This window comes from Streptomyces sp. NPDC016677, assembly GCF_055562815.1.
Window position 1 is genome coordinate 913,256 of record NZ_JBVHEO010000002.1, and the last position, 56,132, is coordinate 969,387.

Consider the following 56,132-nt stretch of genomic DNA (forward strand, 5'->3'; position numbering starts at 1 on the left):
TGCGGCGAGGTGATCTCCTCGGAGACCATCGCGTTCCACAGCAGGTAGTGCGCCTGCTGGAGCCGCCGGGCCAGATGCCCGGGATGGGTGGTCAAGTCCACCGCGGCCATGTGCGCTCCCGTGTTCGTATTTGTCGGTGCACTGAACGATACCCCCTCATCGATGCCCGAGTACGTCACACAAACAGCCCGTGAACTGGGTCTTGACGACTCTCCCGGTCGATGGCAGCGTGTGGGAAACCTCGCCGAAATACTCAGTGCCCTGACTAATTCTGGCTCGGGCGCCTGACAGGGACGGTCTTCCATGACTTCGCCTTCCATCACTCTCACCCAGCACGGCATAGACGCGGAGATGGCCGCCGAGCGCGCCGCCTACGAGAAGCGGCTCGCCGACGGCGGACCGGTCGAGCACCACCCTCGGCGCGGCTACGCCCCGTACCGGTCCTCGCTGCTGCGCCACCCGAAACAGCCGCCGATCGCCATCGACGTCACGAAGGACCCGGAGCTGGTGGAGCTGTCCTCCCCGGCCTTCGGCGAGCGCGACCTGACCGCCGTCGACAACGACCTCACCATCCAGCACCCGGGTGAGCCGGTCGGCGAGCGCATCACCGTCTCCGGCCGGCTGCTGGACCGCGACGGGCGCCCGGTCCGCGGCCAGCTCGTCGAGATCTGGCAGGCCAACTCGGCCGGCCGCTACGCCCACCAGCGCGAGCAGCACGACGCGCCGCTCGACCCGAACTTCACCGGCGCCGGCCGCACGATCACCGACGACGACGGCTGCTACCGCTTCACCACCATCCAGCCGGGCCCCTACCCGTGGCGCAACCACGTCAACGCCTGGCGTCCGGCGCACATCCACTTCTCGCTCTTCGGGTCGGCGTTCACCCAGCGGCTGGTGACGCAGATGTACTTCCCGAACGACCCGCTGTTCCCGTACGACCCGATCCTGCAGTCGGTGACGGACGACGCCGCCCGGCAGCGGCTGGTGGCGACGTACGACCACAGCCTGTCCGTGCCGGAGTTCTCGCTCGGCTACCACTGGGACATCGTGCTCGACGGCCCGTGTGCCACCTGGATCGAAGAAGGGCGCTGACCTGCCATGACGAAGACCGACGCCAGCAGCCCCCAGAACGTGCTGCCCACGCCGTCGCACACCGTCGGCCCGTTCTACGGGTACGCGCTGCCGTTCCGCGGCGGGGAGGACATCGCCCCGCTCGGGCACCCGGAGACCGTCACCGTGCACGGGTACGTGCTGGACGGCGAGGGCGAGCCGCTGCCCGACGCGCTCGTGGAGGTGTGGGGCCCGGACCCGGACGGGAACGTCCCGACGGCCGACGGCTCGATGCGCCGGGACCCGGCCACCGGGACGTACCTCGGGCGCAACGGCGTGGAGTTCACCGGCTGGGGCCGCGTCCAGACCGACGCCGACGGGCACTGGTACGCGCGGACGCTGCGGCCGGGGGCGCGCGGGCGGAACGCGCCGTACCTGAGCGTGTGCGTCTTCGCGCGGGGTCTGCTGGTCCACTTGTTCACGCGGATCTACCTGCCGGGCGACGAGGCCGCGCTCGCCGCCGACCCGCTGCTGTCCCGGGTGCCGGCGGACCGTCGCGACACGCTGATCGCGGCCGAGGAGCGGCCGGGCACGTACCGTTTCGACATCCGCCTTCAGGGCGAGGGCGAGACGGTCTTCCTGGAGTACAAGTGACCTCTGCCGACGCCGGAACCGACACCGACACCGGCCTGCTCGCCCCCGGGTGGGCCGGCTCCCCGGCCGCCGGCGCGACGGGCGACCGGGCGTACCTGCGGGCGCTGCTCGACGCCGAGGCCGCCCTGACCCGCGCCCAGGCCGCGCTGGGCCTCGCCCCGGCGGGGGCGGCGACGGCGGTCACCGAGGCCGCCGACCCGGACCGCTTCGACCTGGCGTCGATCGCCGGGCGGGCGCGCGGCGGCGGCAACCCGGTCATTCCCCTGGTCGCGGATCTGACGAAGGCGGTCGGCCAGGAGTACGGCCCGTACGTGCACCGGGGCGCCACCAGCCAGGACATCCTGGACACGGCGGCGATGCTGGTCGCCGCCCGCACCCTGGACCTGGTCCTGACCGACCTCGCCCGCACCGAACGGGCGCTGGCGCGGCTCGCCGCCGAGCACCGGGACACCCCGCTGCCGGGGCGGACGCTCACCCAGCACGCCGTGCCGACGACGTTCGGGCTGAAGGCGGCCGGGTGGCGGTCGCTGGTGCTGGACGCGCGGGACCGGATCACGGCGGTGCGCGGGGCGCTGCCCGTCCAGCTCGGCGGTGCCGCCGGGACGCTGGCCGCCTTCGCCGCGTACGGCGCCCAGGACCCGCTCGCGCTGCCGGGCGCGTACGCCCGTGAACTGGGCCTGGCCGATCCCGCGTTGCCGTGGCACACGCTGCGTACGCCGGTCGCCGATCTCGCCGGGTGCCTGGCGACGGCCGCCGGGGCGCTGGGCAAGCTCGCGGCGGACGTGCTGGTCCTCGGCCGTACCGAGACCGGCGAGGTGGCCGAGGGCAGCGGCGGCGGGTCCTCCGCGATGCCGCACAAGGCCAACCCGGTGCGGTCCACGCTGATCGCGGCGGCGGCCCGGCGGGCGCCGGGGCTCGCGGCGGTGCTCTACGGCTCGCTCGCCGCCGAGGACGAGCGGCCCGCCGGGGCCTGGCACGCCGAGTGGGAGCCGCTGCGCGACCTGCTGCGGCTGACCGGCGGCGCCGCCCGGGACGCCGCCGACCTCACCGAGGGGCTGCGGGTGGACCCGGCGGCCATGCGCGCCCACCTGGAGCTGACCCACGGGCTGATCGTCTCCGAGCGGCTCTCCGCCGAACTGGCGCCGGTGCTGGGCCGGTCCCGGGCGAAGGCGCTGCTCACCGACGTGGCCAAGCGCACCTACACCGAAGGCCGCAGCCTGGATGAACTCCTGGCGGAGGTGCCGGAGTTGCAGGACATCGACCTCGCCGCCCTGACCGATCCCGCCCGTTACACCGGCAGCGCCGCTGCCCTCACCGACCGCGCACTGGAGCGACGTTGACCCTGCTGAACCACCGTACGGAAGGCCCCGCCACCGCTCCCCCGCTGCTGCTCGGGCCCTCGCTCGGCACCTCGTACGCCCTGTGGGACCAGGTGGCGCCCGAGCTGTCCATCACCCGCCGGGTGGTCCGCTGGGACCTGCCGGGGCACGGCGGCTCGGCCGCGGACCTGATCTCCGCCGGGGCGACCGTCGGGGAGCTGGCCGCGCTGGTGCTGGCGCTCGCCGACTCGCTCGGCGTGCGGCGGTTCGCGTACGCGGGGGTGTCGCTGGGCGGCGCGGTCGGGCTGCACCTGGCCGTGCACCACCCCGAGCGGCTCACCTCGCTGGCCGTGATCTGCTCCTCGGCGCACTTCAACGGCGCCGGGCCGTGGCGGGAGCGGGCGGAACGGGTCCGCCGGGAAGGGCTGGCGGACCTCGCCGCGGGCGCGGACGCCCGGTGGTTCACGCCCGGGTTCACCGTGCCGGAGCTGGTACGGGACCACCGGGAGGCCGATCCGGCGGCGTACGCGGCCTGCTGCGACGCGCTGGCCGCGTTCGACATCCGGGACCGGCTGGCGGAGATCACCGTGCCCACGCTGCTGATCGCCGGGCGCGACGACCCGGCGACGCCCCCCGCCCATCTGCGGGAGATCGCCGACGCGGTGGCGGGGTCGACGCTGGTGGAGATCCCGGGCGCCTCGCACCTGGCGCCCGCCGAGCGTCCCGAGGCGGTGCTGACCGCGCTGCGCGGACATCTCGACGGGGGTGCCGGGCGGGGCATGGCGGTGCGGCGGGAGGTGCTCGGCGACGCGCACGTGGACCGGGCGCAGTCCCGGCAGACGCCGTTCACGGCCCGGTTCCAGGACTTCATCTCGCGCTACGCCTGGGGCGAGATCTGGACCGACCAGACCCTCTCGCGCCGCGAGCGCAGCATGATCACGATGACCGCGCTGGTCGCGCACGGCCACTACGAGGAGCTGGCCATGCACGTCCGGGCGGCGCGGCGCAACGGGCTGACGCCGGACGAGATCGGCGCGGTACTGCTCCAGACGGCCGTGTACTGCGGGGTGCCGGCGGCGAACTCGGCGTTCGCGACGGCGCAGCGGGTGCTGGCCGAGGAGGAGGGGTTCTAACCCGGCAGGGACGCCGTGAGGTGTTCCCACGCCCGGTGGACGTCCTCGCCGACCATCCCGAACTGCGTGAACACCGCGACGCACCGCCCGTCCTCGTCGTCGAGTTCGAGGGCCGAGGTCGGGCCGTGCGCCGCCGTGGCGCGGACCAGGCGGCAGGCCGCGACGCCCGCGAGGTCGATCTCCACCGAGCTGTCCTCGATCGCCGCGAACACCCGGCCGCCGACGGTCCGGTCGGTGACGTGGACGCGTCCGCCGCACGCCTGCATCGCCGAGGGGCCGAACACCGCGGCCCCGACCGGCAGTCCGACGGAGCGGACGTGGTCGAGCACGGCGGGTACGACGCCGGCGTCGACGGCCCGGTGTACGCCCCGGTACCGGGCGAACGCCCCGCGCCGGGCGACGCCCCCGTCCGTGAGGATCGCGTCGAGCTGGGCGAGCTGGTCGCCGTTCTCCCAGGCCGGCACCTCGGGCGGCACGGACCGGCCGGCCGCCGTCGTCCCCGCCTCGACGGTGCCGGCGAGCTGCGCCAGCAGCCGGTCCCCCTCGGACAGCAGCCGCCCCTCGTGCACCGTGCGCCCGGCCGCGTCGGACAGGCGCAGGGCGACGGTGCCACCCTCCCCGTCCCGTGCGAGCACGGCCGAGGCGACCCGGTCGGCGTCCAGGCGCAGCGCGATCGAGCCGGGACGGACGGCGAAGGCGTCGCCGCGCCGGCTCGGTACGGCGTAACCGCCGGCCTGCTCGATCCGCGCGACCGGCCCTCCGGTGACCGCCTGCACGTACTGGAAGAGCGTCAGGCACCGGGCCAGCTCCGGCATCCGCGCGTCGATCAGCCGCACGCTGGTGTCGCGCCGGGCGCAGCGCGCGTGGAAGGCGCAGCCGTCGTGGGGTTCCGGCTCCGGCATGCTCAGTACACGTCCCGTACGTAGCGCTTGGCCCGCCGCAGGTCGGCGAGGTACGCCGCGGCGTCGTCCTCGCCGCGGCCGCGCTGCTCGGCGACGATGTCCAGCAGGGCCGCCTCGACGTCCTTGGCCATGCGGGAGGCGTCGCCGCAGACGTACACGTGGGCGCCGTCCTCCAGCCACGCGTACAGCGCGCGCGACCGCTCCCGCATCCGTGTCTGCACGTAGACCTTCTCGGCCTGGTCGCGGGAGAAGGCGAGGTCCAGTTCGGTGAGGACGCCGCGCTCGCGCAGGGCGGTCAGCTCGTCCTCGTAGGCGAAGTCGGTGGCGCGGTGCTGGTCGCCGAAGAACAGCCAGTTGCGTCCGGCGGCGCCGCGGGCCGCGCGCTCGTGCAGGAAGCCGCGGAAGGGGGCGATGCCCGTGCCGGGGCCGATCATGACCATCGGGGCGTCGTCGTCGGCGGGGACGCCGAAGGAGGCGTTCGGCTGGAGGAAGACGCCGACGGGGGTGGTCTCGTCGGTCCGGTGCGCGAGGTAGGTCGACGCGACGCCCTCGTACCGGCGCAGCGCGGTGGCGTAGCGGACGGAGGCGACGGTGAGGTGGACGCTGCCGGGGTGGGCGAGCGGGCTCGACGAGATCGAGTACTGCCGTGGCTGCAACGGCCGCAGGAACGGCAGGAGTTCGTCGAGGCCCGGGGCGGCGGCCCCGGCGTCCCGGAGCAGGTCGAGGATGTCCCGGCCCCAGAGCCAGGAGTCGAGGTCGGCGCGGTCGCCGTGGGCGACGACGGCGGCGAGGTCGCTGGTCGGGGCGCGTTCGGCGAGGTGGGCGATGAGGTCCCTGGACGGGGTGCGGATCTCGCGTCCGGTGCGCAGCACCTCGGCGAGCGGCCGTCCGTCGACGTCCTCGTCGCCGGTGGCGCCGAGGTGTTCCAGGAGGGTGCCGACGAGCACGTCGTCGTTGACGGGGACGACGGCGAGCGCGTCGCCGGCCTGGTAGGTGATGCCGCTGTCGCCGAGGTCGAACTCGTAGTGCCGGATCTCCTTGGCGCTGCCCGGTGCGGACAGGAGCCGGTTGACGGCGAGGCGGGCGGGGTAGGGGTTGCGCTTGTTCCAGGCGGAGCGGGCCGGGGCGGCCGGTGCGGGGGCGGGTCGCGCCGCCGCCGGGCCGCTCGCACCGGTCGTGCCGGTCTGCGCGGCGACGCGGTCCAGGACGGCGGCCGTCCACGCCGCCGCGGGTTCCTCGAAGTCGACGTCGCAGTCGACGCGGTCGTGCAGCCGGGTGGCCCCGAGCTGTTCCAGACGGGTGTCGATGACCTTGGCGGCCTGGCAGAAGTCGTCGTAGCCGCGGTCGCCGAGCCCGAGCACCGCGTAGCGCAGCGTTTCCAGGCGCGGTGCGGTGTCGGCCTGGAGCGCCTCCCAGAACAGTGCGGCGTTGTCGGGCATCTCGCCCTCGCCGTACGTCGAGGTGACGACGAGGACGTGGGACATGGCGGCGAGCCGCTCGGGCGTGACCGCGTCCAGGGCCGCGGCGGTCCCGCCGAGGCCGCGGGCGCGGGCCCCGGCGACGAGTTCGCCGGCGAGGGCCTCGGCGTTGCCGGTCTGGGTGCCGAACAGGACGTCGACGGTGACCGCCGGGGTGCCGGCCGCCGCGGTGTCGCGGCGGCCGGCCGCCGCGATGCCGGCGAGGAACCCGGCGAGCCAGGACTCCTGCTGGGCGGAGAACGGCGCGTCGGCCGGGATGAGGGTGCCGGTGGGGGGCAGGAGGGTCATGCGGTCACCGCCTCGGTGGGGGGCTGCGGGGCGCGGCGGGCGGCGAGGTCGTCCAGTGCCGCGCCCGCGAGCAGTTCGTCGAACCGGGCGGCGCGCAGGCGGCCGGCGTTCTTCAGGGTCTGGTGGATGATCCAGCCGTAGGTGCCGGGGGCATCCATGCTGAGGTTGTTGCGCAGGCCGAGCGCGCGCTTGTAGTCGTCGAGGCGCTTGGTCGCGACGAGGGTGGCGAGTTCGTCGTCGTCGAACCGTTCCAGCGTGCCGCGCAGGTATTTCACGACGCGCTGCTTGACGAAGAAGTCCTCGGTGAGCACCAGGTTGCGGACGGCCTCGGCGACCCGTGGATCGTCGGGGCCGGTGGCTCCGGGCACCCGCTGGAGCGCGAGGTCCTGGGCGACGCCGAGCACGGTGTACGACGACAGCAGCGCGAACATGTCGTCGCTGCCCTGGTCGCCGAAGGCCGGGGCCCGGCCGCCGAGCACGGTGCGGCGGTCGCGGTAGTCGACCTTGAACGCGCGGAGCTTGTCCGTCGCGATCGAGGTCGCCAGCTCGTCCAGCAGTTCGCCCCGGCCGGCGGCGGCGAGGATCTCGCCGGCGTCCTGGTAGAGGAGCAGCGCGCGGGGCATCCCGCAGTACACGTGCTCGCGTTCGCGGTCCCAGTCGGCCAGCAGCCGGGCGGCGAGCGGGGAGCCGGTGGCCTCCACGTGCCAGGCCAGGAGCAGCCGTACGGCCGCCTCGTGGAAGGCGCCGTGCGCGGTGTCGGTCACCGGGAAGACGAGGAGGGAGTCGGCGCTGACCCGGCCGGGCAGGTCGCCCGAGGGGTCGTACTGGTAGAGGAAGCCGCCGCTCATGCCGTTGCCGAGGCCCTTGCCGAAGCCGCCGAGGTTGAGGACGGTGCCGCCGGTCATGTACTCGCAGCCGAAGTCGCCGAGGCCCTCGACGACGGCGGTGGCGCCGGAGTTGCGCACGGCGAACCGGTCGCCGGCCTCGCCCTGCACGAAGGTCCGGCCGCCGGTCGCGCCGAACAGGGCGAAGTTCCCGACCAGGACGTTGCCGCCGCGCTCCGCGCTGCCGCCGCCCGGGGCGCGCACGACGATCCGGCCGCCGCTCTGGCTCTTGCCGACGCCGTCGTTGGCGGTGCCGGTGTGTTCGAGGGTGATGCCGTCGTTGCAGAAGACGCCGTAGGACTGTCCGGCGGAGCCGGTGGTGCGGACGTGGACGGCGCCGTCGGCCAGGCGGCGGCGGCCCCGGTCGTCGGTGGTGACCGCGGGCGCGTCCACGGCGGGCCGGTGGTTGAGCAGCCGCTCCACGTCGATGGAGAGCTGGCCGCCGACCGACTTGTCGCTGTTGCGCAGCCGGACGCCGTCGACGAGCAGGGACGGCTCACGCCGGTCGAACAGGGCGGTCCGGACGCGCTCGATGAGGGCGTCGTCGGTGGTGAAGTCCTTCTCCAGGTACTCCGGGTCCGGCACGGTCTTCTCGGGGACGCGGGCCAGCAGCCGGCGGACGTCGAGGCGGCCGACGCTCGCCGGGTGGTCGAGGAGCTGGAGCAGGTCGGTGCGCCCCCGGGCCTCGCGCAGGGACCGCAGTCCGAGCCGGGCGAGGATCTGCCGGACGTCGTGGGCGATGTTGAGCAGGTACTGCGCCAGCGCGCGCGGGTCGCCCTCGAACGCCTCGGCGTTGGTGGTGAGCCCGGCCGGGCACTTCACGTTGCAGTTCTTCGCCATGACGCAGCCGAGCATCATCAGCGCGGTCGTGCCGAACTCGAAGCTGTCCGCGCCGAGCAGCGCCGAGGTGACGACGTCGCCGCCGGTCTGGTGCGCGCCGGAGCAGCGCAGGACGACCTTCTGCCGCAGGCCGTTGGCGAGGAGCGCCTGGTGCACCTCGGCGACGCCGATCTCCGCCGACCGTCCCGCGTACTTGAGGCTGGTGACGGCCGCGGCGCCGGTGCCGCCGGTGTTGCCGGCGACGTTGATGACGTCCGCGCCGGCCTTGGCGACGCCGACCGCGATGGTGCCGATGCCCTCCGAGGAGACCAGCTTCACGATCACCCGGACCCGGGCGGCCTTGCAGTCGTGGATGAGCTGCGCGAGGTCCTCGATCGAGTACGTGTCGTGGTGCGGGGGCGGCGAGATCAGCTCGATGCCGGGGGTGCCGCCGCGCGCCGCGGCGATGTCGACGGTGACCTTCGGGGCGGGCAGCTGACCGCCCTCGCCGGGCTTGGCGCCCTGGCCGATCTTGATCTCCAGTTCCTCCAGCATCGGGTCGGCGAGGTAGCCCGCCCAGATGCCGAACCGGCCGGACGCGAACTGCTTGATGCGGGAGCCGCGGACGGTGCCGTACCGGGAGTGGTGCTCGCCGCCCTCGCCGCTGTTGGACAGCGCGCCGACCATGTTGGCGCCGTGCGCGACGGCCTCGTGCGCGGTCGCGACCAGCGCGCCGTGGCTCATGGCGCCGGAGGCCAGGGACCGGGTGATCTCGTGCGCGGGCTGCACCTCGTCCAGCGGCACGCTCTCGGGTGCCTCGTCGAGGAGGGCGAGGAGGCGGGCGACGGGGCCGGTGGCGGTGACCGTGACGCCGTCGGCGGTCACGTCGAGGGTCTCGACCGCCCCCAGGTGCGCGAGCCCCTCGGCCAGGGCGGTGTGCCGGTCGGTGCCCGGGGCGGTGAGGCGCAGCCGGAAGGCGGCGGGGCCGGTGGCGGTCACGGTCACCCCGCGGGCGGTGATGCCGGCGTTGCCGTCGGTGGAGAAGCGTCCCAGCTCGCGGGCGAAGTCCTCGGCCGTACGCAGCCCGGTGACGTCGGCGGGCAGCGCGAGGACGTCACGGAGGGCGGACGGGCGCCGGGAGCGTTCCTCGTGGGTGGTCCGCAGGAAGGCGCGGTACCCGGGGGTGATCCGGAACGCGTCGATCTCGGCGTCGCTGAGCGCGTCGTACCCGGTGTTGCGGTACGCGGCGTCGGTGATGCCGAACGCGTCGTCGAGCTGGCCGAGGGTGAGCAGCCGCAGGGCGTCCGGGTCGTCCTCGCGCCCGAAGGCGGGCGGCTCCTCGGTCATGGAGCCGAAGCCGCGCACGGCGTGGACGCCGAAGGAGTGCCCGGCCCCGTCGGACCGCTCCTTGAACAGCCCGAGCAGCGGGATCTGCTGCTCGCTCCGCACGGTCCTGGCCCGCTCGTGCCAGTCGGTCGCGGCCTGTGCGATCCGGGCGAACCCGACACCCCCGACCGGTGACTCCAGGTGCGGGAAGACGCGCGCGAAGACGTCGTCGCGGGTGTCGAGGTAGTTGGGCTCGAAGAACTCGCCGCCGATGTAGCTCTCGGCGGTGCACAGCCCGACCCGGCCCATGGTCTTGGCGAGGGACTTCTCGGCCGCCTTGCGGAACTTGGCCAGGGCCCGGTCGGTCTCGGTGATCTCGCCGGCGGGCGCCGGCGCGCTCGGGTACCGCTCCTCGGCGCGCAGCCGGGCGCTGAGGCTGTAGACCGCGGAGGCGCCGAAGCCGAGCGCGGTGGCGACGTGGTGCGAGGAGGCCAGCTGGCCGCTCTCGACGACGAGCGAGGCCCGCAGCCGCAGCCCGGTCTCGATCAGGCGCTGGTTGACCGCCGCGACGGCGAGGACGACGGGCAGCGGCGCCCGCGTGGAGGAGACCGCCCGGTCGGTGAGGAGGGCGATGCCGCCCTGGCCGGCGGCGAACCGCTCGACGTCGTCGCAGAGCCGTTCCAGGGCCGACCGCAGCGCGTCCGCGTTGGCGGCGGCGTCCCCGGGCACCGGCTCGTAGAGCATGGCGAAACGTTCCAGCGGAACGATCCGCTGGTCGCGCAGGCGGACCATGTCGAGGTGGCCGAGCACGGGCGAGGAGACCACGAGCTGCCGCCCGGCGGTCCCGCCCGACTCGCCGGTGCCGTCGGGCTTCGGGCCGAGCGCGACCCGCATGCTCATGCCGTCGGCCTCGCGGATGCTGTCCAGCGGCGGGTTGGTCACCTGGGCGAAGCGCTGCGAGAAGTACTTCGCCATGCCGCCCTCGGTGTCGCTGAGCGCGTTGATGGCGTTGCCGTAGCCCATCGCGGAGATCCGCTCCGACCCGTCGGCGAGCATCGGGTCGAGCATGAACCGGAAGCTCTCCTGGTTCAGCGACCAGGCCACGTACCGGCCCGCCAGGGACAGGTCGCCGTCGTAGCCGAGCGTGGTCGTGCCGCGGTAGTAGTCGGGCGCGGGCAGGTCGTCGAGGTGGACGCGGGCCGCGTCCAGCAGCTCGCTGTAGGGCCGGCGCGCGGCGAGGGCGTCGAGCACCTCCCGGGTGCGCAGGACGCGGCCGGCGCGGTGGTCCACGACGAGCATGCCGCCCGCCTCGATGCGGCCCCGGTGCACGACCTCCTCGTCGGGGAAGGCGACCTGGCCCGCCTCCGAGGCCACCATGAGGTACTCGGCGGTCTCCACGGTGCGCAGCGGGCGCAGGCCGAGCCGGTCCAGGCGGGCGCCGATCACGTCCCCGTCGCTGAAGATGACGGCCGCCGGACCGTCGTTCTTCTCCTCGTACAGCGAGAAGTACTCCAGCATGTCGCGGACGGCGGCGGGCAGGGTGCGGTCGTTCTCCCAGGCCGGCGGCATGAGCGTGACGACGGCCTCGACGAGGTCCAGGCCCTCGTCGAAGACCCGGCTCTGCAGGGTCTGGTCGAGGCGGCTGGAGTCGGACTGCCCCGGCGGGCGCACGATGGAGCGGGTGCGGGCGCGGGCGAGGGCCTCGTCGGTCAGGCGGTTCTTGCGGTCGGTGTTCAGCTCGCCGTTGTGCGCCATGAGGCGGAACGGCTGGGCCATCGTCGGGTGCGGTTCGGTGTTGGTGGAGAACCGGGTGTGGAAGTACAGGGAGCGCACGGAGTGCCGCGGGTCGCACAGGTCGCGGAAGTAGCCGATGACCTCGCCGGAGTTGAGGCGTCCCTTGAGCACCTGGGTCCGCGCGCTCAGCGACAGCGGGTAGAGCCCGGCGAAGGTGTCGCCGGCGTAGGCGACGGCCTCGATCGCGAGCAGGGCGCGGTGGGCGGCGGCGTCGACCTCGCGGCGCTCCCACCGCTCGGGGGCGCGGAACACCCACTGCACCAGGGGCAGCTGGTACCGCTCGGCGGCGGGCCGCGCGACGCTGTGGTCCACGGGGACGTCACGGACCAGCAGCAGCTCGAAGCCCTGCTCGGCGATGCTCCGGGCGACCAGGTCCGTCGCGGCGGCGCGGCGGCCGGCGTCGGTGGGCACGAAGCAGTTGGCGACGCCGAAGTGCCCGGCGCGCAGGGCCGTGCCGGTGAGCGCGGCGAAGAACTCGACCGACAGGTCGACGCTCACCCCCGCGCCGTCGCCGACGCCCTCGGCGGAGGTGCCGCCGCGGTGCGGGATGGCGCGGAGCGCCTCGTCGCCCTTGCGGATGACGTCGTGGCTCGGGGTGCCGTCGAGACGGGTGAGGAAGCCGACGCCGCAGTCGCTGTGGTCGCGGGCAGGGTCGTACAGACCGGTGGCGGTGTGGTTCAAGAGCGGTCCTGTGAGCGAGTGCCGGCTGGGGGTGCCTCCCGGGCCCTCGGGCGCCGGGGAGGAACGGCCAGGCTGCGTCGGTGGAGCGCTCGCCGCGGGCGGACCGGCACGACGGCCGGGTCCCTGAGTGGTACGTCTGCACGGTAAGGCGTGCCTAACCCCTACCGCAAGTGTGTGGCCTGCGGTTTTTCCGGACGGCTCGGCGTGCCCGGGGGCGTCAGGGTGTCCGGTCGGGTCCGGTGACGTCGCGCAGCGCCCGCTCCGCGCGCCGGGCCAGACCGTCCGCGCCGCAGTCGCGGGCCAGGGCCAGGCCCCGGTCCAGTTCGGCCGGGGAGCGGGCGGCGATGCCGTACTCGACCTGGGCCGCGGCGTGCTCGTAGCGGCAGGGCGAGGCCGCCAGGCGGGCGGCGGCCTGGGCGGCGAGGCCGACCGCGCGCCGTCCGGTCTCCAGCGCGGCGGCGCAGCGCAGGGCCTCCCCGACGGCGGTGTCCGTGCCGAACCGCTCGGCCTGCCGGCGGGCCTCGTCGGCCAGCCGGGCGGCGCGGGCGGGGTCCTCGCCGGCCAGCGCGCGGGCCAGGTCGACCGCCCAGGGGACCATCACCGGGTTGTGGTGGCCGCGGGCCGCGGCGGCCTTCTCGGCGGCCTCCAGTTCGTTGACGCCGTCCTTGGTGCGGCCGACCGCGAGCAGCAGGCGGCCACGGACCGAGCGCGGGTCGGGCAGCACGATCGTGGACGGGTACGGCGGCGCGAAGTCGTACTGCTCGGCGATCTCCCACGCCTCGTCGACATGACCGCGGGCGAGCAGGGTGTCGACCAGGTTGCACGTCGCCGACCAGTACAGCGGCAGGCCGCGGCCGACCCGCTCGGCCAGCCGCAGCGACTCGCGCAGGGACGCCTCGGCCTCGGGCAGCCGGCCGCGCCTGCGGTGGCCGAGACCGACGTAGGCGTGGGCGAGGGCGAGGTGACCGCCGCTCCAGCCGGCCGTCTCGTAGGCGCGCAGGGCCTCGGCGAAGAGGGCGTCGGCGCGGTCCAGGCGGTCGGTGCAGGCGTAGGCGCTGGCCAGCATCATCAGCAGTTCCAGGCCCCACTCGGTGTCGGTCCAGCCGAGTCCGGGGGCGAGGCGGCCGTCGACCAGGGCGCGGTCGCACAGCGCGGCGATCTCCTCGGCGCTCTCCCCGCGGGTCATGGCGTCGAAGGCGCGCAGGATGAGCAGGGCGCGCTCGGCGTTGTCCCGGCCGGTGCAGGTGGCGGCGAGGGCGGCCAGCCGCTCGGAGCGGCCCGGTACGACGGACTCGCCGGCGTGGATGCCCTCCCACATGTACTGGACGGCCTGGAGCCGCAGGCGGGCGGGGCCGTCGGGGTGCCGGGCGGCCTCGGTCTCGACGGTGCGGACCGCCTCCTCCAGCTGGTCGTTGTGGAGCAGCGCCTGGGAGAGGCGGACGACGGCGTCCACGCGTTCGTCGCCGTGCAGGCCGGGCATGCCGAGGGCCTCGCGGAGGTGGCCGACGGTGGTGGCGGGCGAGGTGAGCAGGGTGGCGCAGCCGAGTTCGTACAGCACGCGCGCGTGGGTCTCGGGCGGCGGGGGCTCCGCCAGGGCGCGCTCCAGGCAGTGGCGGGCGGCGTCGGGGGCGCCGACGGCGAGGTGTTCGCGGGCGGCCTCGCGGAGCTGCTCGACCAGTTCCTCGTCGTCGTCCGGATGGACCTGGAGGAGGTGGCGGGAGGCCGCCGCCGCGCCCAGGCCCAGGTCGGTGACGAGCCGGGCGGCGATGCCGTGCATGGCCCGGCGCAGCCCGTCCGGGATGGACTCGTAGACGGCGGTGGCTATCAGCGGGTGACGGAACTCCAGGGCGTCGTCGCCGGGGCCGGACGCGACGAGGATGCGGTCGTCGCGCAGGAGCCCGGCGCAGCGTGCGGCCTCGTCGCGGCTCATGGTGGTGAGCGCGGCGCACAGGGAGACGGTGATGCCGGTGCCGAGGACGGCCGCGGCCCAGGCGAACCGGTGGGCGTCGACGCCGAGTTCCTCCAGGCGGGCGATGAGGCCGACGCCGCGGCCGGCCTCGTTCAGGGCGCGCAGTTCGGCGGCGTTGGCCGCGACGGGTTCGAGGGCGCTGTCGCGGACCTTGGCGAGGAGTTCGACGGTGTCGTAGGGGTTGCCGCCGGTGACGGTCCACACCTCGCGGCAGAACGGGTCGTCGGCGCCGGCGCCCAGGGTGGCGCGGGTGAGCCCGGCCGCGGCCTCGTGGGTGAGCAGGCTCAGGGTGGTGACGGAGGCGTGCGCGAGGGCGGCGACCGTGTCCAGGTACCGGGCGCTGTCGCCGCCGCCGTCGCCGGGGCGGAAGGCGGTCACCACCAGGACGGGCAGTTCGCCGAGGTGTTCGGCGAACGCGGCGAGCCAGCGCAGGGTCTCCTGGTCGGCCCAGTGCAGGTCGTCGATGAGCAGGACCAGCGGCGGTGCGCCGTCGGCGAGCCGCCGTACGGTCTCGACCAGCCCGTCGCACACGCCCCGCGGGTCGGCCGGCCGTTCACCCGGACCGGCGGTGCCGAGGGCGGGGCCGACGATGTCGTACCAGTCGCCGAGGAGGTCGCGCGCCTCGTCGGGGTGGAGCGACAGGAGCGCGGGCTGGAGCAACTGCCGTACGACGTTGTACGGGACGGACCGCAGGGTCTCGCCGCCGCGCGCGTGCTGGACGGCGCAGCCGCGGGCCTCGGCGAGGCGGCGGGCGGTGGCCAGCAGGGCGGTCTTGCCGAGGCCGGCCTCGCCGCGGAAGACCAGCAGGGCTCCGGAGGACGAACGGTCCGCGCACAGGGCGTCGACCGCCCGGACGACGGCGGCGACCTCCTCGTCGCGCTCCCACAGAGCGGCCGGGGCGGCTGCCGTGGGCCTTGCCTCCGTCATCCCGCTACCTCCCCGAGTCGCCCGAATGACGTACCGACTCCGAGCCTAGCCGCCCCGACCGCGCGACGCCGTGTGGTCGTTACGGGTCTTGCCCTACCGGGCGACTTCGTGTACGGGGAGGGCGCTGCCGTGGGCCCCTGGGCGTCAATCGCCGCCGTACGCTGGGGATTTCGGGGCGGTACGGGGGTGGCGGCGCCGGGCGCGGGCAGGGCGGCGGGAAATGCCCCCTCCCTCTCATACGACTTTCACCGACGCCTCATACGGTGGGGACATGACGCAGGAGACTCCTCCCGGGTGGTATCCGGACCCCGGGCAGACAAGTGACGGTCCCGCCACCGAGCGCTGGTGGGACGGCAGGGCGTGGACGGACCGGATCCGTCCCGCGGGGGGTCCCCCGGAACAGCCGCCGGCGGACGGCGCGCGGCGGGCGACGGAGCCGGAGGGGCCGGAGGGGCCGGAGGGGCCGGCGAATTCGGCGGATTCGGATTCGGATTCGGCGGATTCGGCGAGAGCAGTGGGACTGGCGAAGCCCGCGGTGGCGGGGGACGCGGTCGCCGGGCGGCCGGACACGGCCGCCGCCGTCCCGGGAGAACCCACCCCCGAAGAGCCCGCCCTCGCAGAACCCGCCTTGGCGGAACCCGGCACCGGACAGCCCACGCAGGCCGGCCCCGGACAGCCGGCGGCAGCCGGCGTCGGGCCCGGGCAGCCGCCCGTGGCCGGCACCGCGACCGCGCCGGGGCAGCCGCCCGTGCCCGGTCCCGTCCCCGGGTATCCGGCGCCGCCGGCCTACGCGGCGTACCCCCCGCACCCGGGGTACCCGGCGCAGCCGCCGCCCCCGCGGCGGAGCGGTCTGCGGACGGGGATAGCCGTGGCCGTCACGGCGGCCGTGCTGGCGAGCATCGGCGTCGGCGTGTACGCGCTGGCCGGTGACGGCGACGGGAACGGTGACGACCGTGCCGTCTCGCAGCAGCGGAGCCCCGGCGGGCAGGACGGCGAGGGCCTGCCGGACAGCCCGTTCGGCGATTCGGGCGGCGGCTCCGGCGGCGGCGACGGCGAGTCGCCCGCGCCGCGGGGCTCCGAGGCCCCCCGGATCGAGAGCGGCTCGGTGCCGGACGCGGTCAGCGGGATCAGCCTGCCCGTCCCGGACGGCTGGTACGGCCAGGAACTGACGGTCGGCGCCCAGGTCTCCTCGAACGAGTCCTACGAGTGCCCCGGCGACAGCTCCTCCTCCTGCACCAAGGGCGGCGCCTACTCGGCGCCGGCGATGGTGCTGGGCACCGAGGGCTCCACCGCCGAGGAGGTCGCGAAGGCGGACATCTCGGCCAACGCGGAGGAGTCCTACGGCGGCGACAGCTACGGCTCGATCACCTCTCACGACGTGCTGTCCTCGAAGGCGGTCACCGTGGCCGGGCAGAAGGGCTACCAGGTCCGCTGGAAGGCCGTCACGAGCAAGGGCTCCGACGGCTACGTCCAGTCGCTGGCCTTCCCCTCGCCGGCCAACCCGCAGCAGATCGTCGTCGTGCGGTTCGGCGTCGACGTCAGCGAGGAGCAGTCCGTCATCGACGAGATCGCCGAGGGCATCGAGGTGTCGACGTCGGGCGGCACGGGCAGCGGCCAGGACGTCTGACCGGACCGCCGGCCCGTCCGGTCCCGGACCGGCCCGTACGGGCTGTCGGCCGGGTGGAACGCCCTTCCGCTCGAAGGGCGCCCCACCCGGCCGGGGGGTGCGCGCCGCCCCCGTCCCCACGGTGCGGCGCGAGCAGGCCACCGTCCAGTCATCCCACGGACGGTGACCTGGGTCTCAGGTCAGGCCCAGCACGGGGAGCACCGCGGCCTCCACGAAGCGGACGAGGTACTCCGCGTCGGCGTACTCCCCTTCCATCACCGGCCGGACGCGCAGCACGCCGAACATCTGGACCGGCACGAACTCCAGCGCGGGATGACCCGCGGCCACCTCGCCCCGTTCGACGCCGCGGCGCAGGATCTCGCGCAGGGCGGCGATCTCCGGTTCGACCAGCGCCTCGCGCAGCGCCAGTTTGAGCTCCGGGTCCTCCACGACGGCGTGGCCGAGCGCCTGGAGCAGCCGGGTGTCCTCGCCGGACCAGGCGCCCGCCGCCCGGGCCGCCAGCCGCAGGTCCTCGGCGAGCGACCCGGTGTCGATGCCCTCGAAGCGCACCCTCCGGCGCGACCGCAGAGCCGCCGCGACGAACTGCGGCTTGGTCTTCCACTGCCGGTAGAGCGTGGACTTGCTGCACCGGGTGCTGGCGGCGATGCCCTCCATGGTCACGGCGTCGTAGCCGCACTCCCGGATCCGGTCGACGACGGCGTCGAGGAACTCCTGCTCGCGCTCGGGCGTGAGTTTGGAGCGGCGCGAGGTGCCGACCGTCTCCGGTCGGTCCGCGGCCTGCGACGTCATGGTGCTGCTCCTCTTGCCTTGTCTCCGGCATCCGGTCCGGGGTTCCGCCCCAGCGTTCCGATACGCCAGTGTACCGGTACCCGAGCGTACCGATACTCCATCGTATCGGTACACTGGCGTATCGGAACGAACCCGTATCGATCAAACGAATCCGTGCTGATGAGGCGTACCCACCCGGTGCCCGCACATCCGTGGCGGTACGGGCCGCCAGAACACCGCACGCACCACCGTCAGCGAAGGGGCCGGGGGATGAACGCCCGCAGCGAGCCTGCAGAAGCGGAGCCGGACGCACCGGCCAGGCCACCCCTGGTCCGGGAGCTCCTGCTCGTGGCCGGACTCTTCCTCGTCTACAAACTCGGCCGGCGCCTGGCGACCGGCCACACCGGCGAGGCGTTCCGCAACGCCCACCACGTGTGGGACCTGGAGCGGTGGCTGCGCCTGCCCGGCGAGGGCGGCGTCCAGTCGCTGCTGCTGCACGGCGACGCCCTCGTGCGCGTGGCGAACACCTACTACGCGACCGTGCACTTCCCGGCCACCGCCGCGTTCCTCCTGTGGCTCTACCTGCGCCGGCCCCGGCACTACGTGTGGGCCCGCCGGGTCCTGGCCGCGCTGACCGGCGCGGCGCTGGTACTGCACCTGACGTTCCCGCTCGCGCCGCCGCGGATGCTGGGGGCGGCGGGCCTGGTGGACACGGCGCGCGTCTACGGGCCGTCGGTCTACGGCCCGCCGCGCACGGACACGCTGTCGAACCAGTTCGCGGCGATGCCGTCACTGCACTTCGGCTGGGCCCTGATGGTGGCGATCGGGCTGATCGTCGCCACCCGGTCCCGCTGGCGGTGGCTGTGGCTGCTGCACCCGCTGCTGACACTGCTGGTGATCGTGGGCACCGCGAACCACTACTGGCTGGACGTCATGGTGGCGTCGGCGCTGCTCGGGCTGGCCCTGGCGGTGATCCGCCTGCCGCACCGCCGGCCGGCCGGGACGACCGGCGGACGGCCCAGGCTGCGGGTTCGTCCGCAGCCGGTCGAACGGCGCCGGCTGGTGGGGGCGGGCCGATGAGCGCCGCCCTCGTCGCCGTCGTCCTCTCCCTGGTCTCCGCCGTCGCCTACGCGGCCGCGGCCGTCGCCCAGGAGCGGCTGGCCACCCGCCGTCCGGGCACGGGCGTACTGCGGCTGCTGGGCAGCGGGGCGTGGTGGTGGTCGGTGGCGCTGAACGCGTCGGCCGCGCTGCTGCACGTCGGCGCACTGCGGTACGGCCCGCTCACCGTCGTCCAGCCGCTGGGCGCGCTCACCCTGGTCGCGGCGGTGCCCATGGGGGCGCGGCTGGCGGGGCGGCGGGTCGGCGCGGCCGAGTGGCGGGGCACCGGGCTGACCCTGCTCGGGCTCGGCGCGCTGCTGGTCACGGCGTCCGGCCCGGCCCCCGACGATGTGCTGAGCGTCCCGGAGGCGGTGGCGGTGGCGGGCGTGACGGCGGTGCTGATCGGGGCGCTGGCCCGACCCGGCGCGCGGCCCGGCCTGCGGCACGCGAGTGCGTCCGGCGTCGCCTCCGGGGTCGCCTCGGCGCTGACCCAGACCGTCACGGTCGCCGCCACGGACGGCACCGGACCGCTGCTCGGCGTCCAGGTGATCGGCGTGGCGGTCCTGGTCGCGGCCTTCGCGACCGGCGGCCTGCTGCTGTCGCAGACGGCGTACCGGGGCGGCCTGGGCGCTCCGCTGGCGGTGGTGACCCTGGCCAACCCGGTGGCCGCCGCGGCGATCGGCGTGGCCCTCCTCGGCGAGCGCCTGCGGGGCGGCCCGCCCGGCGTCCTGCTGACCCTGACCGGAGCGGCCCTGGCCGCCTGGGGCGTCCTCGTCCTGACCCGGGCCGCTCCGGGCCCGCTGCGAAGGGCGCCGGAATCGTCCCCGGCACTCCTGCGAACGGCCCCCGAACCGTCCCCCACACGCCCGCGAACGGCCCCCGAACCCTCCCCGGCCGCCGGCCAAGCCGCCCCTCTCCCGGCGCCGGACGGCCCGGACCCGGCGCGGATCCGGCCCCCGGCCCCCATCGCCGCGACACCGCCCCGCCAGGCACCGTCCCGCCAGGCACCGCCGCGGCAGGCACCGCCCCGCCAGGCACCGCCCCGGCAGGCGTCGCCGCGGCAGCGCCCGGACGCCGGGCAGCTCACGCCCCTGTAGCCGGCCCGGGTCTCCGGACGGTCACTCGCCGCCGATCGCCGGGTCGCTCACGCCCGCCCGGCCGTTCTCGACGTGGCCGGCGAAGCGGCGCAGGAACGACGGGTCGGCCTCGGAGGTGACCGTCAGGTCGTACCAGCGGCGGCCGGCCGTGAGGTCGACGGTGTGCCGGACGGTGGCTCCGGGGCGCACGGTGAGGGTCCGGCCGCGCCCGCCGTAGGCGTTGGCCAGCTTCAGCCGGACCGTTCCGGAGCCCCGGTTGGTGAGGGTCAGCTCGATGTCGTCGCGGACGTGACGGGCCGTGACCTCGGGGCCGGCGGTCCCGGCCCGCTGCCGGAAGACGCGCAGGAAGCCGTTGGGACCGTGCACGGTCAGGTCGTGGGCGCCGCCCGAGTACGCCCCGTTCCAGGTGTCGGAGACGCGCTTGCCGGCCTCGGTGGTGTACGTCCAGGGGCCGTCGGTGCGGTTGCCGGAGGTGACGAGGAAGGCGGCGCCCGCCTGGGCACCGGAGGCGAAGGTGAGGCTGAGGGTGCCGGCGGCCGGGTCGGCCGAGGCGTCCACCAGCGGGGCGTACCGCAGCGGGCGGGCCGGACGCAGACCGCGCTCCTGCCGGGGCATGCCGGGTTCCGCCGGGGGCGTGGGACGGTAGTCGGGGTGCCGGTCGCGGTCCTGGGGCTCGTAGGCGTCGGTGTCGGGCAGGCGGGCGGGGCGGCTGTCCTTGCGGGAGAAGTCGAAGGCCGAGGTCAGGTCGCCGCAGATCGCGCGCCGCCACGGGGAGATCTGCGGCTCGCGGACACCGAAGCGGCGCTCCATGAAACGCAGGATCGAGGTGTGGTCGAACGTTTCGGAGCAGACGTAACCGCCCTTGCTCCAGGGGGAGACGACCAGCATCGGGACGCGCGGGCCGAGCCCGTAGAAGCCCTCGGCGTAGCGCGAGCTGCCCGGGAAGACGTCCAGCGAGACGTCGGCCGTCGAGCGGCCCTGCGCGTCGGACCTCGGCGGCAGCGGCGGCACCAGGTGGTCGAAGAAGCCGTCGTTCTCGTCGTAGGTGATGAACAGGGCCGTCTTCGCCCACACCTCGGGGTTGGAGGTGAGCGCGTCCAGGACCTGGGAGATGTACCAGGCGCCGTAGTTCGAGGGCCAGTTGGAGTGCTCGGAGAAGGCCTCGGGCGCGGCGATCCAGGAGATCTGCGGCAGCTTGTCCGCCTTCACGTCGGCGCGCAGCAGGTCGAAGTAGCCGTCGCCGTTCGCCGCGTCGGTGCCGGTGCGGGCCTTGTCGTACCAGGGGTCGCCCGGCTTCGCGTCGCGGTACTTGTTGAAGTAGAGCAGGGAGTTGTCGCCGTAGTTGCCGCGGTAGGCGTCGGAGATCCAGCCCCAGGAACCGGCGGCGTCCAGGCCGTCGCCGATGTCCTGGTAGACCTTCCAGGAGATCCCGGCCGCCTCCAGGCGCTCGGGGTACGTCGTCCAGTCGTAGCCGAGTTCGTCGTTGCCGAGGACCGGGCCGCCGCCCTTGCCGTCGTTGCCGGTGTGGCCCGACCACATGTAGTAGCGGTTGGGGTCGGTGGAGCCGATGAACGAGCAGTGGTAGGCGTCGCAGACGGTGAACGCGTCGGCGAGGGCGTAGTGGAAGGGGATGTCCTCGCGGGTCAGGTACGCCATCGTGGTCGTGCCCTTGGCGGGCACCCAGCGGTCGTACTTGCCGTCGCGGTACGCCTCCTGGCCGTCGGGCCAGCTGTGCGGCAGGCCCTCCAGGAACTGCATGCCGAGGTCGTCGGCGTCCGGGCGGAAGGGCAGCACCTCGGTGCCGTCGGCCGTGGTCTGGTGCCACACCGACTTGCCGCTGTCCAGGGTGACCGGGTGCGGGTCGCCGAAGCCCCGGACGCCGCGCAGGCTGCCGAAGTAGTGGTCGAAGGAACGGTTCTCCTGCATCAGGACGACGATGTGCTCGACGTCCTCGATCGATCCGGTCCGGTGGTTGGCCGGGAGCGCCGCGGCCCGCTGGATGCTCGCGGAGAGCGCGCTGAACGCCGTGGTGGCGCCCGCGATCTGGAGGAATCGGCGCCTGTTGACTTCGGCCATGGGGTGGTGTGCCTCTCGCCTCGGGGGTGTGGGGCGGGTCCGGTGACGGCGGGCCGCGCGCGAGGAGTGTTCCAGGAGCACCGAACGTGCGGGAAGGGTCGGATGGCGTTCATGTGAAGGTCGCCGGTACGCGGGGTGTGAGGGCCCCGTCCAGCGGGGATGGTCGCGATCATGACAGGCATGCACACGGTCCCCCCGCCGACCCGTCGTCCCCTGCGCCAGCTCCTCGCCGCCTCCGTGGGCAACGCGGTGGAGTGGTACGACTGGTACGCCTACACCTTCCTCGCCACCTACATCGCGGGCCAGATCTTCCCCAAGGGCGCGGACAGTTCGCTGGTGCCGCTGCTGTCGACGTTCGCGGTGTTCGCCGTGGGCTTCTTCATGCGCCCGGTCGGCGGACTGCTGATGGGCGCGGTGGCCGACCGGCACGGCCGCCGGGCGGCCCTGACGGTCACCATCCTGCTGATGGGCGGCAGCAGTCTGCTGGTCGGCCTGACCCCGACCTACGCGGCGGCGGGCGTCCTCGCCCCGGTGATCCTGGTGCTGGCCCGGCTGCTCCAGGGCCTTTCGGTGGGCGGCGAGTTCGCGGCGTCGACGACCTTCCTGGTGGAGTCGGCGGGGCCGGGACGCCGCGGCCTGTTCTCCAGCTTCCAGTACGTCTCGACGACCGCCGGGCAGCTCCTCGCCTCGGGGATCTCGGCCCTGCTGGTGAACGTCCTCGGCGAGGCGAGCATGGACGGCTGGGGCTGGCGCGTGCCGTTCGTCCTCGGGGCCGTGTTCAGCCTGGCCGGGTTCTGGATCCGGCGGGGCGCCGAGGAGACCCGCAGCGCGGAGCAGGCGCGGGCGCCGCGCCCCGGGCTGTTCGAGGCGCTGCGCCGCCATCCGCGCCAGTCCCTCCTCATCGGCGGCATCACCGCGGGCGGCACCCTCGCCTACTACACCTGGACCTCGTACCTGCCGACGTACGCCGAACTCAACGCCGGCGTCACCAAGTCCGACGCGCTGCTGGCCGGCACGGTCTCGCTGGCCTTCTTCGCCCTGCTCCAGCCGGTGGGCGGGATGCTGTCGGACCGGTTCGGGCGCCGTCCCCTCCTCCTCTTCTTCGGCCTCGGCTTCGCCCTGCTCAGCGTGCCCCTGCTGCACGCCCTGCGGGACTCGTTCGCCGTCCTGCTGCTGGTGCAGTGCGCCGGGATGGTCCTGCTCACCGGCTTCACCTCGATCAGCGCGGCCGTCAACGCCGAGCTCTTCCCGCCCCGGGTGCGGGCGGCCGGCATCGGCTTCCCCTACTCGCTGACGGTCGCGCTGTTCGGCGGCACGGCCCCGTACGTCGGCACGCTCTTCAAGGAGCTGGGGCACGCCGGGATCTTCCCGTGGTACGTCGCCGCGCTGTGCCTGCTCTCCTCGCTGGTGTACCTGCGGCTGCCGGAGACCGCCCACCGGGAGCTGGAGCGCTGACCGGCCGGGACGGTCGGCCCACGGACCGGGCGGCCGCGTCGGCCATCCCCGCCCCGCCCGGGCAGGACGTACAGTGGGGCCGGCCTCCGTACCGACAGCAGAGAGTGAGCCGGCAGATGCAGCCGACGTTCGTACTGGTGCACGGCGCGTTCGCGAACTCCTTCTCCTTCGCGCCGCTCCAGGCCGAACTCGGTCTCCTCGGACACCGTTCGGTCGCCGTCGACCTGCCCGGCCACGGCTTCGGCGCGACGTTTCCGGGCGCCTACCAGGCGCCGCAGGACCCGGAAGGTCTCGCCACCGCGCCCGGCGCGATCAAAGGGGTCACGCTCGCCGACAATGTCGCCCACCTGACCGGCGTCCTGGAGCGGGCCAAGGAGAACGGCCCGGTCGTCCTCGTCGCGCACAGCCGCGGCGGCATCACGGCCACCGCCGCGGCCAACGCCCGGCCGGACCTGATCGACCGCCTCGTCTACGTCGCCGCCTGGTGCCCGGTCGACCTCGACGTCGGCGACTACTACGCCGAGCCGGAGATGGCCACGGTCGACACCGCCTCACTGGCCCTGGCGGCGGCCGGGAACCCGGCTGAACTCGGCCTGCTGCGCGTCAACTTCCGCACCGCCGACCCCAAGGCCCTCGCGGCGCTCAAGGCGGCCTTCCTCGCCGACGGCACCGACGCGGAGTTCCTGGCCTTCCTGAACACCTTCCAGCCCGACGAGAACCTCGACGTCGGCACCTCCGCCGACCGGGCGCGGGCCGAGACCTGGGGCCGCGTGCCGAGGACGTTCGTACGCCTGACCCACGACGCCGGCATGCCCCTCGCCATGCAGGACCGGCTGATCCGCGAGAGCGACGCGCTGACGCCGGACAACCCGTCCGACGTCCGCACCCTGGAGAGCAGCCACCTGCGCTGGCTGATCCGCCCGGCACCGGCGGCCCGGGTCCTGGCGGAACTGGCCGCGCTCCCCGCGGGAAGCTGAGGCCGGGCGGTCAGGCGGTCGGCGACAACAGACCGGCCATGGCCGCCAGTACCCCGGGCGCGACCCTGTAGTACACCCAGCTGGCACGGCGCTCCGATGCGAGCAGCCCGGCCTCCCGCAGCTTGCGCAGGTGGTGGCTGACCGTGGGCTGGGAGACCCCCACGTCCTGGATGTCGCAGACACAGGCCTCTCCGGCCGGCTGGGCGGCGATCTTCGAGAACAGCCGCAGCCGCACCGGGTCGGAGAGCGCCTTGAACATGACGGCGATCCGCTCCGCGTCCGCGGCGGACAGCTCTTCCTTGCCCAGCGGCCGGCAGCACCAGGAGGCGGTGGCGTCCGGACCGGTGGGGTCAACGGCCAGATTCGACATGCCTCCATATTGACAGGCGTCGAAGCATCGGCCAAGCGGCGAACAGGGCCCCGGGCGCGGGCGCAGGATGCCCGACCGTCCATGAATTCGATGAACTTCTATGTTGACGCTCATCGATTCCAGAGCCATGCTGAGTGACATCGACAGACATCGAAACGGCAGCCGAGGAGTCGTCGCCATCATGTCCACCGCCCCTGTTCCCCCCGTGATCGTCATCGGCGCCGGCCCCGTCGGCCTGGCCGCCGCGGCCCACCTGACCGAGCGCGGCCTGACCCCCCTCGTGCTCGAAGCGGGCCGGACCGCCGGCGCCGCCGTGCGCGAATGGGCACATGTCCGCCTGTTCTCCAGCTGGGCCGAGGTCGTCGACCCGGCCGCCGAGAAGATCCTCGCCACGACGGGCTGGAGCAGGCCCGACGCCGCCGGCTGCCCGACCGGCGGCGACTGGGCCGAGCACTACCTGCGGCCGCTCGCCGACGCGCTCCAGGACCGGGTGCGCTACGGCGCCCGGGTCACCGGCGTCTCGAAGGCCGGCCGCGACCGCGTCGTGGACGCCGACCGCGACGCGCAGCCGTTCGTCGTGCACGTCGAGCACACCGATGGCCGGGAGGAGAGGCTCCTGGCCACTGCCGTGATCGACGCCTCCGGCACCTGGAGGCTGCCCTCCCCCGCCGGTGGCAGCGGCCTGCCCGCCCTGGGCGAGCGCGCGGCGGCCGACCGCGTCACCTACCGCGTCCCCGACTTCTCGGACCCCGCCGCGCGGGCCCGCTACGCCGGCAAGCGCACCGCCGTCATCGGCTCCGGTGCCTCCGCGTTCACCGCGCTGGCCGCACTCGCCGAGCTGGCCCGCGCCCAGGACGGCAGGGGGACGAAGGCGGTGTGGGTGCTGCGACGCGGCATCTCGGGCTCCACCTTCGGCGGCGGAGCGGCGGACCAGCTGCCCGCGCGCGGAGCACTGGGCCTCGCGGCCAAGGCCGCCGTCGAGGACGGCCACGCCGAGGCGGTCACCGGTTTCCGGACCGAAGCCTTCGAACGCGGCGCCGACGGCCGAGTGGTCCTCGCCGCCGAGGACGGCCGGCGACTCGACCCGGTGGACGAGGTCGTCGTCCTGACCGGGTTCCGCCCCGATCTGTCGTTCCTCTCCGAGGTGCGCCTGCGCCTGGACGACCGCCTGCAGGCCCCCGTGGCGCTCGCACCGCTGATCGACCCCAACCAGCACTCGTGCGGCACCGTCCACCCGCACGGCCACCGGGAGCTCTCCCACCCGGACTCCGGTCTCCATCTCGTCGGCATGAAGAGTTACGGCCGCGCCCCCACGTTCCTGGCCATGACCGGCTACGAGCAGGTCCGCTCCGTGGCGGCGGCCCTGGCGGGCGACACCGACGCCGCCGACCGGGTGGAGCTCGTCCTGCCGGAGACCGGCGTGTGCGGCGGCTCGGGCCTCTTCGACTCCGCCGGCACCCCTGGGACCGCCACCACCGGCACCACCGGCACCGGCACGGACGGCTGCTGCGCGCCCGCCGCTCCGCTGCTCTCCGTCTCCCCCGCCGGGCCCCGGCCGCACTGATCAGCGTGCGGCCGGGGTGAACCTCTTGCGCCAGGCCAGGGACACGTGGACGAGTCCGATCAGGACCGGCACCTCGATCAGCGGGCCCACGACGCCGGACAGGGCCTGGCCGGAGGTGACGCCGAAGGTGGCGATGGCGACGGCGATGGCCAGCTCGAAGTTGTTGCCGGCCGCGGTGAAGGCGAGGGTGGCGGTGCGGTCGTAGGCGAGGCCGATCGCCTTGCCGAGCAGGAAGGTGCCCGCCCACATCACGGCGAAGTACACCAGCAGCGGCAGCGCGATGCGGACGACGTCGAGGGGCTGGGAGGTGATGGTCCGCCCCTGGAGGGCGAACAGGACGACGATCGTGAAGAGCAGGCCGTACAGCGCCCAGGGGCCGATCTCCGGGAGGAACTTCTGCTCGTAGCGCTCCCGGCCCAGCTTCCTCTCGCCGAGCCGGCGGGTGAGGAAGCCGGCGAGGAGCGGGATGCCGAGGAACACCACGACGTTGAGCGCGATCTCCCAGACGGGGACGTCCAGGCCCTGTCCGTCGCCGAGGCCGAGCCACCGGGGCAGCAGGTCGAGGTAGAACCAGCCGAGCAGGCCGAACGCGACGACCTGGAAGACCGAGTTCAGCGCCACGAGCACGGCCGCCGCCTCACGGTCGCCGCAGGCGAGGTCGTTCCAGATGACGACCATGGCGATGCAGCGGGCGAGCCCCACGATGATCAGGCCGGTGCGGTACTCGGGCAGGTCCGGCAGGAAGATCCAGGCCAGCGCGAACATCACGGCCGGGCCGACGATCCAGTTGACGACCAGGGAGGAGACCATCAGCCTCCGGTCGCCGGTCACGGCGTCGAGCTTGTCGTAGCGGACCTTGGCCAGGACCGGGTACATCATGATCAGCAGGCCGAGCGCGATCGGCAGGGAGACGCCGCCGACCTCCAGGTGGGCGAGGGCGTCGTCGATGCCGGGGATCAGTCGGCCCAGGCCGAGGCCGACGGCCATGGCGATGAGGATCCAGACGGCGAGGAAGCGGTCGAGGGTCGACAGCTTGGCGACGACGGACGGCTCCTCGGCGGCCGGCGCGGGGGTTTCGGTGCGGGTCACGGACAGGCCCTCTTGTTCCGGGCGGCGTCGCGGGCGGACTCGGCCAGGTCGGCGAACCGGCCGGCGAGCGAGGCGATGACGTCCGGCTTGAGCTTGTAGTACGTGTACCGGCCGCACGGCTCCGTCTCGACGACACCGGCCTCGCGCAGGACTCTCAGGTGGTTGGAGAGGTTGGTCTGCCGGGCACCGGTCTCCTCCACGAGGTGGGTGGTGCACAGCGTCTCTTCGGCGAGCAGGGTCACGATCCGCAGCCTGAGCGGGTCCGCCAGCACCCGGATCAGGTCAGTGTCGACTGACGTCATCATGCGCTGATACTGTCACATCAGTGACGGCTGACACCATCGGGTGCTGACGTCATTTTCGCCTGACGCCGTCGCGAGACAAGAGAGACCTCCTGATGCCCGGCAAGCCCTCCGTGCTGTTCGTCTGTGTCCACAACGCCGGCCGCTCCCAGATGGCCGCCGCGTGGCTGATCCACCTGGCCGGGGACCGCGTCGAGGTCCGTTCCGCCGGCTCCGCCCCGGGCGCCGCCGTCAACCCGGCCGCCGTCGAGGCGATGCGCGAGGTCGGCGTCGACATCTCCGCCGAGGTGCCGAAGATCCTCACCGTGGACGCGGTCAGGGAGTCCGACGTCTGCGTCACCATGGGCTGCGGCGACACCTGCCCGGTCTTCCCCGGCAAGCGGTACCTGGACTGGCGGCTCGACGACCCGGCCGGCCAGGGCGTCGAGGCGGTGCGCCCGATCCGCGACGAGATCAGGGTCCTGGTCGAGGGCCTGATCGAGGAGATCGCGCCGCGCCCGGGGACCTGAGCACCGCCGGCGACGGCCGCGACGGCGTCCTCACCGGCCCGCGGTCCAGTCCACGATGCGTACCGCCGCGCCGGCGGCCTCGGCGCCCCGGCAGTGGGCGTGGTGCCTGCGGGCGATGCCGTCGAGGTCCAGGTGAGAGCCGAAGGCGGGGTGCGCCGCCAGTCGTCGCGCGTACGCCCACAGACGGGGATGGCCGGTGATCCGGTGCACCGCGGCGGCGTCCAGGTGGTGCCGGTGCACGGTGTCGAGTTGCACCAGCGTCACCCACAACCGCACGTCGGCGAGGGTGAGTTCGTCGCCCAGCACGTACTCCCGGGAGGCGAGCCGCCGCTCCAGCACGTCCAGCGCGCGCAGCAGGGCGGCCAGCGCGGTGTCGCGTGCCGCCGGGTCGCCGCCGTACTGCCCGGCGCGCTGGGCCGTGGCGCTGATGCCCTGCTCGCAGAGCCGGCCCAGGTCCTCGACCGCCTCCTCGGCACCGCGCGGGAGGAGATCGGGGCCATGCCCGCCGAACCGCCGGGCCATGTCCCGCAGGATGTCGGGGGTGTGGGTGCTGACGATCCGCCCGGTCCAGTTGTCGCTGAGGACCGGAGCCAGGGCCGGACCGGGGTGCTGGTGCGAACTGGCCTCGTACAGCGGGCGCAGCGCCCGGTGTCCGCCGCCGGGGGCGTCGGGCACGGCGGGCAGCAGCGTCAGCGGGAGGACGTCGTCGAGGCCGAGCAGGCTGTGCGTGACGGCGATCTGCAAGCCGTGCGGACAGGACAGCGACAGGTGGAGCCGGTAGCGGCGGGGCGCGGCGTAGTAGCCGCTTCGCGCGTCACAGCCGATCCTGCTCCGGAAGGACGGCACGGCGGTCGGGGATGTGGCGGACATGCGTCTCCCTGGGAGTGCTCGGTCACAGACATACGGGCGAACGGACGGCGGGCGAACGGAGTGCGGGCACAGGCACTGCCGGCATACGGGGGCGACGGCACGCGGCGGCTCCGGCGCGGCCGGGAGAGGCGCTCGCGGCGGTGGGGTCAGGCGCGCGGGGCGGCCGGACCGCCCTCGCGCGGGGAACTCGCCGCGCCGCACACCCGCACGAGATCGATGTGGCGGCGGGACGTCAGCAGGGGCAGTCGCCGGGCGGCGACCCGGACGGCGTCGCCACCGAGGTCCAGCGCAGCACGGCCCATGATTCCCTACCAATTCACTAGGATTCCTCTAGTGGAGTGTCGGGCCACCCCCGGGCTCCGTCAAGAGGGCCGTCCGACCGGGGCCGGTCAGAAGGAGACCCGCGGGGCGGAAGCCGGCCGCCGGCCGAGCGGGTGCTGCCACCGGCCCCGCGCCCGGAGTCTCGGCAGGACGCCCTCGCCGAACCAGTACGCCTCCTCCAGGTGCGGATACCCCGACAGGACGAACTCCTCGATGCCCAGGGCGGCGTACTCCTCGATCCGCTCGGCGACCTCGTCGTGACTGCCGACCAGGGCCGTGCCCGCTCCCCCGCGCACCAGTCCGATGCCGGCCCAGAGGTTGGGGTGGATCTCCAGTCCGTCGCGGCGTCCGCCGCCGTGCAGGGCGAGCATGCGCCGCTGTCCCTCGGACTCGCTGCGGGCGAGCCCGGCCTGCACGGACGCCACGGTGTCGGGGTCGAAGCCGTCGAGGAGCCGGTGCGCCTCCGCCCAGGCCTGCTCGGAAGTGTCCCGGGTGATGACGTGCAGCCGGATGCCGAAGCGGAGGGCGCGGCCCTCCTTCGCCGCCAGCGACCGGATCCAGGCGATCTTCCCGGCGACGGCGGCCGGCGGTTCGCCCCAGGTGAGGTACGTGTCGGCGTAACGGGCGGCGACCTCCCCCGCCACGGGCGAGGAGCCGCCGAAGTACACCTCGGGCACCGGGTCGGGCACCCGGGCCAGCCGCGCGTCCGCGACCCGCAGGTGCGCGCCGTCCAGGTCGACGCTCCCGCCCTCCCACAGTCCACGTACGACGTGCAGGAACTCGCCGGTACGCCGGTACCGGTCGTCCTTGTCGAGGAAGTCGCCGTAGGCGCGCTGCTCCTGGCTCTCGCCACCGGTGACGACGTTGAGCAGGAGCCGTCCGCCGGTCTGGCGCTGGAAGGTGGACGCCATCTGCGCGGCGAGCGTGGGCGAGACGAAGCCCGGCCGGAAGGCGACGAGGAACTTCAGCCGCTCGGTGTGCTGGCTGATCATGGCGGTGGTCAGCCAGGCGTCCTCGCACCAGGCGCCGGTGGGGGTGAGCGCCCCGGTGAAGCCCAGGTCCTCGGCGGCGCGCGCGATCTGGCTCAGATAGGCCACCGTCGGCGGCCGGTCGCGGCCGAAGGCCGTGACCGGGGTGCCGTGGCCGCCGCCGACGACGTGGCGGCTGTCGCCGTTGGTGGGGAGGAACCAGTGGAAGGTGAGGGACATGGGGCTCCGATCAGGGGTGCGAGCGGGGGGTGTGCCGGAGGGGACCGGGCCGGCGGCGGCGCGGACCCCGGCGTCACCGGCCTCCGTGCTCATCCGGCGGCCGCCAGGAGCGTCGTGCGGCCGCCCAGCGCGGCGGAGAACTGGTCCGTGACCTGTGCCAGCGCCTCGGCGGAGCCGGGGGCGACGGTGAGCGTGCCGTCGTCGCCGACCGTGATGTCCTTGTCGAGCGTGAACCAGCCGGGGGTGATGTGGGCGGGGCCCATGGAGTTGAGGACGGGGCGCAGGGCGTAGTCGAGGGCCAGGACGTGGGCGGTGGTGCCGCCGGTGGCCAGCGGGAGGACGGTCTTGCCGGTCAGCGCGTACTGCGGCAGCAGGTCGAGGAGTGACTTCAGCAGACCGGAGTAGGCGGCCTTGTAGACGGGGGTGCCGATCACGACGCCGTCGGCCTGTTCGAACAGGGCCGTGGCCTCGGTGATCGCCGGGTGGGCGAAGTCGGCGTGCAACAGGGCCTCGGCGGGGAGCGTGCGTACGTCGAGCGGGATCACGTCGTGTCCCTGGGCGGTGAGGCGGGCGTCGAGGTGGCGCAGGAGACGGGCGGTGCGGGAGGTGGGGGAGGGACTGCCGGAAACGGACAGGACGGTGGCCATGGGGGACCTTTCGCTTCGTCGACTCGTGTGCGGGGTGGCGGTCGCGCGTGGCCGCGGACGCCGTCGGGCAGTCAGCGGCGGGCGGGCTCCGCTGTGAGCGGTGGCACCGGCAGCACCGGCTTCCACGGGAACGGCGGGTCCGGGATCTGGCGCCGCAGTACGGGGGCGACCTGGGACTGGAACAGCTCCAGGGAGGCGCGGTGCCGGGCGGCCGGCAGCCCGTGGGCGTCGGCGTGCAGGTGGAGCACGGTGTGGCCGAGCCGCTCGTGGTAGCGGTGCACCTTGTCGATGACCTGCTGGGGGCTGCCGATCAGGGCGGAGCTGCGTTCGGCGAAGTCCTCCAGGGTCTCGAAGACGACGGGCAGCCCCGCCTGCCTGGAGAAGGCCAGACCGGCCTCGAAGACCGGCCGGTAGGCGGCCAGCGCCTCCTGGGAGGTGGGCGCCACGTGGACGCCCGCCGTGCCGGCGCCGATCGCGATGCCGGCCGGGTCGTGGCCGTAGTGCTCCCAGCGCTCGCGGTAGTGGCGGACCAACTCGGCGTAGGGCTCGACGGGGTGGGTGACGTTGGCGGAGAACAGCGGGTCGCCGTGGCGGGCGGCCAGGTCGACCGACTCCCTGCTGGTGGCGCTGCCGTGCCAGACGCGGACGGGCCGCTGGAAGGGCCGGGGCCACACCTCGGCGTCCGTCAGCGGCGGGCGGAAGCGGGTCCGCGCGGTGACCTTGTCCTGGCGCCAGATCCGCCGGAAGACCTCGTAGCTCTCGGCGTTGCGCTCCCACTGGTCCTCGGGTGTGACGTGGAACAGCTCGCGCTGGGCGGTGCCGTTGCCCTTGCCGATGATCAGGTCGAGCCGGCCCTCGGAGAGGTGGTCGAGGGTGGCGTAGTCCTCGTAGGCGCGCACCGGGTCGAGCAGGCTCAGGGTCGTCACGGCGGTGAAGAGACGGATGCGTTTCGTCAGCGCCGCGACATGGCTCAGGACCACGGTCGGCGAGGAGGAGATGAACGGCCGTTCGTGCCGCTCCCCCACCCCGAAGCCGTCGAAGCCCAGTTCCTCGGCGAGCACGGCGTCGCCGAGGACCTCGCGGAAACGCTCGTGCGTCGAAGGCCGTACGCCGGTGACCGGGTCCGGGCGGTGCGCGATCAGGGTGACGGCGATGAACTTCACGACGCCACCCGCTCACCGCGGAGGCCGGCCGGGTGCGCCAGGCCCAGGTGGTCGCGCAGGGTCGTGCCCTCGTACTCCGTGCGGAACACGCCCCGCTCCTGGAGCAGCGGGACCACCTTGTCGGCGAACTCGTCCAGCCCGCCCGGGGTGAGGTGCGGGACGAGGATGAAGCCGTCGCTCGCGTCGGCCTGGACGAGTTCGTCGATGGTGCGCGCGACGGTGGCCGGGGAGCCGACGAAGTTCTGCCGGTTGCCGGTGTTGATGACCAGGTCGCGGATGGACCAGCCGTGGGCGGCGGCCAGTTCGCGCCACTCACGGGCGGTGGCCAGTGGGTCCCGGTACATGCGGACCTGGGCGCGGCCCTGGGAGATGTGCCGGCCGCCGACGTCCGGGTCGATGTCGGGCAGGGGCCCTTCCGGGTCGTACGCCGACAGGTCCCGGTTCCAGACGAACTCCAGGTGCTTGATGGCGGTGGCCCCGCTGACCTGCTGCCGGCGCACCTCGTGGGCGAGTTCCTCGGCGTCCGCGTCGGTGTCGGCGAGGACGAAGGTCGCGGCAGGCAGGATGAGCAGCTGGTCGGGGCGGCGGCCGTGCCTGGCCAGGCGGGACTTCACGTCCGTGTAGAAGGCCCGGCCCGCCTCCAGGGTGCCGTGCCGGCTGAAGACGGCGTCCGCCTCCGCGGCGGCGAACTCGCGGCCCTCCTCGGAGTCCCCGGCCTGGAAGATCACCGGGCGGCCCTGCGGGGAACGCGGGACGTTGAACCGTCCGTGGATGTCGAAGTGCCGTCCGGTGTGGGCGAAGGCGCCCGCGTCGGCGTCCCGCAGGAAGGTGCCGGTGGCCTGGTCGGCGAGGATCTCGTCGCCGTGCCAGGAGTCGAAGAGTTCGTGCGCCGTGGCCAGGAACTCCTTGGCGCGGGAGTAGCGCTCCTCCTGGGGCAGGAAGCCGCCGCGGCGGAAGTTCTCGCCGGTGAAGGCGTCCCAGGAGGTGACGACGTTCCAGGCGGACCGCCCGCCGGAGAGGTGGTCGAGGCTGGCGAACTGGCGGGCCACCTCGTACGGCTCGTTGTAGGTGGAGTTGATGGTGCCGGTCAGTCCGAGGTGCTCCGTGACGGCGGCGAGCGCGGCCAGGACGGTGAAGGTGTCGGGCCGGCCGACGACGTCCAGGTCGTAGATGTGCCCGCCCTGTTCGCGGAGCCGGAGTCCCTCGGCCAGGAACAGGAAGTCGAACTTGGCGCGTTCGGCGGTCCGGGCGAAGTGCGCGAAGGAGCTGAACTCGATGTGGCTGCCGGCCCTCGGGTCGCTCCACACGGTCGTGTTGTTGACGCCGGGGAAGTGGGCGGCCAGGTGGATCTGCTTCAGGGGCTTGGTCATGGCGCTGGCGTCTTCCTTCCGGCGGCTCAGGCTGCCGCGTAACGGTTGGCGGGGCGGGGCAGGCCCAGCAGGCCGCGCAGGGTGGCGGCCTCGTAGGCGCGGCGGAAGACGCCGCGTCGCTGGAGTTCGGGGACCAGCCCCCGGGTGATCGCCGGGAGGTCGTGCCCGGCGACGGCGGGGCGCAGCCGGAATCCGGACAGGCCGGCGTTCCGCAACTCCAGCAGCAGCTCGGCCAGTTGGGACGGCGTTCCGGTGAAGACCAGGGCGTCGCCGGTGTACGGCTCTCCCGCGAGCGCGTCGAGCCGTTCCCGGCGGGCCCGCGCGGCGGCCGGGTCGTCGTCGAGGAAGACCACGAGGTCGCCGAAGACGTGCAGCGGCTCGGCGGCCCGCCCGGCCGCGTCCTGCTCGGCGCGGATCCGGGCGACGATCGCGCGTGCCTCGTCGGCGTCGTGCGGCGTGACGTGGCCGATGTCGGCGGCGCGGGCCACGAGCCGGTACGGGACGGTGTCGTGCGCGAGGGCGGTGACGACCGGCTGGCCCTGCGGCGGGCGGGGCGTGATGGAGGGGCCCCTGACGCTGAAGTGCCTGCCCTCGAAGTCGATGTGGTGCAGCTTGTCGCGGTCGATGAAGCGGCCGGTGGCGGCGGACCGGATCTCGGCGTCGTCCTCCCAGCTGTCCCAGAGGCGGCGCACCACCTCCACGTGATCGGCGGCCTCGTCGAAGAGGTCGGTGATCAGCTCCTGGGCGTCCGGGTCGTCGTAGGACTCGACGCGCGGGATCGTGCGGCGGCCGAAGTGCGCGGCCTCGTTCGGACGGGCGGTGATCTGGACGCGCAGGCCGGCCCGTCCGGTGCTGACGTAGTCGAGGGTGGCGATCGCCTTGGAGATGTGGAACGGCTCCGTGTGGGTGGCGACCACCGTCGGCACCAGGCCGATGTGCCGGGTCAGCGGGGCGACACGGGAGGCGATGAGGACGGCGTCCAGGCGACCGCGCACCTGGTCGGTGCGGCGGTCCGGGCCGAGGGAGCGGGACGACTGGAGGCCGAGACCGTCCTCGATGGTCACGAAGTCGAGGAGCCCGCGCTCGGCCTCCGCGACCAGGTCGGCCCAGTAGGCGGCGGTGAACAGGTCCCGGGGCCGGGCCACCGCCTCCCGCCAGGAGGCGGGATGCCAGCCGGTGCCGTCCAGCGCGACGGCGAGGTGCAGCGGAGAAGGGGGTGTTGAGGACATGAGTGTGCGCCTTCCTGGAAGTCCGTGACGAGAACGCCCTCGCCCGGGGCGGCACGGCGGTGAGGGAACGGGTCAGGAACGACAGAGCGCGCCGGGCACCCGCCGCGACAGCGCGTACGGGCCGACCGGCTGCCCGGGGTGTGACGACGCCCGGCGGCGGCGCGCGCGGGCAGAACCGACCCGCGAGGGGGTCACAAAAGGAGAAAAGGGCCGGTCAGAGGGCCCACTGCCGCGTCAGGCGCAACACGCGGCCGACCACACCCGACCGAAGTCGATGTGATCGCGCGAGACCAAGCGCCGCTGGGCAGTCATGCCGTCAATTCAGCAGCACATCCCGCTGTTCGTCAAGAAGCGCCCGGATACCGGAACCGCACCCGCTCGTCTTCCGTGGGACGGAAGCCCTGTTGCGCCCGTGCGAGCCCGCTTCGGACCATGTCGCCACGACAGAGAGACGGGAGCCGCCCCATGCCTCACACCACCGCCTTCGCCAGGAACCAGTGGTACGTCGCCGCCTACGCCCACGAGGTCGGGCGCGAACTGCTCGGCCGGACCGTGCTCGGGGAGCCGCTCGTCCTGTACCGGACCGAGGAGGACGGCACCGCGGTCGCCCTGCACGACCGCTGTGTGCACCGTCGCTATCCGCTCTCCGAGGCCCCGACCCGGCTCGACGGCGACCGGATCGTGTGCGGCTACCACGGGTTCACGTACGACACCACCGGCACCTGTGTGTACGTGCCGGGGCAGAAACGGGTGCCGCGCACCGCCCGCGTCGCCTCCTACCCGGTGGCCGAACGCGACTCGCTGGTGTGGGTGTGGATCGGCGACCCGGCGCTCGCCGACCCGGACACCGTGCCGCGCGCCCGGCACCTGGACTCCCCCGGCTGGGTCACGGTCCGCGGCATGGAGCCGATCCACTGCGACTACGGGCTGCTGGTCGACAACCTCCTCGACCTGTCCCACGAGACGTATCTGCACGGCGGTTACATCGGCACCCCCGAGGTCGCCGAGACGCCCATCACCACGGAGGTCGACGAGGGCGCCGGGATCGTCCGGGTCAGCCGGCACATGGACGACGCCGAGTGCCCGCCGTTCTACGCCAGGTCGACCGGCATCCGCGGCCGGATCGACCGGTGGCAGGACATCGAGTACCACGCGCCCTGTCTGTATCTCCTGCACAGCCGCGTAGCCCCGGTGGGTGTGCGGCCCGAGGCCGACGGCAGCGATCCGCGCGCCTTCCACACCGAGATCACGTACGCCATCACCCCGTCCGCCGACGGCGAGGTGTACGACTTCTGGGCGGTCTCCCGGGACTGGGCGACGGACGACGCGGAGGTCACCGAGTTCCTGCGGAAGAACAACCACACCGTCGTGATGCAGGACGTCGACGCGCTCACCGTGCTCCAGCGCGCGCTGGGCGCCGAGCGCGCCGGCTACCAGGAACTGAGCATCAACATCGACACCGGCGGCCTGGCCGCCCGCCGCATCCTGGCCCGGCTGGCCGAGGAGGGCGACGCGTGAGCACCGGTGAGGTGTACCGCGTCGACTGGCTGCCCGGCACCGACGTCCTGCACGGCACCTGCCACTGCGGCGCCGAGCACACCGCCCAGGACCCGGTCGCGATGTGGGAGTGGATGCTCGCCCACCCGGACGGACACGATCCCCGAGGAAACGGCCGATGACCCTGTACACGAGCGAACTCGTCGTCGCGGACGTGCGGCCGGCGGCCGACGCCGTGCTGGCCCTCACCCTGCGCCACCCGCTCGGCGGACCGCTGCCCGCCTGGGAGCCCGGCGCGCACATCGACGTCCTCCTCGGCCCGGGGCTGGAGCGGCAGTACTCGCTGTGCGGCGACCCGGCCGACCGGGAGACGTGGCGGATCGCCGTGCTGCGGGAGGAGGCCGGGCGGGGCGGATCGGCGTATGTGCACGAGCACCTGCGCCGGGGCGGCACGGTGCGGGTGCGCGGGCCGCGCAACCGCTTCCGGCTGGAGCCCGCCGCCCGCTACCGGTTCATCGCCGGCGGCATCGGCGTCACCCCCCTCCTGCCGATGCTGGCCGCCGCCGAACGGGCGGGCGCCGACTGGTCGTTGCTGTACGGCGGACGCAGCCGGCGCTCCATGGCGTTCACCGGGGAGCTGGCCCGCTACGGCGACCGGGTCACCCTCGCCCCCGAGGACGAGACCGGGCTGCTGGACCTCGCCTCCGTGCTGGACGGCGTACCGGACGGCACCCTCGTCTACTGCTGCGGTCCCGGCCCGCTGCTCGACGCGGTGGAGGAGCGGTGCCCGCCGCGCGTCCTGCGGACCGAGCGGTTCCGCCCCAAGGAGCACCTCCCGCCGGACGCCGGTGAGTTCGAGGTCGTCCTCGCCCGCAGTGGCCGCACCGTCACCGTCCCGCCGGACGTCTCCGTCCTCGACGCGGTGCGCGCGGCCGGCGCCGAGGTGCTGTACTCGTGCACGAAGGGCACCTGCGGCACCTGTGAGACGGACGTGGTCGAAGGCGTCCCCGACCACCGGGACTCGGTGCTCACCGAGGAGGAGCGGGCGGCCGGGGAGACGATGCTCATCTGCGTCTCCCGCTGCCGGGGAGAGCGGCTCGTCCTGGATCTGTGATCCGCACCCACTCACTGTCAACAACTCTGTCAACACCTGGTGAGTGCACGGGCATTGACCGTTACTTCCCCTGGGCCCTACGTTCCCGCTCAGCACGTTCGTGCTGTTCGCGCACACACTCTCACAGGGGGAGTCATGCGTCGTCTGCTCGTCGGCCTCACGGCCGTTTCCGTCCTGGTCGTCGCAACGGCCTGCGGCTCGTCCGGCTCCGGGGGGTCCGACGGCTCCGGCTCCTCCGGCTCCACCACCTCCGTCAAGGTGGGCCTCATCCCCATCGTCGACGTCGCCCCGCTCTATCTGGGCCAGAAGAAGGGCTTCTACGAGAAGCACGGCCTGAAGCTGTCCCTGACCCTCGCGCAGGGCGGCGCCGCGATCGTGCCGGGTGTGACAAGCGGTCAGTTCCAGTTCGGCTTCTCCAACACCACGTCGCTGCTGATCGCCCAGTCCCACGACGTGCCGGTGAAGGCCGTGGCCAACGGCATCGCCTCCACCGGTGAGGAGGGCGAGGACTTCGGCGCGATCACCGTCAAGGGCGACAGCCCCGTCAAGTCGGCGAAGGATCTGGAGGGCAAGAAGGTCGCCATCAACACACTGAAGAACATCAACGAGACCGCCGTACGCGCCTCGGTCAGCAAGGCGGGCGGCGACCCGGACAAGGTGGACTTCGTCGAGCTGGCCTTCGACCAGATGCCGGCCGCGCTGGACGGCGGGCAGATCGACGCGGCGATGGTGGTGGAACCGGCGCTGGCCACCATCAAGAGCCAGGGCGGCCGGGAGATCGCCTCCTCCCTGGTGGACATCGCCCCCGGCCTGACCGTCGCCATGTACTTCACCTCCACGCGGTACGCGCAGCGGAACCCGGAGGTGGTGAAGAAGTTCCAGGAGGCCACCGCCGAGTCGCTCGCCTACGCCGATTCCCACCCCGACGAGGTCCGCGAGGCCGTCACCACGTACACCAAGATCCCCGCGGAGGTGCTGGCGAAGGTCACCCTGCCGAAGTGGCCGGCCGAGCCGAACCGCGCCTCCATCCAGGCACTGGCGAAGCTGGGTTACGCGGACGGCCTGTTCGAGCGGTCCCCCGACCTGGACGCGCTGCTGCCGTGAAGGGGACGGACACCGCGCTGGGCGCGGCCGGGCTCGCGGCCTTCCTCGCCCTCGGTGAGGCGGTGCCGCGGCTCGGCCTGGTGAAGGAGGAGTACTTCCCGCCGACCAGCCGGATCGCGGACGCGTTCGTCACCGAGATCACCGACGGCGCCTTCTGGACCGCGCTCGGCGACACCCTCACCGGCTGGGCGCTGGGCCTGGCGATCGCGGTCGGCGCCGGGATCGTCGTCGGGGTCCTGCTGTCCGTGGTGCCGCACCTGCGCGAGGCGACCGCCTCCACGATCGAGTTCCTCCGCCCGATCCCGTCCGTCGCGCTGATCCCGCTCGCCGTCCTCCTCTACGGCACCGGACTGCGCTCGGTGCTGCTCCTGGTCGTCTACGCCTCCTTCTGGCAGGTGCTGATCCAGACCCTGTACGGCGTCCAGGACGTCGACCCGGTGGCGGAGGAGACGGCACGGTCGTACGGTCTGGGGGCGTGGGCGCGGGTGCGGCACGTGCTGTGGCCGACCGCGCTGCCGTACGTGATGACCGGGGTGCGGCTGGCGGCGGCCGTGGCGCTGATCCTCGCCATCACCGCCGAACTGGTCATCGGCGCACCGGGGCTGGGCGCGCGGATCGCGGTGGCGCAGACCTCGCAGGCGGTGCCGGAGATGTACGCGCTGATCGTCGTCGCCGGTCTGCTGGGGCTGCTGATCAACGTCGGTGCCCGGTCGGTGGAGCGGCGGGCGCTGGCCTGGCACCAGTCGGTACGCGGGGAGGTGGCGGTGTGAGGGCGGTGCTGCTGCGGCTGGTGTTCACGCTCGCGCTGCCCGCGGTGCTGGTCGCCGTGTGGTGGGCGGCGTCGGACGGCAGCCGGGACGTGTACTGGCCGCCGCTGCGGACCATCGTCACCGCGTTCCCGGACGTGTGGACGGGCGAGCGGTGGCGCGGGGACGTACTGCCCAGTGTGCTGCGGCTGCTGGCGGGGTACGGCCTGGCGGCCGTGGCGGGGGTGGCGCTGGGCACGCTGATCGGGTCGTACCGGCGGGTGCGGGCGGTGTGCGAGCCGGTGCTGGAGTTCCTGCGGGCGGTGCCGCCGCCGGTGCTGGTGCCGGTGATCATGCTGTTCGCGGGGATCGGCGACACGATGAAGATCGTGGTGATCGCCGCCGGTTCGGTGTGGCCCGTCCTGCTCAACACGGTCGAGGGCGTCCGCGCGGTGGACCAGGTGATGGCGGAGACGGCCCGTTCGTACGGCGTCTCGGGGGTGGCGCGGCTGCGTACCGTCGTGCTGCCGTCGGCGAGTCCGCAGATCTTCGCGGGGCTGCGGCAGGCCCTGTCGATCGGCATCATCCTGATGGTGATCAGCGAGATGTTCGCGGCGAGCAACGGGCTCGGGTTCACCGTCGTGCAGTTCCAGCGTTCGTTCGCGATCCCCGACATGTGGACCGGCATCCTGCTGCTCGGTCTGCTGGGTTTCGTGCTCTCGGTCCTCTTCCGACTGGTCGAGCGGCGGGTGCTCGGCTGGTACCACGGTTCGCGCGCCGCCTCCCGGCGGCCTTGAGCCCAGCTGTCGAAAGGGCGGTCCATGCTCGACGTACGCGGCCTGCGGAAGGTGTACGAGGGATCCGGGCGCCGGATCGAGGCGGTGCGCGATCTGACGTTCACCGTCGAGGCCGGTGAACTGGTGTGTCTGGTCGGGCCCTCCGGATGCGGCAAGACGACGCTGCTGAAGTGCGTGGGCGGGCTGCTCACGCCGACGGGCGGCGAGGTGTCGCTGGCCGGGCGGCCGGTGCACGGGCCGCCGCCCGGGATGGCGTTCGTCTTCCAGGAGTACGGGCGCAGTCTCTTCCCGTGGATGCGGGTCGGCGAGAACGTCGGACTCCCCCTGAAGCAGAAGGACATGGCCAAGGCGCGGCGCCGTGAACTGGTCGCGGACGCGCTGGCCTCGGTGGGTCTGGCGGACGCGGCCGGCGCCTACCCGTGGCAGCTCTCCGGCGGGATGCAGCAGCGGGTCGCCATCGCGCGGGCGCTGGCCTACGAGCCCGAGGTACTGCTGATGGACGAGCCGTTCGCGGCGGTGGACGCGCAGACCCGCGCCGACCTGGAGGATCTGGTGCGGCGGCTGTGGCGGGAGCGCGGGATCACCATCCTGTTCGTCACCCATGACATCGACGAGGCGGTGTACCTCGGCGAACGGGTCGTCGTCCTGTCCGCCTCCCCCACCGTGGTCCGCGAGCAGCTCACGGTGGACCTGCCGGCCGAGCGCGACCAGGTGCGCACCCGCGCCGCCCCGCGCTTCACCGAACTGCGGACCCATCTGTACGAGCAGATCCAGGCGGCGAAGCGCGGGGCGGCGGCCGGTCGGCCGGAGGTCACGAAAGATACGCCTCCACCTCGCTGAACTGGGCCGCCGGCCAGCCGGTGTTGCCGGTGACGTGCAGCCGCAGGTAGCGGATGTCGCCGCTCACCGGCACGGTCACCGTGTTGCCGGTGGCCGGGTCGAACCGGTAGCCCTGTGCGTCCACCAGCGTGGTGTACGCGGACCCGTCGGTGCTGCCCCGCACGGACAGGGTCTGAGTGCGGGCGCCCCAGGCCGCGGACGGCGGCAGCTTCAGCACCAGCCGCCGTACGGGCTGCTTCGAGCCGAGGTCGACGGTGAGGGACTGCGGGAAGGCGTTGTTCGCCGACTCCCAGTAGGTGTCCGGGTCGCCGTCGACCGCCTTGCCGGGCGTGTAGACGTCCTGGGAGCCGGTGGCGGTGGCGGGACGGTGCGCGGCCAGGTTGCGGGCCGGGTCGGGGTCGGGGTTGCCCTGGCCGGGCTGGGGCCAGGTGGAGCAGTCGGCCCAGGTGCTGTCCCAGCCGGAGTTGCCGCCGCCGTCGGTGAGCGTGAAGGTGCCCGAGCCGGCCGGGTAGGGGCAGTTGTAGACGCCCGCGGCGCCGACGCCGGTGGCCGTGACGTCACGGAAGGTGACGGCGCCCGGGGTCTCGGCCTGGACGACGACCGTACCGACCTTGTTCACGGTCGCCCCGTCGACGGTGGTGTTCTTGGCGGCGAAGCCGCGTCCGCTGCCGGAGACGAACTCGAAGGCGCTGTACGGGCTGTCGGTGACCGTCGTGTCGGTGATCTTCACCTGGGCCTCGATGGCGCTGTCGTAGGAGTCGACCCGCAGGGCGCCCATGGGGTGGTTCCAGTTGGGGTTCATGGCGCCGGTGCGCACGAGGGTGTTGCCGTCGACGGTGATGGTGCCGGAGAGGGGGTGGAAGGGGTCGAGGAACTTCTGGTTGGAGATCGCGATGCCGCTGCCGAGGGCGTTGGTGTCCGAGATCAGGTTGCCGCTGACGGTGATGTCGGTGCCGCCGTAGATCGCGATGCCGTTGGCGAGGTTGGGCTGGGTGATGGTGTTGCCGGTGAAGCTGCTGCCGACGTCGGGCTGGTTGAGCGACCACATGGCGAGCGCGTCGTCGCCCTGGTTGCGCAGGAAGTTGTTCCTGACCTTCACGCCCCGCGCGTTGCCGTTGAGGTTGAGGCCGTCGGCGGTGGTGTCGAGGATGCGGTTGTTCTCGACGACGAGGTTGTCGTTGGTGCCGGTCAGCCAGAGGCCCACCTTGAGGTGCTGGAGCCACATGCCGGAGACGGAGCTGTCCGGGCCGAGGGAGCCGTTGACGAAGTTGTCCGGGGCGGAGTCGACGCGTTCGGTGACCTCTCCGATGACCGCGAAGTCCTTGAGGTGGACGCGGCCCGCGCTGCTCTGCTGGTCGATGAAGCGGGAGCCGCGCACGACGGAGTGCCAGGCGCCCGCGCCCTGGATCGTGACGTTCTGCACGCCGTTGAGGGAGGAGGTGATCCGGTACTCCCCCGGCGGTATCCACACCGTGCCGCCCCGCGCGGCGGCGATGGCGTCCCGGAACGCCTGGGTGGAGTCGCCCTGGCCGGTGGGGTCGGCGCCCCGGTCGGTGACGGAGACGGCACCGGCCGGCTGCGTGGCCGCGGCGGCGACCTGCTCGAAGTCGGCCACGTCCACGGTGACCTGCGTGTTCACCGCCTCGAAGGCGACCTTGTCACCGGCCTGGACGTCCTGGCCGAGCAGCAGACGGGCGTTGTCGTAGAGGTGGTGGGTCTTGGAGCCGGCGATCCAGGGGGTGTCGACGTAGGAGTACTGGGAGGTGACGGGGAGGGTCTTGGTGAGCTTCTGCCCGTCGACGTAGACGTTCATCGAGCCGGACTGGCCGTCGGGCACGCTGTAGGCGACGTTCACGGCGTTGGCGGCGCGGGGCACCGTGAACTCGACGCGCTGCCCGGCGGTCAGGCGTACGGCCTGCCGCCCGGAGGCCTCGGAGGCGAGGGTGCCCTGGGTGTGGTCAGGGCCGATCTTCGTGCCGGTGGAGGTGGCGGCCTCGGCTTCGACGGAGGTGAAGGGGAGGGTGGCCCCGGCGGCGGCCCGAGCGGCACCGGGGGCCAGGGCGACGAGGGTGCCGGCGGCGATGGCGACGGCGACACCGAGGTGAGCGGATCTGGTGAGGCGCATGTGCGGTTCCCTTTCAAGTGGGGGTCAGGGAAGCGCCCGGTCGGGGCGCGGGAGACTGCGCGACCAGCCACGACTGGCCCGCGGCCGAACCTCTAGCGCAGCCACACGGCCACGTCCGCGGGCAACCGCCCGTCCGGGGCCAGGGACGCGCTGCGCAGCAGGACACTGGTGTGCGCGGGAAGGTCGACGGCCGAGTCCGAGAGATTCACCACGACGGTGACGTCACCACGGCTGAAGGCGAGGACCCCCTCGGGTCCGGGCAGCCAGCTCAGCGCCGCGTCCCCGAGAACCGGCCGAACCCGGATCGCCTCCCGGTACAGCGCGAGCATGGAGCCGGGGTCGCCGTCCTGCCGGTCCGCCGCGTACGCCCCCCACCCGGCCGGCTGCGGCAGCCAAGGGTCGCCGCCGAACCCGGCGTGCGCCGCGTCCGCCACCCAGGGCAACGGCACCCGGCACCCGTCCCGCCCCGGGTCCACCCCGCCCGAGCGCGCGTGCATGGGGTCCTGGATGCGGTCGAGCGGGATGTCGGCCTCGGGCAGCCCGAGTTCCTCGCCCTGGTAGACGTAGACCGCGCCGGGCAGCGCCATCGACAACAGGGCGGCGGCCCGCGCCCGTCGGGTGCCGAGGGCCAGGTCGGTCGGCGTGCCGAACGCCTTGGACGCGAAGTCGAACCCGGTGTCCCCGGCCCGCCCGTACCGGGTCACCGTACGCGTGACGTCGTGATTGCACAGCACCCAGGTGGCCGGGGCCCCGATGGGAGCGTGTTCGGCCAGCGTGGTGTCGATCGAGGCACGCAGCCGGTCCGCGTCCCAGGGGCAGGTCATGAAGGAGAAGTTGAAGGCCGTGTGGAGTTCGTCGGGGCGCAGGTAGCGGGCGAAGCGCTCGGTGTCCGGCAGCCACACCTCCCCGACGAAGACCCCGCCGTACTCGTCGGCGACGGCCCGCCAGGAGCGGTAGACGTCGTGGAGTTCATCGCGGTCGACGTACGGGTGCGGGTCGCGGCCCTCGGTGAAGTCGGGCAGGCCGGGGTCCTTGACCAGCAGCGCGGCCGAGTCGACGCGGACGCCGGCGACCCCGCGTTCGAACCAGAACCGCAGGATGTCCTCGTGTTCCTGGCGGACGGCCGGGTGGGCCCAGTCGAGGTCGGGCTGTTCGGGGGCGAAGAGGTGCAGGTACCAGTCACCGTCGGGAAGCCGGGTCCACGCGGGCCCGCCGAACTCCGACTGCCAGTTGTTGGGCGGCAGTTCACCACCCTCGCCCCGCCCGGGACGGAAGTGGAACAGTTCCCGTTCGGGGCCGCCGTCCAGCGCCGCCCGGAACCAGGGGTGCTGGTCGGAGACGTGATTGGGCACGATGTCGACGATCGTACGGATGCCCAGCTCACGGGCCTCGGCGATCAGCTTCTCCGCCTCCGCGAGGGTGCCGAAGGACGGGTCGACGGCACGGTAGTCGGCGACGTCGTAGCCGCCGTCCTTCATCGGGGAGAGGTACCAGGGGGTGAACCACAGGGCGTCCACGCCGAGTCCGGCGAGATAGGGCAGGCGGGACCGGACACCGGCCAGGTCGCCGGTGCCGTCGCCGTCACCGTCGGCGAAGCTGCGGACGTACACCTGGTAGATGACGCCGCCGCGCCACCAGTCGGAGGTGTTCGGGGCAGGGGTGGGCTGTCCCACGGTGCGTGCCTTTCTACGAGGGTGCGGAAGGGCGTCAGCCCTTGGTGCTGCCCGCGCTGATGCCGGCGATGATGTGCCGCTGGAAGACCAGGAACATGGCGACCACGGGAATGCTGGCGATCACCATCGCGGCGATGAGCACGGTCAGCGGGATGTTCTGCGAGAGCTGGACGAGCGCCACGCTGATCGGCTGCTTCTCGGTGTCGGAGAAGACCATCAGCGGCCACAGGAAGTCCTGCCAGACGGCGACCAGCGCGAAGATGGACACCACGCCGAGCACCGGACGCGACATGGGCAGCACGACCGACCACAGCACCCGCAGCTTCCCGGCGCCGTCGATCTCGGCGGCCTCCAGTACATCGCGGGGTATCTGGTCGAAGAAGCGTTTGAGCAGATAGAGGTTGAAGGCGTTGGCGACGGCCGGCAGCCAGATGGCCAGGGGGTCGTTGAGCAGCCCGAGGTCGGCGACGGTCAGGTACTTCGGGACGACCAGGGCCTGGGTCGGCACCATCAGGGTGGCGAGGATGCCACCGAGGATCACCTTGCCGAAGGCGGGCTTCAGCTTGGACAGGGCGTAGGCGGCGGCCGTGCACAGCACGAGCTGGAAGATCCAGGCGCCGGCCGCCTGCACCACCGTGTTCCACAGGTGGGTGGGCAGCCGCATCAGCTCCCAGGCGTCCGTGTAGCCGCTGACCTGCCACTTCTCCGGCACCAGGGTGGGGGGCGTACGGGCCGCCTCGTCCGCCGGCTTCAGCGCGCCGGTCACCATCCAGTAGACGGGGAAGAGGAAGGCCAGCGCGAAGAGCAGGACGGTGCCGGTGAAGACGGCCCAGTAGGCGGCCCTGCCGCGCGGGCGGGCCAGGACGGCCGGGGAGACGAGGGTACGGGTGGAGCTCATGCGTCCTCCCCGTCGGAGCGGGTGAGCCGGAGGTAGCCGGCGGAGAACAGGCCGAGCAGCAGCAGGAGCATGACGCTCAGCGCGCAGGCGCCGCCGAAGTCGTTGTAGAGGAAGGCGTACTTGTAGATGAGGTAGAGGACGGTGACGGTGGCGTTCTCCGGGCCGCCTCCCGTGATCACGAACGGTTCGGTGAAGACCTGCATCGTCGCGATGATCTGGAGCAGCATCAGCATCAGGATCACGAACCTGGTCTGCGGGACCGTGACGTGCCGGACGCGTTGCAGCAGGTTCGCGCCGTCCAGTTCGGCGGCCTCGTACAGCTCGCCGGGGATGGACTGGAGGGCGGCGAGGTAGATCAGGACGGTGCCGCCCAGGTTGGCCCAGGTGGCGACGACGACCAGGGAGAACAGGGCGGTGTCGGCGCCGTTGGACCAGTTCGAGGTGGGCAGGTGCAGGAAGCGCAGGGCCTCGTTGGCGAGGCCGGCGCCCGGGTCGTAGAACCACTTCCACAGCAGGGCGCTGACCACCGGCGGGATCATCACCGGCAGGTAGACCACGACCCGGAAGAACGCCCTGGCGTGCCGGAGTTCGTTGAGGACCAGGGCGAGGACGAAGGGGATCGCGAAGCCGATGAGGAGGGCCAGCGCGGTGAAGGTGAGGGTGTTGCGCCAGGCGTCGGCGAACTCGGGGTCCTGGAAGACCCGGGTGAAGTTGGCGGTGCCGGCCCACTCCGCCTCGGCGCCCGGGGTGTACTTCTGGAAGGCGATGACGACCGCACGGATCGCCGGGTACCAGGAGAAGAGCGCGAAGCAGATCAGTCCGCCGAGGAGGAATCCGTAGGCGCGGCCCTGTTCGGCCAGGCGGCGCCGCCCGCGGTCCTTGCGCACGGATGGCGCCGGCAGCGGGCGGACCGGCACGGTCCCGGTCGGTCGTTCAGCCGTCGCGGTCACCGGTCAGCTCCGGGCCAGGATGCCGTCGATCTTGGCGGAGGCGTCGTCGAGCAGTTGGCCGATGTCGGCGTCCTCCTTGGTGAGAACGGCGGAGACGACGCCGTCGAGGACGGAGTAGATCTGCTGGGCGTTCGGCGGCTCGATCTTCATCTCCAGCTTCTGGTTGCCGTCGAGGAAGGACTGGTAGTTCTCCACCGGGACGTTGGCGTTGGCCTGCTTGACCCGCTGGTCCTCGGCGTCGGCGGCGCCGGTGAACAGCCGGGGCTCGGGCAGGCCGACCGGGGCGTCCTTCGCCTTGGCACGGGCGTAGTCGCCGAGGAAGCCCTTGCCGGGGGTGAGGAACATGTGGTCGAGCCACTTGAGGCCGGCGCGGATCTGCTCGGGGCCGGCCTTCTTGTCGAACATGTAGCCGTCGCCGCCGATGAGGGTGGCCCGGCCGCCGGGCATCGGCGCGAGGGCGAGGTCCTGGTAGGTGCCGCCCTTCTCCTTGACCAGGATCGGGATGTTGTCGGGGGCGGCGAGGTACATGCCGAGCTTGCCCGAACCCATCATCTGCTGGACGTCGTTGATGACCAGGAGCTGCTTGCTGCCCATGGAGTCGTCCTTCCAGCGCATGTCGTGCAGCGTCTGGAGGACGGCGTGCCCCTCGGGGGTGTCGACGGTGGCCTTCTCGCCGTCTGCGCCGACGACGTCGCCGCCTCGCGAGTACAGCTCGGCGGTGAAGTGCCAGCCGCCCTGGTTCTGGGCGCTGTAGTCGGCGTAGCCGACGGTGCCGTCGCCGAGGGCGGCGATCTCCTTGGCGGCGGCGCGGACCTCGTCCCAGGTGGCCGGGGGCCGGTCGGGGTCGAGGCCGGCCTTCTCGAAGAGCGCCTTGTTGTAGATCAGGCCCATCGAGTAGCCGGTGCGCGGGATGCCGTAGACCTTGCCGTCGACGGTGTAGATGTCGCGCAGCTGCCGCTGGAGGGTGCCGTAGCTCTTCAGCTCCTTGACGTACGGGGTGAGATCGGCCGCCTGGCCGATGTCGACGACGTGCCGGGCGTCGGTGAAGTACGTGTAGAAGACGTCCTCCATCTGGCCGCCGGCGAGCTTGGCGTCGAACGTCTTGGGGTCCTGGCAGGGGAAGGCGTCGTGCGGGACGACGTCGATGTCCGGGTTGGCCTTCTCGAAGGCGGCGACGTCCTCCTCGAAGAAGGCCCGGTCGACCTTGGCGCTCTTGGGCGGCATGCAGTTGACCGTGATGCGGGTCTTGCCGCCCGCGGACTCGTCGTCGCCCGATCCGCAGGCGGAGACGGTGAGGGCGAGCGAGCAGACGCTCAGCGCGGCGAAGGTACGGCGGAACCCGGTGCGTGACATCGGTGACCCCTCAGGACAGGAGCGGTGGGCGCCGCACACTCAAGCACCGGCAACAGCACGGCGCAAGATGTCACGCAGTATTTGCAATTATTCGACAAGCGAGTGGATCTCGGGGACTCGCGACAGTCCGTCAGACGCGGAGAGCCTGCGCGGTGGAGCCGCGCACCACCAGCTCCGGTTCGAACAAAAGCTCCTCGGCGGCCACGGACCGGCCGTTGATCTGCGCGCTGAGCAGCTCCACGACGGCCCGGCCCATCGCCTCGATGGGCTGCCGGACGGTGGTCAGCGGGGGTTCGGTGCAGTTCATCAGCGCGGAGTCGTCGTAGCCGACGACGGAGATCCGCGACGGCACGTCCAGCCCTTTGCGCCGGGCGGCCCGTACGACACCGAGGGCGAGGATGTCGCTGGCGCAGATGAAGCCGGTGACACCGCGGTCGATCAGCCGGGACGCCGCCGCGTGGCCGCCCTCGATGGAGAACATCGCGCGGGCCACGTACTCGTCACGCACCTCACCGACGGCCCGCGCGGCGGCCAGCTTGCGCCCCGAGGGCAGGTGGTCGGCCGGGCCGAGCACGAGGCCGATCCGCTCGTGGCCGAGCGAGGCCAGGTGCCGCCAGGCCTGTTCCAGGGCCACGGCGTCGTCGCAGGAGACGCCGGGGAACCCGAGGTGTTCGATGGCCGCGTTGACCAGCACCACCGGGATCTTGCGGTCGGCGAGCCGTTCGTAGTGGCCGTGCGGCGCGTCGGCCTGGGCGTACAGGCCGCCGGCGAAGACGACGCCGGAGACCTGCTGTTGCAGCAGCAGGTCCACGTAGTCGGCCTCGGAGACGCCGCCCTTGGTCTGCGTGCACAGCACCGGGGTGAGGCCGAGCTGCGCCAGGGCGCCGCCGATGACCTCGGCGAACGCCGGGAAGATCGGGTTCTGCAGCTCGGGCAGGACCAGTCCGACGAGCCGGGCACGCTCGCCGCGCAGCTGGGTGGGCCGCTCGTAGCCGAGCACGTCCAGGGCGGACAGGACCGCCTGCCGGGTGGCCTCGGAGACCCCGGGCTTGCCGTTGAGCACCCGGCTGACCGTGGCCTCGCTGACCCCGACCTTCTTCGCCACCTCAGCAAGTCGTCGCGTCATGCGCGCAAGAATAGCGCAAGTAACGCAAGCTGCTTGCGTAAAGCGGCCCCCGCAGCTCGTCGGCGCGGGCGGCCGTCAGTCCGCGGCCGGGACCACCCGGAGGTGGGTGGCCCCGCTCCGGGTGCGGCGCTCGCGGGACGGGGTGCGCCGGGTCTCGCGCAGCACCAGGGTCAGCCGCCGGTAGCCCAGTTCCTCCAGCGAGCGGGAGGTCTCGACGACGACGCGGCACTCGGCGGCGGTCCGGCGGGCGTCGGGGTGGCGCAGCGGCCGTACGGTGCCGTCGTGCTCCACGGCCTCCTCGCCGACCGCGCGGATCCAGTGCGGCAGGCCCTGCCGGTAGGCGGCCTCCATGATCGGGTCCTGGGCGATGTCGCGGCGGATCGCCTGGAGCACGTGGTCGTGGCCGTGGCACTCGATGTCGGAGGCGAAGTGGGCCAGCATCGGCAGGCACCAGCGCGACTCGTGCTCGGCCTCACCGAGGACCGCGGGAGCGTCCGGGTGGAAGAGCACGTAACGGAGGAAGTTGTCGTCGGGCATCGCCGTCGGGTGCGGCCCGGCCTCGCGGAAAAGTGTCCGGAACGCGCCGTTGGCCAGGACCACGTCCCAGCGGTGGTCGACGACGAACGAGGGATGCGGGACGGCGTCCAGAAGCACGGCGTAGTCGTCCAGGTACGCCTGGGCCTCGGGAGTCACGGGGGCGGGCCGCGGTGCCGACCGCTGTCCGCCTGCCTGAAATGCCATCGGGAGGTCACCCCTCTTGCCTATGCGGCCTTCACGCGGCGCCCCGATCCTGCTGCTCGGACGCAAGGCATGTCAACTATCGTGGCATTTCATGACCGTTGACGGCCGAAATTGGCCACAGTTGTGGCGACGTCTGGATGTCAGTTCGAACGACGGCTACTCTCCGGGAAGTTCACGGCAACCGCTTGTGCGTGGCCTGTGGGTCCGGTGAGAGACGTAGGAGATCTGTCGGTGGCGGGTGACTTCGAGGGTCCGGGCACCACGCAGACGGCAGCACTGCCGTCCGTGCTCTCCCGCGTCGCCGCGCTCGCCGACCGGCTCGGCGTGCCGCACGCCGAGGTCTTCGACACCGGCCGGCTGTCCGCCGCCTCCGGGGTGCCCGAGTCCGTGGTCAAGGCCCTGCTGGGCGGCCGGGCTGCCGGGGAGCCCGATGTGCAGGCCCGGTTCATGCAACGCCTCGATCTGCTGCGGCGTACCCGGCTCAAGCCCAACGGACGCCGGTACACCCAGCAGGAGATCGCCGACGGCGCCGGGATGTCACGGCAGCAGGCGGGCGCCCTCATCAACGGCGACCGCCGGCCCACCATGGAGCACTGCGACGCCCTCCAGCGCTTCTTCCGGGTGCACGCCGGGTTCCTGACGGCGGAGGACCCGGAGGCACTGGCCGGTGCCCTGCAGCGCACCGAGCAGGAGCTGTTGCAGCAGCTCGCCGACCGGGAGCGGGCGGCGACCGAGGCGGCGGGCGACCCGCTGGAGCGGCTGTTACAGGACCACGGTGTGCGCGGGATCGCCTGGCGGGCCGCGCAGTTGCCCACCGACCAGCACCGGGACAAGGTCGCCGAGTGGCTGGACATGCTCCTGGAGAGCGTCAAGCGGCCCGAGTCGTGAGCCCGGGGGTGAGCTGGGGCACCGGGCGGGAGATGCGCCGCCTGTGCGGCCGGCTGGTGGCGGAGCTGACCCTGCCGGCGCCGGCGCGCCCGCCGACCTGTACGCGGAGCTGTGCGGGGCGGTGAGCCGGCGCCGGGGCCGTCCGGTGCTGTTCCTACGGCCGCGTTCCCGCCCGGGACGGCCGGCGGGCTGTGGCTCGACTCGGCCGACCGTGACCTGGTCGTCGTGGACGAACGCACCGCCCCCGAGCACCAGTTGGTCATCCTGGGCCACGAGCTGTGGCACATGCGGGCCGGGCACCGGGGACACCTCACCGAGGGCGCCGCGGTCGCCGTCCGGCTGCTGGACGCGGACATCGGCGACGACGCCCTGCGGGCCACCGTCCGCGCGGTCGCCGCCCGCTCCCGGTCCGACCTGGCCGACGAACGCGAGGCGGAGGCTCTCGGCCTGCTGCCGGCCGGCAAGCGCCGCAGCCGGCTGGCGGGTTCGTCGTCGCGGGGGCCGGTGCGGCGGGACCGTCGGGCGGGGCGGATCGAGGCGTCGTCGGGGTGTCCCGGGGGCTGCGCGGGCTGAGCGGCGGCCGGGGCGCGCGAGCACCACCGCACTCCCCGCCCCGTCCCGGCCCGCCCGCCGTGCGCCGCTCGCCCGGATTGTCAGTGGGGCGCGGCAAGCTGGTGGGGCGGCCGCCGCAGGGGGCGGCGCGCTCGACGTCGATGTGGGGAGAGCCGACCGATGACCACCACCGTGCCGACCGACCGGGAACGCGCCGCCGTCCAGGCATATCTGCGCCTGCTGCACACCGTACGGGCCGTTTTCGACACGGCCGCGGACGCGCCGGGCGCCCCGTCGCCCCCGGTCGTGCCGCCGGCCGTCCTCGCGGAGGCCGAACAGGCGCTGCGGGACGCGGGGCTGACCGGGAGCGAGGAGGCGTTCTTCCGGCTGCTGGCCGACTGGTGTTCCGAGCCCTGACGTCCGTCAGGCGGGCGGCGGTACGGTGACGGCGGTGACGAGCAGGCCGTCCCGGGCGGCCCAGCGGCCGTCGAAGCGGTCCAGCCGCCGCTCCCCCACCCGGGGCCCCGGCACCAGCAGCGCGGCTCGGAACGCGCCGCGGCCCTTGCCGCCGGGGTCCTCGGTGATCTCGATGTCGGCCTCGGAGAAGTCCAGCCACCTGCCGGTGAGGGGGAACCACGCCTTGTAGACGGACTCCTTGGCGCTGAACAGCAGCCGGTCCCAGTGCACATGGGGCCGCTCGGCGGCCAGCCGGTCCAGCCGCGCGGCCTCCGCGGGCAGCGCCACGGTGGACAGCACCCCCTCCGGGAGCGGACCGTCCGGTTCGGCGTCGATGCCGAGGGAGGCCAGGTCGGTGGCGTGGACCAGCGCGGCGGCGCAGTAGCCGTCGCAGTGGGTCATGCTGCCGACCAGACCGGAGGGCCAGCGCGGCGCGCCGCGTTCGCCGTTCAGGACGGGCTGGGGCGGCACACCGAGGCGGGTCATGGCCCGGCGGGCGCAGGAGCGTACGACGGTGAACTCCCGGCGGCGCTTGGGCACCGCGCGGGCCACGAGCGGCTCTTCCTCGGGCAGCAGCGGCGTGTGCCCGGCGGTGTCGTGGCCGTGCGCCTCCTCGGCGGCCACCGTCTCGGGGAGCACTTCCTCGATCACCGGAACCCGCCCTTCGTGCCCGTGCCGTCGCCGCCGTCCGTGCCGCCCTCACCGGTGTTCTCGTACGGCCGGATCAGCCGCAGCCGGCCGGGCGGTCCCGACCGTCTGCGCCACTCCCGGGGGTAGCCCACCGACACCTCCTCGAAGCGGACACCCTCGTGCCAGGTGGTGCGGGGGATGTGGAGGTGGCCGTAGACCATGGTGTCGACGCGGAAGCGGCGGTGCCAGTCGGCGGTCAGCCGGGTGCCGCACCACATGGCGAACTCGGGGTGCCACAGGACCTCGGTGGGGTGCCGGTCCAGCGGATAGTGGTTGACGAGGACGACGGGCAGGCCCTCCGGCAGCGCGGCCAGCCGTGCCTCGGTCGCGGCGACCCGGGCCCGGCACCAGGCCTCGCGGCTCGGGTAGGGGTCGGGGTGCAGCAGGTACTCGTCGGCGCAGACGATGCCGGTGCCGTGCGCGTAGGCCAGCCCCTCGGTCTTGGTGGCGCAGCCGTCGGGCAGGAAGGAGTAGTCGTAGAGGAGGAAGAGCGGGGCGACGGCCACCGGGCCGCCCGGTCCGTCCCAGACCGGGTAGGGGTCCTCGGGCGTCGTCACGCCGAGTCCGCGGCAGACCTCGACGAGGTGCTCGTAGCGCTCGGTGCCGCGCAGGGTGACGGAGTCCTTGGGGTGGGTCCACAGTTCGTGGTTGCCGGGGGCCCAGACGACGCGGCGGAAGCGGCCGGCGAGTGTGCCGAGCGCCCAGCGGATGTCCTCGACGGTCTCCGCGACGTCACCGGCGACCAGCAGCCAGTCGTCGTCCGAGGCGGGGCGCATGGCCTCGACCAGGGCCCGGTTCTCCTCGTACCCGATGTGCAGGTCGCTGACGGCCCACAGCTGTCCGGCGCCACCGGCCGTCGACGTCACCTCTCGCCCCCTCCGTACGCTCCGGCGCCGCACGCCCGCCCCCGCGGACCCGGCCGGTCGCCCCCACGAGATCACACGGCGGGCCGGGACGACAAGACCGACCGGCCCGGCCGCGCGCTCGTGGCACGGCCGCCGCCGATCCTTAACACGCGCGTTGCACGGGGCCGCCCCCGAACCCCTATGATCGCCCCAACACCACCGCCCCTGCCTCCCCCCTCACGCGGAGCGGCTCGGTGTCCCTTTTCTCCCTTGGCCGGGCACGGCCGGCTGTGCCCTGCCCGCTTACCGTGGAAGGCGGCCTGCATGGTCTCTCGCGTACGCGTCTGGCTCAACCGCACGTACGCGGAGAACGTGTTCTTCATGGATCAGCTGCGGAGAAATCCCGGCGACCGGGCCGTCGAGATCCACGCCACGCACGGCGACCCCGACTCCCCCGTCCTGGCCGCCGCCGACACCGCCGAACTGGAGCCGGAGAACCTGTCCCCGGCGGCGTACGCGGAGTTCGCGCTGGACCAGTGCCGGCGGCGCGGCATCGACGTGTTCGTGCCCCGGCTGCACCAGAGCGCGATCGTGGCGCACCGCGCCGAGTTCGAGGCGGCCGGTACGGCGCTGCTCGCCCCGCCGCCCCAGGCGGTGGCCGTCTTCCGGGACAAGGTGATCGGCTACGAGGCGGCCCAGGCGGTCGGCGTGCCGGTGCCGCCCTGGTGGCGGGTGCGGACGGCCGACGAACTGGTCGCGGCGGTGGAGGAGCTGGAGGAGCAGGGGCACCGGGCGTGCTTCAAGCCGGCCTCCGGTGCGGGCGGGGTGGGCTTCCGGGTGATCACCCGCAGCCCCTTCTCCCTGGTGCACCTGAGCGGTTTCCCGTCCCCGTACGTGCCGCTGGACCTGGCGGTGGCGGCGGTGCGGGCGGCGGACGAGCCGGTCGACTGGCTGGTGATGCCGCGTCTGGCGGAGCCGGAGGTGTCGGTGGACTGCCTCACCGGCACCGACAACCGGGTGCGCATGGCGGTGGGCCGCACCAAGAACGGCCGCCGCCGCGGGTTCACGCTCGACGAACGCTGGCTGGAGCCCGCGCGGCGGGTCGCGGAGGGCTTCGGGCTGCACCACCTGTCCAACATCCAGTTCCGGATGTACGGCGAGCGTCCGGTGCTGATGGACGTCAACACCCGTCCGGCGGGCGGGCTGCACCAGCTGTCGCTGTGCGGCATCAACGCGCCGTGGGCCGCGGTGCGGCTCGCGCTCGGTGACGACCCGGGCGAGATCGTGCCGCCGTTCCTGGGCCAGGACTACACGGTGGTGTCCGGGCCGCGCCCGCTGCTGCCGGTGCCGCTGCCGCAGCACCGGACGGACCCCGCGCCGCTGCCCGCGCCCGCCGTACCGTCCCCGCCCCGCCCGGCGCAGTCCGTGGCGGCCCCGGCCCCGGCGGCGGGCCAGGTCACCGGGGTGTCGGGGCTGCCCGGGTAGGGGGCGCCGTACTCCGGGTGGCGGGCGCCGTGGCCGGAGGTGGCGGGGGTGCCCGGGGCCGGAGGTGACAGGTTGTCAGTGGGCGCTGCTAGAACACTGGGTGCCCTGACCGATGACCCACCACCTCCGAGGAATCACCATGGAACTCCCTGCCGACGTGCCCCGGCACCCGCGCGACGCCAGCCATCTGGACCGTTTCCACGGGCTCCCGGTGTTCGAGTTTCCCCAGGCGGGGGACGCCCGGCCGCTGCCGCTGCCCGAGGACCCCTCGTCGGTCGCCTGGTGCCTGCGGACCGGAGAGGGGGCCGACGACGAGGACACCGACGCCTACTGGAACCGGTTCCTCGCGACCGTGCCGTTGGGCGAGATACGCGCGCTGGTGGTCGGCGGCCCGTGGTACGGGTTCGAGGGGCCGGGCATGCCCGAGGAGGTCGTCGCGCTGAGCGACCGGCTGACCGGTCTGGAGGCCCTGTTCCTCGGTGACGTGGAGATGGAGGAGTCCGAGGTCTCCTGGATCGAGCAGTCCGACCTCTCCCCCGTCCTGGAGGCCTACCCCCGCCTGCGGGAACTCGGCGTGCGGGGCGGCAACGGCCTGGAGTTCCCCACCCTCCGGCACGAGGGGCTGCGCACGCTGCGCTTCGAGAGCGGCGGACTGCCCGGCCAGGTGGTGCGCGACGTCGCCGCCAGCGACCTGCCCGGCCTCGACCTCCTGGAGATGTGGCTGGGCGTCGAGGACTACGGCGGTGACACGACCGTGGCGGACCTGTTGCCGCTGCTGACCGGCGACCGGCTGCCCGCGCTGCGCCACCTGGGGCTGCAGAACAGCCTGTTGCAGGACGACATCGCCGCCGCGGTGGCCCAGGCGCCGGTCGTGGCCCGGCTGGAGTCGCTCCGGCTCTCCATGGGCGCCCTCGGCGACGAGGGCGCCGAGGCACTGCTGCGCGGCCAGCCGCTCACCCATCTGCGCTACCTCGACCTGCACCACCACTACCTCAGCGACGCCATGATGCTGCGCGTGTGGGACGCACTGGAGCCGGCGGGCGTGCGAGTGGACCTGTCCGGCCAGCAGGAGGAGGACGACTGGGACGACGAGCCCGTCCGTTACACGGCCGTCGCCGAGTGACACCCGCCGCGTCCTCGCCCACCCACCGCAGAAAGGCCCCCATGCCGAAGACCCCGCTCCCCGACGACCCCGCCTCGCGTGCCCTGGTCAGCGCCGACCTGACCGGCGAGGCCCCCTGGCTGGACCCGGACCGGCCGGTGCCGGCGCACCATGTCGTGCGCGCGG

49 protein-coding genes and 2 pseudogenes (2 of these 51 running past the window's edge) are annotated in these 56,132 nt (G+C 73.4%); 25 read left to right on the top strand and 26 right to left on the bottom strand.

All coding sequences use genetic code 11. The features are described from left to right. A protein-coding gene (locus ACZ3IG_RS09385; RefSeq protein ID WP_467430395.1) for a MarR family winged helix-turn-helix transcriptional regulator crosses the window boundary here: on the bottom strand, nt 1–110 show its 5' portion. It extends 355 nt beyond the left edge of the window; 110 of the gene's 465 nt are visible here — the first part of the coding sequence; its start codon is at nt 108–110; its stop codon lies beyond the left edge, outside the window. Nucleotides 111–318: 208 nt separating this feature from the next. Between ACZ3IG_RS09385 and pcaH the strand changes: the two genes are divergently transcribed. The 4 genes from pcaH to pcaDC are packed head-to-tail and all read left to right on the top strand — an operon-like array spanning nt 319 to nt 4,156. After that, nucleotides 319–1,092, top strand: a complete 774-nt coding sequence (gene pcaH / locus ACZ3IG_RS09390; protein WP_467430582.1) for a protocatechuate 3,4-dioxygenase subunit beta — start codon at nt 319–321, stop codon at nt 1,090–1,092. A 6-nt stretch (nt 1,093–1,098) separates the two neighbouring features. Next, nucleotides 1,099–1,704: a protocatechuate 3,4-dioxygenase subunit alpha gene (gene pcaG / locus ACZ3IG_RS09395; protein ID WP_467430398.1), complete on the top strand. Its 606-nt coding sequence runs from the start codon at nt 1,099–1,101 to the stop codon at nt 1,702–1,704. Further along, nucleotides 1,701–3,044 (top strand): 3-carboxy-cis,cis-muconate cycloisomerase, encoded by a 1,344-nt coding sequence (gene pcaB, locus ACZ3IG_RS09400; RefSeq protein ID WP_467430400.1) that lies wholly within the window; start codon nt 1,701–1,703, stop codon nt 3,042–3,044. Before pcaG ends, pcaB begins: the two co-directional genes overlap by 4 nt. Further along, on the top strand, nt 3,041–4,156 hold the full coding sequence (gene pcaDC, locus ACZ3IG_RS09405) for a bifunctional 3-oxoadipate enol-lactonase/4-carboxymuconolactone decarboxylase PcaDC (RefSeq protein WP_467430402.1): 1,116 nt from the start codon (nt 3,041–3,043) through the stop codon (nt 4,154–4,156). The genes pcaB and pcaDC overlap by 4 nt, the downstream gene beginning before the upstream one ends. Here pcaDC and ACZ3IG_RS09410 read toward each other — a convergent pair. The 4 genes from ACZ3IG_RS09410 to ACZ3IG_RS09425 form a co-directional block, all read right to left on the bottom strand. Next, nucleotides 4,153–5,058 carry a hypothetical protein gene (locus tag ACZ3IG_RS09410; protein WP_467430403.1) on the bottom strand — a complete coding sequence of 302 codons (906 nt, stop codon included), beginning with the start codon at nt 5,056–5,058 and terminating at the stop codon, nt 4,153–4,155. The genes pcaDC and ACZ3IG_RS09410 overlap by 4 nt on opposite strands. Before the next feature lie 2 nt (nt 5,059–5,060). After that, nucleotides 5,061–6,824 carry a sulfite reductase subunit alpha gene (locus ACZ3IG_RS09415; RefSeq protein WP_467430405.1) on the bottom strand — a complete coding sequence of 588 codons (1,764 nt, stop codon included), beginning with the start codon at nt 6,822–6,824 and terminating at the stop codon, nt 5,061–5,063. Beyond that, nucleotides 6,821–12,328 (bottom strand): glutamate synthase-related protein, encoded by a 5,508-nt coding sequence (locus ACZ3IG_RS09420; RefSeq protein WP_467430407.1) that lies wholly within the window; start codon nt 12,326–12,328, stop codon nt 6,821–6,823. The genes ACZ3IG_RS09415 and ACZ3IG_RS09420 overlap by 4 nt, the downstream gene beginning before the upstream one ends. Before the next feature lie 217 nt (nt 12,329–12,545). After that, nucleotides 12,546–15,224, bottom strand: coding sequence for an ATP-binding protein (locus ACZ3IG_RS09425; RefSeq protein ID WP_467430408.1), 2,679 nt, complete (start codon nt 15,222–15,224; stop codon nt 12,546–12,548). 271 nt (nt 15,225–15,495) lie between these two features. Between ACZ3IG_RS09425 and ACZ3IG_RS09430 the strand changes: the two are divergent. Continuing rightward, nucleotides 15,496–15,615, top strand: a pseudogene (locus tag ACZ3IG_RS09430) (DUF2510 domain-containing protein); the annotation flags it as partial. Between the two features lie 321 nt (nt 15,616–15,936). Further along, on the top strand, nt 15,937–16,851 hold the full coding sequence (locus ACZ3IG_RS09435; protein ID WP_467430583.1) for a hypothetical protein: 915 nt from the start codon (nt 15,937–15,939) through the stop codon (nt 16,849–16,851). A 174-nt stretch (nt 16,852–17,025) separates the two neighbouring features. Here ACZ3IG_RS09435 and ACZ3IG_RS09440 read toward each other — a convergent pair whose 3' ends face one another. Then, entirely contained in the window at nt 17,026–17,640 is a 615-nt protein-coding gene (locus ACZ3IG_RS09440; protein ID WP_467430409.1) for a TetR/AcrR family transcriptional regulator, read from the bottom strand. A 249-nt stretch (nt 17,641–17,889) separates the two neighbouring features. Here ACZ3IG_RS09440 and ACZ3IG_RS09445 point away from each other — a divergent pair, with 249 nt between their 5' ends. Both ACZ3IG_RS09445 and ACZ3IG_RS09450 read left to right on the top strand, forming a co-directional pair. Next, nucleotides 17,890–18,699, top strand: a complete 810-nt coding sequence (locus tag ACZ3IG_RS09445; RefSeq protein WP_467430411.1) for a phosphatase PAP2 family protein — start codon at nt 17,890–17,892, stop codon at nt 18,697–18,699. Continuing rightward, nucleotides 18,696–19,814: a DMT family protein gene (locus ACZ3IG_RS09450; RefSeq protein WP_467430412.1), complete on the top strand. Its 1,119-nt coding sequence runs from the start codon at nt 18,696–18,698 to the stop codon at nt 19,812–19,814. Before ACZ3IG_RS09445 ends, ACZ3IG_RS09450 begins: the two co-directional genes overlap by 4 nt. Nucleotides 19,815–19,835: 21 nt before the next feature. Here the strand turns inward: ACZ3IG_RS09450 and ACZ3IG_RS09455 are convergent, their stop codons facing one another. Then, on the bottom strand, nt 19,836–21,890 hold the full coding sequence (locus ACZ3IG_RS09455) for a phosphocholine-specific phospholipase C (RefSeq protein WP_467430415.1): 2,055 nt from the start codon (nt 21,888–21,890) through the stop codon (nt 19,836–19,838). A 159-nt stretch (nt 21,891–22,049) separates the two neighbouring features. Between ACZ3IG_RS09455 and ACZ3IG_RS09460 the strand changes: the two genes are divergently transcribed. Then, nucleotides 22,050–23,345 (top strand): MFS transporter, encoded by a 1,296-nt coding sequence (locus ACZ3IG_RS09460; protein WP_467430417.1) that lies wholly within the window; start codon nt 22,050–22,052, stop codon nt 23,343–23,345. Between the two features lie 104 nt (nt 23,346–23,449). Next, nucleotides 23,450–24,322 (top strand): alpha/beta fold hydrolase, encoded by an 873-nt coding sequence (locus ACZ3IG_RS09465; protein ID WP_467430419.1) that lies wholly within the window; start codon nt 23,450–23,452, stop codon nt 24,320–24,322. Between the two features lie 10 nt (nt 24,323–24,332). Here ACZ3IG_RS09465 and ACZ3IG_RS09470 read toward each other — a convergent pair whose 3' ends face one another. Then, entirely contained in the window at nt 24,333–24,692 is a 360-nt protein-coding gene (locus tag ACZ3IG_RS09470; protein WP_467430421.1) for an ArsR/SmtB family transcription factor, read from the bottom strand. 181 nt (nt 24,693–24,873) lie between these two features. On the opposite strand from ACZ3IG_RS09470, the gene ACZ3IG_RS09475 reads away from it, so the two are divergent. Then, the gene (locus tag ACZ3IG_RS09475) at nt 24,874–26,256 is read left to right on the top strand and encodes an FAD-dependent oxidoreductase (protein ID WP_467430424.1); all 1,383 of its coding nucleotides are present in this window, start codon (nt 24,874–24,876) and stop codon (nt 26,254–26,256) included. Here the strand turns inward: ACZ3IG_RS09475 and arsB are convergent, their stop codons facing one another. Further along, nucleotides 26,257–27,345 (bottom strand): ACR3 family arsenite efflux transporter, encoded by a 1,089-nt coding sequence (gene arsB / locus ACZ3IG_RS09480; protein WP_467430425.1) that lies wholly within the window; start codon nt 27,343–27,345, stop codon nt 26,257–26,259. It lies immediately after the preceding gene. Then, nucleotides 27,342–27,650: an ArsR/SmtB family transcription factor gene (locus ACZ3IG_RS09485; RefSeq protein ID WP_467430426.1), complete on the bottom strand. Its 309-nt coding sequence runs from the start codon at nt 27,648–27,650 to the stop codon at nt 27,342–27,344. Before ACZ3IG_RS09485 ends, arsB begins: the two co-directional genes overlap by 4 nt. Before the next feature lie 92 nt (nt 27,651–27,742). Between ACZ3IG_RS09485 and ACZ3IG_RS09490 the strand changes: the two genes are divergently transcribed. Then, nucleotides 27,743–28,156, top strand: a complete 414-nt coding sequence (locus ACZ3IG_RS09490; protein ID WP_467430428.1) for an arsenate reductase ArsC — start codon at nt 27,743–27,745, stop codon at nt 28,154–28,156. Nucleotides 28,157–28,186: 30 nt separating this feature from the next. On the opposite strand, the gene ACZ3IG_RS09495 is transcribed toward ACZ3IG_RS09490, so the two are convergent. The 7 genes from ACZ3IG_RS09495 to ACZ3IG_RS09525 all read right to left on the bottom strand — a co-directional run bounded on the left by ACZ3IG_RS09495 (nt 28,187) and on the right by ACZ3IG_RS09525 (nt 34,964). Next, nucleotides 28,187–29,026 carry a glutathione S-transferase C-terminal domain-containing protein gene (locus ACZ3IG_RS09495; protein ID WP_467430430.1) on the bottom strand — a complete coding sequence of 280 codons (840 nt, stop codon included), beginning with the start codon at nt 29,024–29,026 and terminating at the stop codon, nt 28,187–28,189. 146 nt (nt 29,027–29,172) lie between these two features. Beyond that, a complete protein-coding gene (locus ACZ3IG_RS09500; RefSeq protein WP_467430432.1) occupies nt 29,173–29,328 on the bottom strand; it encodes a putative leader peptide in 156 nt (51 codons plus the stop codon). A gap of 87 nt (nt 29,329–29,415) precedes the next feature. Beyond that, entirely contained in the window at nt 29,416–30,555 is a 1,140-nt protein-coding gene (locus ACZ3IG_RS09505) for an LLM class flavin-dependent oxidoreductase (RefSeq protein ID WP_467430433.1), read from the bottom strand. An 89-nt stretch (nt 30,556–30,644) separates the two neighbouring features. Then, entirely contained in the window at nt 30,645–31,202 is a 558-nt protein-coding gene (gene ssuE / locus ACZ3IG_RS09510; RefSeq protein ID WP_467430435.1) for an NADPH-dependent FMN reductase, read from the bottom strand. A gap of 71 nt (nt 31,203–31,273) precedes the next feature. Next, the gene (locus tag ACZ3IG_RS09515; RefSeq protein WP_467430436.1) at nt 31,274–32,365 is read right to left on the bottom strand and encodes an LLM class flavin-dependent oxidoreductase; all 1,092 of its coding nucleotides are present in this window, start codon (nt 32,363–32,365) and stop codon (nt 31,274–31,276) included. Continuing rightward, on the bottom strand, nt 32,362–33,735 hold the full coding sequence (locus ACZ3IG_RS09520; RefSeq protein ID WP_467430437.1) for an NtaA/DmoA family FMN-dependent monooxygenase: 1,374 nt from the start codon (nt 33,733–33,735) through the stop codon (nt 32,362–32,364). The genes ACZ3IG_RS09515 and ACZ3IG_RS09520 overlap by 4 nt, the downstream gene beginning before the upstream one ends. 26 nt (nt 33,736–33,761) lie before the next feature. Further along, nucleotides 33,762–34,964, bottom strand: coding sequence for an LLM class flavin-dependent oxidoreductase (locus ACZ3IG_RS09525; protein WP_467430440.1), 1,203 nt, complete (start codon nt 34,962–34,964; stop codon nt 33,762–33,764). Between the two features lie 465 nt (nt 34,965–35,429). Here ACZ3IG_RS09525 and ACZ3IG_RS09530 point away from each other — a divergent pair, with 465 nt between their 5' ends. From ACZ3IG_RS09530 to ACZ3IG_RS09560, 7 genes are all read left to right on the top strand, one after another. Beyond that, nucleotides 35,430–36,482: an aromatic ring-hydroxylating dioxygenase subunit alpha gene (locus ACZ3IG_RS09530; RefSeq protein WP_467430441.1), complete on the top strand. Its 1,053-nt coding sequence runs from the start codon at nt 35,430–35,432 to the stop codon at nt 36,480–36,482. Beyond that, a complete protein-coding gene (locus tag ACZ3IG_RS09535; protein WP_467430442.1) occupies nt 36,479–36,643 on the top strand; it encodes a hypothetical protein in 165 nt (54 codons plus the stop codon). The genes ACZ3IG_RS09530 and ACZ3IG_RS09535 overlap by 4 nt, the downstream gene beginning before the upstream one ends. Then, complete coding sequence (locus ACZ3IG_RS09540; protein ID WP_467430444.1) at nt 36,640–37,575, top strand: PDR/VanB family oxidoreductase; 936 nt, start codon at nt 36,640–36,642, stop codon at nt 37,573–37,575. The genes ACZ3IG_RS09535 and ACZ3IG_RS09540 overlap by 4 nt, the downstream gene beginning before the upstream one ends. 135 nt (nt 37,576–37,710) lie before the next feature. Beyond that, nucleotides 37,711–38,679 (top strand): ABC transporter substrate-binding protein, encoded by a 969-nt coding sequence (locus ACZ3IG_RS09545; protein WP_467430445.1) that lies wholly within the window; start codon nt 37,711–37,713, stop codon nt 38,677–38,679. Further along, nucleotides 38,676–39,449, top strand: coding sequence for an ABC transporter permease (locus tag ACZ3IG_RS09550; RefSeq protein ID WP_467430446.1), 774 nt, complete (start codon nt 38,676–38,678; stop codon nt 39,447–39,449). The genes ACZ3IG_RS09545 and ACZ3IG_RS09550 overlap by 4 nt, the downstream gene beginning before the upstream one ends. Continuing rightward, nucleotides 39,446–40,222: an ABC transporter permease gene (locus tag ACZ3IG_RS09555; RefSeq protein WP_467430448.1), complete on the top strand. Its 777-nt coding sequence runs from the start codon at nt 39,446–39,448 to the stop codon at nt 40,220–40,222. Before ACZ3IG_RS09550 ends, ACZ3IG_RS09555 begins: the two co-directional genes overlap by 4 nt. Nucleotides 40,223–40,246: 24 nt before the next feature. Further along, the gene (locus tag ACZ3IG_RS09560; protein ID WP_467430449.1) at nt 40,247–41,062 is read left to right on the top strand and encodes an ABC transporter ATP-binding protein; all 816 of its coding nucleotides are present in this window, start codon (nt 40,247–40,249) and stop codon (nt 41,060–41,062) included. Here ACZ3IG_RS09560 and ACZ3IG_RS09565 read toward each other — a convergent pair. The 7 genes from ACZ3IG_RS09565 to ACZ3IG_RS09595 form a co-directional block, all read right to left on the bottom strand. Further along, on the bottom strand, nt 41,034–43,187 hold the full coding sequence (locus tag ACZ3IG_RS09565; RefSeq protein ID WP_467430450.1) for a discoidin domain-containing protein: 2,154 nt from the start codon (nt 43,185–43,187) through the stop codon (nt 41,034–41,036). The two genes, ACZ3IG_RS09560 and ACZ3IG_RS09565, sit on opposite strands and share 29 nt — an antisense overlap. Before the next feature lie 92 nt (nt 43,188–43,279). Further along, nucleotides 43,280–44,860, bottom strand: coding sequence for a glycoside hydrolase family 13 protein (locus ACZ3IG_RS09570; protein WP_467430451.1), 1,581 nt, complete (start codon nt 44,858–44,860; stop codon nt 43,280–43,282). A gap of 34 nt (nt 44,861–44,894) precedes the next feature. Further along, nucleotides 44,895–45,758: a carbohydrate ABC transporter permease gene (locus ACZ3IG_RS09575; protein WP_467430454.1), complete on the bottom strand. Its 864-nt coding sequence runs from the start codon at nt 45,756–45,758 to the stop codon at nt 44,895–44,897. Next, on the bottom strand, nt 45,755–46,708 hold the full coding sequence (locus ACZ3IG_RS09580; protein WP_467430456.1) for a carbohydrate ABC transporter permease: 954 nt from the start codon (nt 46,706–46,708) through the stop codon (nt 45,755–45,757). The genes ACZ3IG_RS09575 and ACZ3IG_RS09580 overlap by 4 nt, the downstream gene beginning before the upstream one ends. A gap of 3 nt (nt 46,709–46,711) precedes the next feature. Then, nucleotides 46,712–48,061 (bottom strand): ABC transporter substrate-binding protein, encoded by a 1,350-nt coding sequence (locus ACZ3IG_RS09585; RefSeq protein WP_467430458.1) that lies wholly within the window; start codon nt 48,059–48,061, stop codon nt 46,712–46,714. Between the two features lie 130 nt (nt 48,062–48,191). After that, the gene (locus ACZ3IG_RS09590) at nt 48,192–49,187 is read right to left on the bottom strand and encodes a LacI family DNA-binding transcriptional regulator (protein ID WP_215172166.1); all 996 of its coding nucleotides are present in this window, start codon (nt 49,185–49,187) and stop codon (nt 48,192–48,194) included. 75 nt (nt 49,188–49,262) lie between these two features. Beyond that, entirely contained in the window at nt 49,263–49,928 is a 666-nt protein-coding gene (locus ACZ3IG_RS09595; protein WP_467430460.1) for an MmyB family transcriptional regulator, read from the bottom strand. 231 nt (nt 49,929–50,159) lie between these two features. On the opposite strand from ACZ3IG_RS09595, the gene ACZ3IG_RS09600 reads away from it, so the two are divergent. The 3 genes and pseudogenes from ACZ3IG_RS09600 to ACZ3IG_RS09610 all read left to right on the top strand — a co-directional run bounded on the left by ACZ3IG_RS09600 (nt 50,160) and on the right by ACZ3IG_RS09610 (nt 51,785). Beyond that, nucleotides 50,160–50,816, top strand: a complete 657-nt coding sequence (locus ACZ3IG_RS09600) for a helix-turn-helix domain-containing protein (RefSeq protein ID WP_467430463.1) — start codon at nt 50,160–50,162, stop codon at nt 50,814–50,816. A 32-nt stretch (nt 50,817–50,848) separates the two neighbouring features. Beyond that, nucleotides 50,849–51,389 (top strand): annotated as a pseudogene (locus ACZ3IG_RS09605) (toxin-antitoxin system, toxin component). A 159-nt stretch (nt 51,390–51,548) separates the two neighbouring features. Then, nucleotides 51,549–51,785: a hypothetical protein gene (locus tag ACZ3IG_RS09610; protein ID WP_467430465.1), complete on the top strand. Its 237-nt coding sequence runs from the start codon at nt 51,549–51,551 to the stop codon at nt 51,783–51,785. Between the two features lie 6 nt (nt 51,786–51,791). Here ACZ3IG_RS09610 and ACZ3IG_RS09615 read toward each other — a convergent pair whose 3' ends face one another. Beyond that, entirely contained in the window at nt 51,792–52,475 is a 684-nt protein-coding gene (locus tag ACZ3IG_RS09615; protein WP_467430467.1) for a 4'-phosphopantetheinyl transferase family protein, read from the bottom strand. Next, nucleotides 52,472–53,380 carry a metallophosphoesterase family protein gene (locus ACZ3IG_RS09620; protein ID WP_467430468.1) on the bottom strand — a complete coding sequence of 303 codons (909 nt, stop codon included), beginning with the start codon at nt 53,378–53,380 and terminating at the stop codon, nt 52,472–52,474. The genes ACZ3IG_RS09615 and ACZ3IG_RS09620 overlap by 4 nt, the downstream gene beginning before the upstream one ends. 303 nt (nt 53,381–53,683) lie before the next feature. Between ACZ3IG_RS09620 and ACZ3IG_RS09625 the strand changes: the two genes are divergently transcribed. The 3 genes from ACZ3IG_RS09625 to ACZ3IG_RS09635 all read left to right on the top strand — a co-directional run. Beyond that, nucleotides 53,684–54,844, top strand: a complete 1,161-nt coding sequence (locus ACZ3IG_RS09625; RefSeq protein WP_467430470.1) for an ATP-grasp domain-containing protein — start codon at nt 53,684–53,686, stop codon at nt 54,842–54,844. A gap of 139 nt (nt 54,845–54,983) precedes the next feature. Further along, nucleotides 54,984–55,967: an STM4015 family protein gene (locus ACZ3IG_RS09630; protein ID WP_467430473.1), complete on the top strand. Its 984-nt coding sequence runs from the start codon at nt 54,984–54,986 to the stop codon at nt 55,965–55,967. 41 nt (nt 55,968–56,008) lie between these two features. Next, nucleotides 56,009–56,132 carry the 5' portion of a wHTH domain-containing protein gene (locus ACZ3IG_RS09635; protein ID WP_467430474.1) on the top strand. Its footprint extends 2,405 nt past the window's final position, so 124 of the gene's 2,529 nt are visible here — the first part of the coding sequence; it begins with the start codon at nt 56,009–56,011; its stop codon lies off the right edge, out of view.

What these genes read in the sequence shown, in the direction of transcription:
- ACZ3IG_RS09460 (WP_467430417.1), top strand. Translation starts at nt 22,050, where the DNA reads ATGGTCGCGATCATGACAGGCATGCACACGGTCCCCCCGCCGACCCGT.
- ACZ3IG_RS09475 (WP_467430424.1), top strand. Translation starts at nt 24,874, where the DNA reads ATGTCCACCGCCCCTGTTCCCCCCGTGATCGTCATCGGCGCCGGCCCC.
- ACZ3IG_RS09565 (WP_467430450.1), bottom strand. Translation starts at nt 43,187, where the DNA reads ATGCGCCTCACCAGATCCGCTCACCTCGGTGTCGCCGTCGCCATCGCC.
- ACZ3IG_RS09505 (WP_467430433.1), bottom strand. Translation starts at nt 30,555, where the DNA reads ATGTCCCTCACCTTCCACTGGTTCCTCCCCACCAACGGCGACAGCCGC.
- ACZ3IG_RS09590 (WP_215172166.1), bottom strand. Translation starts at nt 49,187, where the DNA reads ATGACGCGACGACTTGCTGAGGTGGCGAAGAAGGTCGGGGTCAGCGAG.
- ACZ3IG_RS09495 (WP_467430430.1), bottom strand. Translation starts at nt 29,026, where the DNA reads ATGTCCGCCACATCCCCGACCGCCGTGCCGTCCTTCCGGAGCAGGATC.
- ACZ3IG_RS09485 (WP_467430426.1), bottom strand. Translation starts at nt 27,650, where the DNA reads ATGATGACGTCAGTCGACACTGACCTGATCCGGGTGCTGGCGGACCCG.
- ACZ3IG_RS09445 (WP_467430411.1), top strand. Translation starts at nt 17,890, where the DNA reads ATGAACGCCCGCAGCGAGCCTGCAGAAGCGGAGCCGGACGCACCGGCC.
- ACZ3IG_RS09610 (WP_467430465.1), top strand. Translation starts at nt 51,549, where the DNA reads ATGACCACCACCGTGCCGACCGACCGGGAACGCGCCGCCGTCCAGGCA.
- ACZ3IG_RS09530 (WP_467430441.1), top strand. Translation starts at nt 35,430, where the DNA reads ATGCCTCACACCACCGCCTTCGCCAGGAACCAGTGGTACGTCGCCGCC.
- ACZ3IG_RS09415 (WP_467430405.1), bottom strand. Translation starts at nt 6,824, where the DNA reads ATGACCCTCCTGCCCCCCACCGGCACCCTCATCCCGGCCGACGCGCCG.
- ACZ3IG_RS09455 (WP_467430415.1), bottom strand. Translation starts at nt 21,890, where the DNA reads ATGGCCGAAGTCAACAGGCGCCGATTCCTCCAGATCGCGGGCGCCACC.
- ACZ3IG_RS09560 (WP_467430449.1), top strand. Translation starts at nt 40,247, where the DNA reads ATGCTCGACGTACGCGGCCTGCGGAAGGTGTACGAGGGATCCGGGCGC.
- ACZ3IG_RS09450 (WP_467430412.1), top strand. Translation starts at nt 18,696, where the DNA reads ATGAGCGCCGCCCTCGTCGCCGTCGTCCTCTCCCTGGTCTCCGCCGTC.
- ACZ3IG_RS09575 (WP_467430454.1), bottom strand. Translation starts at nt 45,758, where the DNA reads ATGAGCTCCACCCGTACCCTCGTCTCCCCGGCCGTCCTGGCCCGCCCG.
- ACZ3IG_RS09500 (WP_467430432.1), bottom strand. Translation starts at nt 29,328, where the DNA reads ATGGGCCGTGCTGCGCTGGACCTCGGTGGCGACGCCGTCCGGGTCGCC.
- pcaG (WP_467430398.1), top strand. Translation starts at nt 1,099, where the DNA reads ATGACGAAGACCGACGCCAGCAGCCCCCAGAACGTGCTGCCCACGCCG.
- ACZ3IG_RS09625 (WP_467430470.1), top strand. Translation starts at nt 53,684, where the DNA reads ATGGTCTCTCGCGTACGCGTCTGGCTCAACCGCACGTACGCGGAGAAC.
- ACZ3IG_RS09440 (WP_467430409.1), bottom strand. Translation starts at nt 17,640, where the DNA reads ATGACGTCGCAGGCCGCGGACCGACCGGAGACGGTCGGCACCTCGCGC.
- ACZ3IG_RS09525 (WP_467430440.1), bottom strand. Translation starts at nt 34,964, where the DNA reads ATGTCCTCAACACCCCCTTCTCCGCTGCACCTCGCCGTCGCGCTGGAC.
- ACZ3IG_RS09490 (WP_467430428.1), top strand. Translation starts at nt 27,743, where the DNA reads ATGCCCGGCAAGCCCTCCGTGCTGTTCGTCTGTGTCCACAACGCCGGC.
- ACZ3IG_RS09425 (WP_467430408.1), bottom strand. Translation starts at nt 15,224, where the DNA reads ATGACGGAGGCAAGGCCCACGGCAGCCGCCCCGGCCGCTCTGTGGGAG.
- ACZ3IG_RS09545 (WP_467430445.1), top strand. Translation starts at nt 37,711, where the DNA reads ATGCGTCGTCTGCTCGTCGGCCTCACGGCCGTTTCCGTCCTGGTCGTC.
- ACZ3IG_RS09470 (WP_467430421.1), bottom strand. Translation starts at nt 24,692, where the DNA reads ATGTCGAATCTGGCCGTTGACCCCACCGGTCCGGACGCCACCGCCTCC.
- ACZ3IG_RS09520 (WP_467430437.1), bottom strand. Translation starts at nt 33,735, where the DNA reads ATGACCAAGCCCCTGAAGCAGATCCACCTGGCCGCCCACTTCCCCGGC.
- ACZ3IG_RS09595 (WP_467430460.1), bottom strand. Translation starts at nt 49,928, where the DNA reads ATGGCATTTCAGGCAGGCGGACAGCGGTCGGCACCGCGGCCCGCCCCC.
- ACZ3IG_RS09585 (WP_467430458.1), bottom strand. Translation starts at nt 48,061, where the DNA reads ATGTCACGCACCGGGTTCCGCCGTACCTTCGCCGCGCTGAGCGTCTGC.
- ACZ3IG_RS09410 (WP_467430403.1), bottom strand. Translation starts at nt 5,058, where the DNA reads ATGCCGGAGCCGGAACCCCACGACGGCTGCGCCTTCCACGCGCGCTGC.
- ssuE (WP_467430435.1), bottom strand. Translation starts at nt 31,202, where the DNA reads ATGGCCACCGTCCTGTCCGTTTCCGGCAGTCCCTCCCCCACCTCCCGC.
- ACZ3IG_RS09540 (WP_467430444.1), top strand. Translation starts at nt 36,640, where the DNA reads ATGACCCTGTACACGAGCGAACTCGTCGTCGCGGACGTGCGGCCGGCG.
- ACZ3IG_RS09630 (WP_467430473.1), top strand. Translation starts at nt 54,984, where the DNA reads ATGGAACTCCCTGCCGACGTGCCCCGGCACCCGCGCGACGCCAGCCAT.